We start from the raw sequence: 57,008 nt of genomic DNA, 5'->3' as shown, positions 1-57,008 counted from the left end.
GCCTTTTTCATCTGGTCGACCGCCCATTCCTGCCGCGCGGCCGGGTTGCCGCGCACCTGCGGTGCCGCGAAACCGTCGAACATCGCGTCATAGGCGGGATGCACCGCTACCAGCTGGCCCTGCAGATGGGTGGAGAGCTCGGTGACGACCACGCCGTTCTGCGATCCCTGCCCGGCCCATTGCGCGCACCAGTCGCGCGAGGCGGCGGCCTGGTCGAGATCGAGGATGCGTGGGTCGTTGGTCGGCACCTGCACGCCTTCATAGCCGCATTCGGCGGCCCAGCGTGTGATGGTGTGCCAGCTGTCGAAGGGCGCGTCTGCGCCGATGAACTGGGCCAGAAACAGGCCCGGCCCCTTGATGGTCCGCATGGTTTCCTCCCGACCGGCGTGCCGGCCAACCGTTGATTTTTGTAATCGGTTGCATTCAGCCTAGCGGAGGCTTGTAATCGATTGCAAGAGGGTGTGGCCGGGAATGCCGCAACGGTAGCGCGAGCGGATTGCCAGAGAGCCCCCGGCGCGTCTATGGAGGGGCCCATGCAGCACCAGAGACCGAAGATCGTGGACGTGGCGCGGCTCGCCGGCGTTTCCACCGCGACGGTCAGCCGCGTGCTCTCAAATCCCGACGTGGTAAGCGCCGAGACGCGCCGCAGCGTCGAGGAGGCGATCCGCCAGACCGGCTACCGGCTGAACCACGCCGCGCGCAATTTGCGCCACCGGCGCACCGGCGGGGTGGTGGCGCTGGTGCCGAACCTGTCCAACCCGTTCTTCTCGCAGATCCTCGCCGGCATGGCGGCGGTGCTCGCCGGGGCGGGCTATAATCTGCTGATCGCCGACACCTGCGCCATGGGCGGGGAAACTCTGCTCGGCTATGCCGAGCCGAGCCGTGCCGACGGGCTGATCGTGCTCGACGGCACGCTGCCGGCGGAAGGCCTCAAGCGCCGGGTGCCGATCGTGCTGGCCTGCGAGTGGATACCGGGCATCGAAGCGCCGCGGGTGAAGATCGACAACCGTGCGGCGGCGCGGGTCGCGGTCGGCCATCTCGCCGATCTCGGCCACACGCGCATCGGCCATGTGATGGGGCCGCCGGGCAATGTGCTGAGCGAGGCGCGGCTCGCCGGCACCGAGCAGGCGCTGGCGGCGCGCGGCCTGCCGCCGCCCCTCGTGCTTCCCGGCGATTTCAGCCTCGATTCCGGCCGCGTCGCCGGTGCGGCCTGGCTCGCTTTGCCGGCGGAGCAGCGTCCCACGGCGATGTTCCTCGCCAGCGACGCCATGGCCTGCGGCTTCATCGGCGAGGTGCAGCATCGCGGCCTCGCCGTGCCGCGCGACGTCTCGGTGATGGGGTTCGACGATATCGAGCTGGTCTCGCATATGACGCCGGCGCTCTCCACCATCCGCCAGCCGCGCGAGGCGATCGGCCGCCGGGCGGCGCAGTGCCTGCTGGCGATGATCGGCGGCGAGGCGCTGGAGGGCGACATCGTGCTTCCCACCGAGCTGGTGCTGCGCGCCAGCACCGCTCCTCCCGTTACCGCCCCTGCCATAAAGAGCCGCGCGGCCGGCCCGGCGCGCTTGTGAGCGCGGCGGAATCCGGGCTATCGCAAGGGAAAGTACAGCGCGGAGGAGGGCAAAGGCGAGGTGAGCGCGAGCGTGACGCGATCGGCGGCGAACAGTCCCACGGCGCGGCGTGGCCGCCCGCGCAGGCCGGGTGCCGGACGGCGCCTCGCCCCTGTTCTCGCGCTGGCCGCCGGCCCGCTGCTCGCCGCCGCGCCGGCGGGCGCGATCTATCTCAACGATGTCGATGCCGCGGCCGTGGGCGGCGTGCAGAACTGGTACGACAGCGAAAACCGCTTCGCCAATGTCGTCGCGCTCTCGATCGACGGCCAGTCGATCTGCACCGGCACGCTGATCAATTCGCGCACCGTGCTCACCGCCGGCCATTGCGCGCTGAGCGCGGAGACGGGCGCGGTGCTCAGCTGGTTCAATGAGGTGGAGGTCCGCTTCTCGCCGGACTCGACCCTCGCCAACCCGAACGACCGCGCCCTCAGCGGCGTCGCGGTCAATCCCGCCTATGTGCCGGAAGGCTTTTCGTCCAGCGATGTCGCCCTCATCTCGCTGGCGCAACCGGTCGCCGGCGTCGCGCCGGTGACGCTCGCCACCTCGCCGGACCAGATGCCGGGCCTTGGCGACGTGGTCTTCCTCGCCGGCTATGGCCAGATCGGCACCGGGACGGAGAACGATCTCGGCTATGACGACCGGCGCCGCGCCGTCACCAGCACGCTGGGGCAGGTCACGGTGTTGCCCGACGGCCGCCTTCAGATCTCCGTCCAGTTTCGCAACCCGCTGAGCCCGGACGATCCCAATGAATTCGGCGTCGAGGCCCCGGTGCCTGCCTGGCAGGGCGGCACCTCCTTCGGCGACAGCGGCGGGCCCCTGTTCATGATCGGCCCGGACGGCGGGTTGATCCAGCTCGGGGTCAATTTCACCGCCGGCTTTGCCGATCCAGACAGGCCCGGCGAATACCTGTTCACCTACGGCTCACCGTCCAATTACGGCGCCGTCGCCGACCACGCCGACTGGCTCGCCGCCGCCAACCCGCTGCGCACCACGACAGCCGCCGCCGGCGCCTTCGCCTGGAGCGACGCCTCTCGCTGGACCGACACGCTCGGCCGCCACGAGACGCCGGACAATGCGGATGGCGACTTCGCCGGCTATGGAACGCTCGGCCGCTATTATGAGGTGACGCTTGCCAACGCCGCGCAGATCCGCCTCGACCTCTCGCCCACCATCGACCGCCTCACCCTGGCGCATCCGGCGGCGCGGCTGGACATTGCCGCCGGCACGCAGCTGGACGTGCTGCTCGACACCGCGCTGGCCGGCGGAAGCCTCGCCATTGGCGGCACGCTGGCGACGGGCGGCCTGCTGCAATTTGGCGGCGTCGTCTCCGGCACCGGAACCCTCCGCGCGGCCTCGGGCTATGTCCAGGCCGGCGGCACGCTGGCGCCGGGCGCGGCTGGCGCGCTCGGCACGCTCACGCTCGCCGGCGATTATGCGGCGGGGGAAGCGGCGCGGCTGAATGTGCGGCTCGGCGCGGCGGGCGCCGACCTTCTTGACGTGAGCGGCACTGCCCGTCTCGACGGCACGCTCGCCTATGGCCTGTTCGATCCCGCACCCTTTGGCAGCTACACCGTGCTGGTGGCGGGCGAGGGTATCGAGGGCGCGTTCGCCACCCTTGCGGGTCCGTCCTCTGCCTTCGCTACGGTCACGGCGATCACAGGCGAAAATGACGTGGCGCTCAGGGTCGCGAAGTCGCGCGCCTTCGCCTCCGCCGGCGCCACCCCCAACCAGCGCGCCGTCGGCGTGGCGCTTGATCGGATGGACCCTGACGATCCTCTGGTCGCCTCCGCCGCGTGGCTGCCAAGCCTCGCGGCGGCGCGCGGCGCCTTCGATCGGCTCTCCGGCGAGGGCTATGCGTCTGTGCAAACCGTTCTGCTGCAGGACAGCCGCTTCGCCCGCGCGGCGGCGCTGGACCGACTGCGCACGGCCGCCGGCGCGGGCGCGGGGCGGGCGCAGGTGGTGAGCTTCGCCGATGACGGCACCCGGCTCGTCGAACCCGCGCCCGGCACCGGCACCGATTTCTGGCTGCAGGGCTTCGGCGCCTTTGGCGATAGCGCCGCCACCCCGGCCAGCGCCGGGCTGTCGCGCGACATTGGCGGCTTCCACGCCGGCCTCGACCGGCTTTTTCTCGATGTCTGGCGGATCGGCGCGTTCGGCGGCTACAGCCACAGCTCCATCGGGGCCGGTGCGCTCGCCGCCTCCTACGGCGTCGACAGCTACACGCTCGGTCTCTATGGCGGGCGCAGCTGGGGCCCGCTCGCGCTGCGGCTTGGCGGCGCCTATGGCTGGAACGAGGTTTCTGCCCGCCGCAGCCTCGTTCTGCCGGGGCTGGCCGAAACCCTGACCGCCGATATCAGCGCCGGCACCGGCCAGATTTTCGGCGAGATCGCTTATGGGCTCGCGCTCCCCGCCGCGACGCTGGAGCCCTTCGCCAGCCTCGCCTATGTCGCGCTGGAGGGCGATGGTTTCCGCGAGGCCGGCGGCAGCGCCGCGTTGGCCTCGCCCGGGCTCGACGCCAGCGCCAGTTTTGGCACGCTCGGCGCGCGGCTGTCCCTGCCGCTGGGCGAACAGGCGTCTCTCCGCCTGCGCCTCGATGCCTCCGCCGCGTGGCAGCATGTTTGGGGCGACGCATTGCCCGCGCTCGCCGTCGGTTTCGCCGGCGGGCCGGGCTTTACCACCACAGGCGCGCCGCTGGCGCGGAATACGGCGCTGCTGGAGGCGGGGCTGACCGCGCAGGCCGGCGACAGGCTGCATCTGGGCGTGCAGTACACCGGCCAGTTCGGCGAGGGGTGGCGCGACAATGGCGTTGAGGCCAGCGTGCGGGTCAGCTTCTGACCCTCGCCCGCCTCGGCCCGGCAGCGATACGCGATTGACCGCACCGGAAATCTCTCGCAGGTTCCTCGGTGGGGCACGGTAGGCGCGTGCGCCGGGGTGTCCCGGCGCGCCAAGGCAAGGATCGCCCGTTTTCAAGGGCGTGTGAGTGGGGAAAACGATGAGCACGGATGGAGATCTCACACCGCCCGGCGGCCCCGGCGGCCCGGCGCGCTGGACATCAAGCGCCAAGGTGGGCGTCGGCACCGCTCGCACGGCGGCGAGCCGGCTGTGGTTCACGCTGAGCCACGGCATCCTCAACGAGATCTATTACCCCCGCGTCGACACCGCCTGCACCCGCGATTTCGGCTTCCTCGTCACGGGCCCGGACGGCTATTTCGCCGAGGAGAAGCGCGACGCCGAGCACGAAGTCGGCGTGCTGGAGCATGGCGTGCCGGCCTATCACCTGCTCAACACCGCCAATGACGGGCGCTGGCGCATCCAGAAGCAGATCCTCACCGATCCACGCCGGGAAGTGCTGATCCAGAAGATCACCTTCGAGGCACTGATCGGCGATATCTCCGACTACCGCCTGTTCGCGCTGCTGGCGCCGCATCTCATCAATGCCGGCGCCGACAACACCGGCTGGGTCGGCGACTACAAGGGCACGCCCATGCTGTTCGCCTCCGGCCGGCATGGCCAGTCGCTGGCGCTCGCCTGCTCGGTGCCGTGGAAGGCCCGCTCGGTGGGCTATGTCGGCACCTCCGATGGCTGGCAGCAGCTCGCCCGCTCCGGCGAACTGGAGGAACGCTACCAGCGCGCCGAATCCGGCAATGTGGCGCTCAGCGCCGAGATTGACCTTGCCGCCAGCAATGGCGAGATGCTGGTCGCGCTCGGCTTCGGCGCCCGGCCGGAGGAGGCGGGGTTCCGCACCGTTTCCAGCCTGCAGGAAGGCTTCGAGGAACTGCGCCGCACCTATGTGCAGGGCTGGCGCGCCTGGCAGGGCACGCTGCTGCCGCTCGACCATCCGCAGAACCGCTCCAACATCAATGCCTACCGCGCCAGCACCATCGTGCTGGCCACCCACCAGCCGAGTTCCGTGCCGGGCGCCATCATCGCCAGCCTCTCCATTCCCTGGGGCTTCAACAAGGGCGACGAGGATCTCGGCGGCTATCACCTCGTCTGGCCGCGCGATCTGGTCGAGAACGCCGGCGGCCTGCTGGCGGCGGGGGCCTCCGACGAGGCCAAGTCGGTGCTCGGCTATCTCCGCAGCATTCAGGAAACCGACGGTCACTGGTCGCAGAATGTCTGGCTCGACGGCGTTCCCTATTGGGGCGGCGTGCAGATGGACGAGTGTGCCTTCCCCATCCTGCTTGCCGACATGATCCGCCGCGGCGGCCATTTCGCGCGCGGCGAGCTCGACGGCTACATGGACATGATCGAGCGCGCCGCGCGATTCATCGTCCTCAACGGCCCGGTGACCGGCCAGGACCGCTGGGAGGAGGATGCCGGCTATTCGCCCTTCACCCTGGCGGCGGAAATCTCCGCCCTTCTGGCCGCCGCCGAGATGATGGAGCTGTTCGGCCGCAAGGACGAGGCGCAGTATCTGCGCGAAAAGGCCGACGCCTGGAACGACTCGATCGAGCACTGGACCTTCGCCACCGGCACCGACCTCGCGGATAAGCTCGGGGTCGAGGGCTATTATGTGCGCGTCGCCCCGCCGGAAACCGCCGACGCCGCGTCGCCGATCGACGGCTTCGTTCCGGTGAAAAACCGTCCGCCGGGTGACAGCGACCGGCCGGCGGCGCAGCTTATCTCGCCGGACGCGCTCGCGCTGGTGCGCTTCGGGCTGCGCGCGGCGGACGACCCGCGCATCCTCGCCACCATCAAGGCGATCGATGCCATTCTCAAGGTGGAGCTGCCGCAGGGCCCGGTCTGGTACCGCTACAATGGCGACGGCTATGGCGAGCATGAGGATGGCTCGCCCTTCGACGGCACCGGCGTCGGCCGGGCCTGGCCGCTGCTCACCGGCGAGCGCGCCCATTACGAGATCGCCGCCGGCAATCTGGTGCGCGCCGGCCAGCTTCTGGTCACGCTGGAGGACTGCGCCGGCCCCGGTGGGCTGCTGCCCGAGCAGGTGTGGGACCAGGACGACATTCCCGAGCGCGAGCTGTTCAAGGGCCGCCCCTCGGGCAGCGCGATGCCGCTGGTCTGGGCGCATTCCGAGCATATCAAGCTGATGCGCTCGCTGCGTGACGGCAAGGTGTTCGACACGCCGCCGCAAACCGTGCAGCGCTATCTCGTCGACAAGGTGACCTCGCCGCGCCGGCTCTGGCACTTCAACCAGAAGCTCCGCTCGGTGCCCGCCGGCCTCGCCTTGCGGGTGGAACTGCCGGCGCCGGCGGTGATCCACTGGTCGCTCGACGGCTGGACCACGGCGCAGGACACGCCGACGCGGCCCACCGGCTTCGGCTTTCACATCGCCGACCTGCCGACCACCGTCAAACAGCATGGCCGGCACCTGCGGTTCACCTTCTTCTGGACCGAGTCCGGAACGTGGGAGGGCGAGGATTTTGTCGTCACCGTCGATGGCGATGGCGCGCTGTTCCATGCCAGCGCCGACGAGGACGATCATGAGGTGAGCCGGCGGGTGGCCGAGCCGGCGCAGGCGTCGAAGTGAGAGGATGAACCCTATGACAGATACGACGGCCGCCACCGGCGCGGCGGGCATTCTCGCGGTCGATATTGGCGGCACCGGTCTGAAATGCGCCGTCATCGACGACCATGGCACCATGATCTCCGAGCGCGAGCGGGTGGACACGCCCCATCCCTGCCATCCGGAGGCGCTGCTCGACGCCTATGCCGGCATGGCGGCCAAGCACCCGGCCTTCGACCGCATCGCCATCGGCTTCCCCGGCGTGGTGCGCGAGGGCAAGGTGCTGACCGCGCCCAATCTCGGCACCGAGCTCTGGGCCGGCTTCGCGCTGGCCGACGCGATGGCGGCGCGCCTCAAGGCCCCCGCCCGGCTGATCAACGATGCCGAGATGCAGGGCTATGGCATCGTCTCCGGCAAGGGGCTGGAAATGGTGATGACGCTCGGCACCGGCTGCGGCACGGCGCTGTTCCGCGATGGCGAGCTGATGCCGCATATGGAGCTGGCGCACCATCCCGTGCACGACAACCTGACCTATGACGAATATCTCGGCGTCGCCGCCTATGAGGCGCACGGCAAGAAGCACTGGAACCACCATGTGAAGCGGGTGATCGAGCTGCTCTACGTGCTGCTGCATTACGACCATCTCTATCTCGGCGGCGGCAATGCCAAGCATGTCGAGATCGAGCTGCCGGCCAATGTCAGCCTGGCCTCAAACGATGCCGGACTCACCGGCGGCGCCGCGCTCTGGCGCAAGGGCTGAGCGCCCACCAGTCCGCACACCCTCATCCCCGGGCTTGACCCGGGGATCCAACCTTTCCGCACATGCGCGGCGGATCGCAGAACCCTTGCCTCGGCAGGCCCGGCCGCTGGGTGCCCGGGTCAAGCCCGGGCCTGAGGGGAACGTCTACTCCACCACCTCGGCCGCCTGCAGCACGGCCTGCAGCAGCACATCGGTGCCGGCGCCGGCCCATTGCGGGGTGATCTCCTCCGCCTCATTGTGGCTGAGCCCGTCGACGCAGGGGCAGAAGATCATGGCGGAGGGCATGGTCTTCGCCACCCAGCACGCATCGTGCCCGGCGCCCGACACCATGTCGCGGTGCGAATAGCCCAGCCGCTCCGCCGCCCCGCGCAGTCCCGCCAGCAGATCCTCGTCGAAGGTGGTGGGGTCGAAGGCGCCGACTTCCTCGATCGCGATGCCGATGCCGAGATCGGCCGCCACCTCGCGCGCCGCCTGCTTCACCTGCTCCGCCATGGAGTTGAGCGCCGCCAGATCGGGATGGCGCAGATCGGCGGTGAATACCACCGTGCCGGGCAGGATGTTGCGCGAGTTCGGCGCGAAGACCAGCTGCCCCACCGCGCCGACTGCCCTCTCGCCATGGGCGCGGGTGATCGCCTCGATGCGGTCGATGATGCGGGCGGCGCCGAGGCTGGCGTTCAGCCGCCGGTCCATCGGCGTGGTGCCGGTGTGGGCCGCGCGCCCGGTCAGCGTCACCTCTACCCAGCGCAGCCCCTGGCCATGGGTGACGATGCCGATGTCGACCCCTTCCTCCTCCAGGATCGGCCCCTGCTCGATATGCAGCTCGAAATAGGCGTGGCCCTTGCGCTGGCCCACCGGCTCCTCGCCCTTGAAGCCGATGCGCTCCAGCTCGTCGCCGAAGCGCAGGCCCGCCGCGTCGGTGCGGCCATAGGCCCAATCGAGCGTGTGCACGCCGGCATAGACGCCGGAGGCGATCATGGCGGGGGGAAAGCGCGAGCCTTCCTCATTGGTCCAGTTCACCACCTCCACCGGCCGGCGGGTGCGGATGCCGAGATCGTTCAGGGTGCGCACCACTTCCAGCGCCGCCAGCACGCCGAGCACGCCATCATATTTGCCCCCCGTCGGCTGGGTGTCGAGATGCGAGCCGATGAGGATCGGCAGCGCGTCGGCCTCGGTCCCCTCGCGGCGGGCGAACATCGAGCCCATGGCGTCGACGCCGACGGTGAGGCCGGCGTCCTCGCACCAGCGCTGGAACAGCAGGCGCCCCTCGCGGTCGGCATCGGTCAGCGCCTGCCGGTTATTGCCGCCGGCAATGCCGGGACCGATCTGCGCCATCGCCATCAGGCTGCCCCATAGCCGCCCGCCATCGACGCGCATATTGCCGGTCTGCTGGTTCATCCGCTCGCTCTCCGTCAGGTCCCTTTGGGCGGCGCATGTTAGGGGCGCGGCGTCGCTCCACCAAGCAGCGGTGGCTAGAATTTTTGCGTGCCCGTTTTCGCGACGGTTGTGCCGCCAACCTCAGTTTTTCCGATCCAGACCATGCCAAATTAATGGTTTGCCAATGCGCCCCGGCCGGTCATCCTGCCGCCCCGTTCTCCCCCTGCCGGCCCGCTTATGACCGCTTCCCGCCCGATCGAGATCCTGGAACGGCTGATCGCCTTTCCCACCATCAGCCGCGAGTCCAATCTCACGCTCATCGATTATATCAGCGCGCTGCTGGCGCCGCTCGGCGCCCGGCTGACGCTGGTGCACAACGCGGCCGGCACCAAGGCCAATCTCCACGCCGTGCTCGGCCCAACGGGTGCCGGCGGGGTGCTGCTGTCCGGCCATACCGATGTGGTCCCCGTCGAGGGGCAGGCGTGGAGCACCGACCCGTTCCGCCTCACCGAGCGCGGCGACCATCTGCTCGGGCGCGGCAGCTGCGACATGAAGGGCTTTCTCGCCTGCGTGCTGGCGGCGGCGGAGGCGGCAGCGACACGCCGGCTCACCCGGCCGCTGCACCTGGCCTTCAGCTATGACGAGGAGATCGGCTGCGTCGGCGTGCGCGGGCTGATCGAACGCCTCATCGGCGCGGACGACCTGCCGGCGCTGTGCATCATCGGCGAGCCGACGATGCTGGAGACCGTGGTCGCGCATAAGGGCAAGCTCGCCGCCCGCCTCACCTGCCGGGGGCAGGAATGCCATTCCAGCCATGCGCCGGAAGGGCTGAACGCCATCCACCTCGCCGCCGACATGGTGGGCGAGATGCGGGCGCTGCAGGACGAACTTGCGGCCGGCCCGCAGGACGCGGCTTACGCCGTGCCCTTCACCACCGTGCATGCCGGCACCATCCAGGGCGGCACCGCGCTCAACATCGTGCCGAATGCCTGCACGGTGGATTTCGAGATCCGCAATTTGCCGACTGACGATCCCGCTTTTCTGATGGACCGGCTGTTCGACAGGGCGGCGGCGCTGACGCGGGCGGCGCAGGCCCGCTTTGCCGGCACCGGCGTTTCCATCGACATCGTCAACGCCTATCCCGGGCTGGAGACGCCGCCGGAGGCCGAGGTGGTGGCGCTGCTGCGCCGGCTCAACGGCCCCGGCCCGCTGCGCAAGATCGCCTTCGGCACCGAGGGCGGGCTGTTCCGGGAAAAGCTCGGCATTCCCACCGTGGTGTGCGGGCCCGGCGACATACGCGACGCCCACAAGCCGGACGAATATGTCAGCCGCGACCAGCTCGCCCGCTGCGAGGTGATGCTGGCGCGGCTGGTGGACGAGATCAGCGCCTGAGCGACGCGCCTGACGCCTACCGCACCCGCGTCAGCCGGGTGCGGGCGACGATCAGCGCCAGCACGGCCGAGGCGACGCAGGCCAGCGCCGCGAGGTCGATCGCATGGGAGAAGGCGCCATGGGCCGCCTGCAGCAGCGGCGTGGCCAGCGCCTCGGGCAGTTTGGCGGCGGCGGTGACGGCGCCGTCCAGCGTGCGCTGCGCCGGCTCCAGCAGCGTGGCCGGGATGCCGGCGGGCAGGGCGGCGCCTTCCATGCTCAGCCGGTAGCTTCCCGCCACCAGGCTGCCAAGCGAGGCGATGCCGATGGCGCCGCCGAACTCGAAGCTGGTCTCGGAAATGCCGGAGGCGGCGCCGGCGCGCTCGGGCGGCGCGAGGCGCATCACCAGATCGGTGGTGATGGTGCCGGCCGGCGACAGGCCGAGGCACATCAGCACGATGGCGCCCATCAGCACCGGCAGCGAGGCTTCCGCCCGTAGCTGTGTCAGCAGCAGGAATCCGAATATCGCTGCGACGAGCCCGACCGACAGCACGTCCACCGCCCGCCAGCGGCGCACCAGGCGCGGCGTCGCCATTGAGCCGATGGCGAAGCACACGCCGGAAGGCGCGGTCCACAGCCCCGCCTCCAGCGGGCTCATGCCGAGCACCAGCTGGAGATATTGCGAGATGAACACGAAGATGCCCATCACCCCCATCATCGCCAGCACGTTGATCGCGAGCGCCGCGCCGATGCCGGGATGGGCGAACAAAGCAAGGTCGATCATCGGGTCGGCGAGGCGCTTCTGCCGGGCGACAAAGAAGCCGATCACGACAAGCCCCAGCGCCAGCGCCGCGCCGGCCTCCAGGTCGGGTCCATGCTCGGCGATGCGCTTCATGCCATAGACCAGCGCCAGCACGGCGGTGACGGACTGCAGCGCGCTCACAATGTCGAGCCGGCCGGCTTTCTCGTCGCGGAACTCCGGCAGCAGCAACGGCCCGGCAATGAGCAGGAGGAGCATGACAGGCACGGCGGCAAGGAACACCGCGCCCCACCAGAAATAGGTGAGGATCACCCCGCCGACCAGCGGGCCGAGCGCCGCGCCTGACGAGAAGCAGGCGATCCACACGCCAATCGCGAAGGTGCGCTCGCGATCGTCGAGAAAGATGTTGCGGATCAGCGAGAGCGTCGAGGGCGCCAGCGTCGCCCCGGCAAGGCCGAGCAAGGCGCGGGCGAGAATGAGCTGTTCGGCGCTGCGCGCCATCGCCGCCAGCACCGAGGCGACCGCAAAGGCCGCCGCGCCGATCAGCAGCAGCTTGCGCCGGCCGATGCGGTCGCCCAGCGTGCCCATCAGCATCAGCGCGCCGGCGACCATGAAGCCGTAAATGTCGATGATCCACAAAAGCTGCGCCGCCGAGGGCGCGAGGTCGAGCGCCAGATGCGGCACGGCGAGATTGAGCACCGTCAGGTCCATCGCATAGACGAGGCACGGCACCGCGATGACGGCGAGCGCCAGCCAGTCGCGCGGGCTGGCCCGGTGTGTGGCGGGGGATGTGGCGGCGTACATGTCGTGTTTCCTGCCCGGCGACGACGGCGGCCTGTTGCCACCGGCGGCGCGGCCGGCCTGATTAGCCGATTGCGGGCCGGTCGGCCAGTTCGCCTGTTGGCGGCGGGCGGGACATCACATCATCAGCGCGCGCAGCCCCTGAAGGATGAGCACCAGCCCGCCGATCACCACCACGCCGTCGAGAACGCGGATATGGGCGCCCTCGGACAGGGTGCCGACCAGCCGCCGGGCCAAGAACACGCCCGGCGTCGCCGCCAGCCCAATCAGCACCGCCATCACCCAGGAGGCGAGGGGGAGCGCGCCGGCCGCCTGGAACACCCCCACTTTCACCACGCCGAGCACCAGCGAGATGCCGGCATCGGTGGCGATAACAGCCGCGCCGTTCAGCCCCGCCGCCAGCAGGATGGAGAGCAGCACCACGCCGGTGCCGGCGGTGCCGCCCATCAGCAGCCCGAAGCCGGCGCCGGCCGCCATCAGCCCCGGCCCGTCGAGATGACCTTTGAGCCGGGCCAGCCCGTGGCGGACGGGGATGGCCAGCATCAGCACCGCCCCGATCACTATCGACACACCAGCCCCCGACAGGCTTGTATAGCCATAGGCCCCCAGCGCCGAGGTCGGCAGCGCCACGGCAACAATGAGCATGGCCCGGCGCGGATCGAAAGCGCGGCGGAAGGCATAGAGCCGGCTGGCATTGGACAGCATGGCGGAGACGGCGATGACAGGCACCACCGCCTGCGCGCCGATGATCGGCAACAGGATGGGCGGCATCAGCAGGCCGGGCCCATAGCCGGTGACCCCGCCGGCGACACCGGCGAGGAAGGCGACGCCGGCCACCAGCACGTAGTGCCACAGGCTCACATCACCGAACATGGCGGCTCCCGTCTTCTGGGTAGGAGGAGGCCTTCCCGCTAGGGCAAAAACGCGCCGCCATTGACGTGGACGGTCTGGCCGGTGAGGAAGCGGGCGGCCGGGCCGGCGAGATAGGCGACCATCGCCGCGACTTCCTCCGCCGTGCCCTCCCGCCCCAGCAGGGTCTGGTTGCGGGCATGGTGGGCCGGGTTCTTCTCGGCCGAGGCGTGGCTGCGGTCGGTGCCGATGCGGCCGGGCGAGACGAGATTCACCGTGATGCCGCGCGGCGCCAGCTCCACCGCCAGCGCCTTGGTCAGCCCGTCCAGCCCCGCCTTGGCGGCGACCACATGGGCGCGGTTCGGGGCGCCGGTATAGGCGGTGAGGCCGCCAATATTGATGATGGCGCCGGCCGGCGATTCCGCCAGATGCGGGATCGCGGCGCGGCAGAGCAGGAAGGCGCCGTCGAGGCAGATGCCGGTGATCTCCCGCCATTCCGCCAGACTCATCGCCTCCACCGGCTTCTCGCGGCGGATGGCGGCGTTGTTGACGAGCACATCGAGCCGGCCGAAGCGCTCCAGCGCATGGGCGACGATGAGATCGGCGGAGGCTTCGCGGGAGACATCGGCCAGCACCGACGTCGCCGGCGTGCCCAGCGCTTCCAACTCATGCACCACCTGTTCTGCGGCGTCGCGGTCCGAGCGGGCGACGATGACCACCGCCATGCCCGCCGCCCCCAGCGCATGGGCAATGGCGCGGCCGATATTGCGCGAGCCGCCGGTGACGATGGCCACGGGGCGTGAGGGGCTGTCCGTATGGGGTGTGTTCATGCGCTCTCTCCCAGCGCTACCTTCCCGCCGGCGGCGATCGCGTCGATCGCCGCAAAGAGCGCTTCCGCCGTTGCCGCGTCGCCGCCGCCAAAGGCCACATTGGCGTTGAACTTGGCCACCAGCTCGGCATCGGAAAGCGGCTCGCGCGCGCCTCCGCGCATATGCGGCTGGCGGATTTCGATCACCGAGCCGTCGGTCAGCGTCGCCCGCAGATGGCCGGTGAAGTTGCTTGGATACTCATCCGCTGGGTCGATCTCATAGGAAATCTTCGCCGCGAAGGCCCGCACATCCGGACGCCGTGTCTGCGCGTCGGTGAACTGCACCAGCCCGGCCGCCCCGTCGAGAAAGCCGACCGCCATGCAGAAGGGGGTGGAGAATTTGCCGGCATAGCCGTTCGGCACCGCCTGCTTGGCGGCGAGCGGCTCCCACAGCCGGTGCACTGTGCCCTCGCCCGCCTTGCAGGTGAGGCTGACGATCTCCTCGGCGCGCACGCCCTGCCGGGCCAGCGCGATGGCGCAGTCGATGAAGGGCTGGGTCATGGTTCCGCAGGCATAGGGCTTGAAGGCGATGGTCGGCATGATCCAGTCCTCGCCCAGCCCGTCCAGCAGCGGGGCGAAATTCGCCGTCTTCGAGGGGGCGAAGGCGCGGAAGAAGCCGTGGTCGCCCTCGAAAACGCTGGCCGGCCCGACAAAGCCGCCCTCCGCCAGCAGCGCCGCGCGCAGCCCCGCCTGCGCCGCTGCGCCGGGGTGCAGCCGCTTGGTCCAGGAGCCGTCGGCGAGATATTCGATGATGCCGGAAGCGAGGCTGCCGGCGATCCCCAGCGCGTTGGCGAGCCGGGCGCGGTCGAGCCCGATGGTGGTGCCTGCGGCGGCGGCCGCCGCCATGGAGCCGATCACCGCCGTCGGGTGGAAGCCGGCCTTGTGGATCGCCTGCGGCGCGACGAGGCTGAGCCGGCTCATCAATTCCGCGCCGATGGCGATGGCGCGCATGACAGCCGCGCCGTCGAGCCCGCGATGCTGGGCGAGGGCGAGCGCGGCCGGCACCACCACCACGCCGGCATGCACCGGCCCGCCCTCGAAGGTGTCGTCATAATCCTCGCCATGCGCCGCCGTGCCGTTGACCAGCGCGGCGTCGTAGAGGTTCAGCCCGTGGGCATGGCCAATGGCGGTGCAGGGCCCCGTGCCGGCGGCGCTGGCGAGCGCGGCGCTGGTATAGGGCTCGTGCCGGGCGGCGAAGGCGAGGCCGCAAATGTCGAGCAGCAGGCGCCGGCTCACCGCCTCGGCGGCCGGCGGGGGCGCGGCGCTGGCGGCAAAGCTGGCCAGCCGGCCGGCGACGGTTTCCTCTGAGATCGCGCGGTGCTGGTTCACAAATGGGTTTCCTGCATCTGGGTCCGGCGCGCGTCGCGGTATTCGCGGGCCAGCGAGAAGACGATGAAGAACAAGGCGGCGCCGAGCAGGCCGACGGCGATCGGGTCCTCGACGAAGATGTGGAAGTCGCCGCCCGAGAGCACCAGCGAGCGGCGATAGCTCGATTCCACCATGTGGCCGAGCACGACGCCGAGGATCATCGGCAGCACCGGGAAGCGGGCCAGCCGCATCAGATAGCCCATCAGCCCAAGCGCCAGAGCGAGGCCGAGATCGAACGGGCTGTTGTTGAGGGTGAACAGGCCCGACAGGATCAGCGCGAGAATGAACCCGGCGCGGTAGGGGCGCGGCCGGTTCACCAGCCACACGCAGGCCGGCAGGATCAGCACGCCGACGCCGATCTGGGCGATGATGGCGATGAGCGAGCCGACATAGAGGCTGTCGATCACCTGCGGGTTCTGCTCGAACAGGCGCGGGCCCGGCAGCAGCCCGTGCATCAGCAGGCCGCCCAGCAGCACGGCGGTGGAGTTGGAACTCGGAATGCCGAAGCTCAGCAGCGGGATCAGCGCGGTGGAGGCCACGGTGTTGTTGGCGGCCTCGGGCGCGGCGATGCCCTCTTCCGAGCCCTTGCCGAATTTTTCCGGCGTCTTCGACCAGCGCCGCGCCTCATTATAGGACATGAAGGCGGCGACCGAGCCGCCCCCGCCCGGCGTCAGCCCCTCGAACAGGCCGAGGAAGCAGCCGATCGCCTGCGAGCGCCGCAGCTTGCGCATCATCGCCCAGCCCGGCAGGCGGATGCGGATCGAGCCGCCGAGCTGGGTAACGGTGGTGGAGCCGGACTGGCTCATCAGCTCGGTCAGCGCGAACAGGCCGACCATCACCACCACAGGCTCGACGCCGCTGAGCAGGTCCGCGACGTCGAAGGTGAAGCGGGTGACGCCGGAGATTGGGTCGGTGCCGACGGTGGCGATCATCAGCCCGACCACCGCCGAGGCGAGGCCCTTGAGCAGCGAATCCCCGCCCATCGAGGCGATGACGCTGAGGCCGAGTATGCCGAGGGCGAAATAGGAGGTCGGCCGGAACGCCAGCGCCAGCCAGGACAGCGGCTCGGTCAGCAGCGCCAGCATGGCGAGGCCGAACAGGCTGCCCACCACGCCCGACATCAGCGAGATGCCGAGCGCCTCGCCGGCCCGCCCCTGGCGGTTCAGCTCATAGCCGTCAATGACGGTCGCGGCGGAGGAATTGGTGCCGGGGGTGCGGATCAGAATGGCGGGGATCGAGCCGCCATATTCCGCGCCGATATAGACGCAGGCGAGCAGCGCGATCGCCATCGCCGGGTCCATCGTGTAGGTGAAGGGCAGCACCAGCGCCATGGTGATCGAGGCCGAGATGCCCGGCAGCGCGCCACCGAGAATGCCCCAGGTCAGCCCCATGATGGCGACCGGCACCAGCGGCGTGGCGGTGAGAAGATGCAGGATGTCCCAGAACGTGGTCACGAGAGCCATCCCTGAAAGAGGGAGCCGGCCGGCTGGTGCACGCCGAGCAGCTTGACGAAGATCGCCCAGTAGAGCGTCGCCCCGCCCAGCGCGGCGGTCGGCAACACCCAGCTGCGGGCGGCGCCCTCATAGAGCGCCACGCCGGCGATCAGCAAAGCGACGGCGAGGAAGTAGCCGATGAAGGGCAGCAGCACGACATAGGCGCCGCCGATCAGCAGCAGGCCGATGGCGCGCGGCAGCGGCGCGCCTTCCTCTTCGTCTGCCGCGGCCTGCGGGACGTTGGCGCGGCGGGCGGCGAGGGCGACAAAGGCGGTGCGAGCGATCAGCGCCAGTCCGATGAAGGCGAGCAGCATGGCCAGCAGCCGGGGCAGGCCGGTGGCGCCGATCTCGTCCGACAGCGTGCTCTCGGCGATCGAGCCGGTGGCGATGTAATAGGCGGCGGCGAGGGCGATGAGCACGCCGCCGCTCAGGAAATCCCGTTTCATGGTGCGTTCCTCGGGGGCGGAGGGGGCACGGCGCCGGCCCGCGCGAGGTGCGGGGCGGGCGTTGCGGCAAGGGGTGACGCCGGCGCGGCTTCCCGGTCACGGCGCCGGGGGCTTCGCCGGCGCCGCAGGGGAGGGCGGCGGTCGGTTACTTCACCGCGCCGGTTTCCTTCAGGAACGCCTCTGTCGTGTCGGCGAAATTGGTGATGAAGGCCTGGTACTGCGCGTGCGGGATGTAGTTCGGCACCAGCACTTCTTCGGTGTAGCGCTTCTGATAGTCGGGGTCGGCGAGCACGTTCTTGATCGCCTCGTCCCACACCTTGGTGACATTGTCCGGCAGCCCCTTGGGGCCGGCGAGGCCGCGGAACTTCACCAGCGTCACGTCGAAGCCGCTTTCCTTGACGGTGGGAACCTCGGGCTTCTCGGGGATGCGCTCGGGATTGAAGGTGGCGAGCAGGCGGATCTTGCCGGCGGCAAGCTGCGAGCGCAGTTCCTGGATTTCGCCGATGCCGATGTCGAGCGTGCCGTTCATCACGTTGAGCATCATGTCGCCGCCGCCCTCATGGGTGACGATGGCGGCGTTGACGCCGGCGGCGCGCTTGAGCTGTTCGGCGGCCTGCCGCTCCAGCGAGGCCGGGTTGGCGGCGCCCCAGCGGCCGCGCTCCTTCTTGGCCTTGTCGATCACGTCCTGCAGCGTGTTGAACGGGCCGTCGGTGCGGGTGTAGATCACCTCGCTGTCGGCGAACAGATTCACCAGCGGCTCCAGGTCCTTGTAGGTGGCGGAGGGCTTGGAGAGCAGCGAGGTATAGATGTAGGTCGGGGTGGTGGCGTAGAACACGCTGCCATCGGCCGGCGCGGCGGCCACGCGCGCCACCGCCTTGGCACCGCTGCCGCCCTGCACATTCTCGACGATGAAGGTCGCGCCGATATATTTGCCGAGATATTTGGTCAGCTCGCGCAGGAACACGTCGCTGCCGCCACCGGGGCTGGAATGGGTGACGAGGGTGACGACCTTGTGCGGGTAGGCGAGCGGTTCGGCGTTGAGGCTCAGCGTGCCGAGTCCCAGGGCGAGTACGGCCAGAAGGCCGGTCAGGGTCTTTCGCATGGACTTCCTCCTAGGGTGCGGGGCCGCCTCTGCCGGGCGGTCTCCCGATGAGTGTGTGACGGTCTGGCGGCACGCGGCGTCCCCTTGGCGCGGGAGCGGCGCGTCGCCGGCTCTCAGGCGCGGCGTTCCTCGGCCCGGGCGAGCGACACGGAGCGGGCCAGAAGCCGCTCCTTGCCGCGCTCGACATGGTCGAAGCTGGTCTGGTAGGCGGCTATGGGGTCGCGTTGCTCGATCGCCGCGACGATGCGGGCATGCTCCTCGTTCGAAAGCTCCAGCGTGTTGCCGGTCATCAAATTGCCGGCACGGTAGAGCCGCAGCTGCTTCACCAGCCCGCGATATTGCGCGGTGAGCACGCCATTGCCGGCCTGCTCGACGATGAAGTCGTGAAAGGCGAAGTTGAGCGGGTAGTAGCGGTCGAAATCATGCGCCTGCGCCGCTTGCGTCATCTCGTCGAGCAGGGTGCGCAGCCGGGCGAGCTCGCCGGCATCCGAGCGGCTGGCGAGAAGCTGCGCGGCATAGCCGAACAAAGCCGCGCGCACGCCATACATCTCGACCACCTGCGCGATATCCAGGCTGCGGATGAACACGCCGCGATTGGGCAGCAGCTCGACAAGGCCCAGCGCCTCCAGCGAGCGCAGCGCCTCGCGCACCGGGCCCCGGCTGACGCCGAAGGTGGCGGCGAGCTGGTTCTCGTTGATCCGGCCGCCAATGCTGAGCCGGCCATCGAGAATCATGCTCTCGATCTCGCGCTCCAGCAGCATGGGCAGCGAGGTGAGGCGGAGGAAGCTGACATCATGGGCGGCGGAGGAGGAGGACATAGCGAGAGACTACGCCGCGAGTGTAAAGTGTCAACAATTTAATGTCGTCATAGTGCATTCGACAGGACGCTGCCCGGCGGCCGGGCCGGCAAAGAAAAACCCCGGCTCGGGGGAGCCGGGGTTGAGGCGGGCCTTCGAGGCATGAAGGCCTGGGGAACGCGAAGCAAAGCGAGGGCGGCGCTTCAGCCGCAGGAGGGCGGCGCGTGGTGGTCGAGCGCGTCGAGATCGAGGAAATGGCCGGCCCGGTCGCGCTTGGCGGCGAGGTAGCGGATATTGTCGGCCCCGCGCCGGCCATGGGCGCGCTCGACGCCGGAGACCTGCAGCCCCGCGCGGGTGAGCGCGGCGATCTTTTCCGGGTTGTTGGTCATCAGGATCACCCTGGTGTAGCCGAGCTGGCGCAGCATGGCGGCGGCGAAGTCGAAGCGGCGGCCGTCCAGATCGAAGCCGAGCGTCTCGTCCGCCTCATAGGTGTCGAGCCCGTCGCTCTGCAGGCGATAGGCGCGCATCTTGTTGGCGATGCCGTTGCCCCGCCCTTCCTGGTCGAGATAGAGCAGCACCCCGCCGCCGGCCTTCGCCATCGAGGCGAGGGTGGAGCGCAGCTGGTCGCCGCAGTCGCAGCGCAGCGAGCCGAACAGGTCGCCGGTCAGGCAGGCCGAATGCAGCCGCACCAGCACCGGCCGCGCCGGATCGGGCGTGCCGACGATGACGGCCACCTGTTCGCGCATGCCCTCGCCGCCGCGAAACACCACGAACTCGCAATTGCGCGCGGTGAGCAGCGGCACCGGGGCGCGCGAGACGATTTCCACCCGCGTCGCGCGGTCCTCGCCAAAGCCGGTGATCGCCTCGGCCCGCACGGTCAGCGCCGGCAGGGTCAGCCCCGCCGGGGCGAGCGGGCCCATCAGCACGGCGGGCAGCATCAAGGCGAGGGTGGCGAGCTGCAGCGCCGCCGCGGCCGCCAGGTCGGGTTCGACCAGCGCCTCGCGCAGCTCCATTCCCGCCTGCACGCTCACATCCTGCGCGATCAGCGCCTGCACCCGTTCGCTGCCGAGGCTCGAGGCCGGGATCGCCATGGGCTGCGCCCATTCCGGCCGGCCGAGGGCGCGCAGGCGCGCCGGCGTCAGCACCAGCTGCAGCGCGCCGCCGGCCAGTGCATCCAGCGCCGCCAGCCGCCCGGCATCGGCGAATTCGGCGCTGGCCACCAGGAAAAGGCGGCCCGCCTGCGCGAGAATGACCGGCCGCCCGGCGCGCATCTCGGCGATAGCGCGCTCCGCCTCGGTGAGGGAGGCATCGCCGAAGAGGCTCGCAATCGTGCCTTCGCCCGCCGCGCTAGTGATCATTTGAAGCCTCTTCCGCTGCACCATTTCCGCATCTCGCACGTAGTGGTTACGGATGTAGGGCGCGCACGGACCAATGCCGCCAGTGCCCTCGCGCCGAACGAGAGTGACCATGTCCAAGCTGCGGAGGGCTTCCTTGAATCGTCGCGAAACACCGATCGATCCGCTGGCCGCGCTTTATGAACCGATCCTTCGGCCGCGCACGGCGCCCTTCATCGTCGCCCAGATCGGCCAGTCGCTGGATGGGCGGATCGCGACACCGACCGGAAAATCTCGCGATATCAATGGCCTGTGCGGCCTCGACCATTTGCACCGGCTGCGCGCGCTGGCCGATGTCGTGGTGGTCGGTGTCGGCACGGTGGTGGCGGACGACCCCCGGCTTACCACCCGCCGCGTTCCCGGCCGCAGCCCGGCGCGCGCCGTGATCGACCGCACCGGCCGCTCGCCGCGCGACGCCAAATGGCTGGAGGCCGATGGCTGTCACAGGATTGTGTTCACCCGCGATGGCGCTGGATGGCCCGACGAAGTCGATTGTATCGGCCCCGAGGGCGAGGCCGATATCTTCGAGCCGTCTAGGCTCATCGCCGCGCTGGTCGCGCGCGGCCACCGCACCATCCTCATCGAGGGCGGGGCGTCGACGGTCTCGCGCTTCATCGATGCCGGGCTGGTCGACCGGCTGCATGTCTGCGTGGCGCCGATCATTCTCGGTTCCGGCCGCCCCGGCCTCGCGCTCAAGCCGATCGACGGGCTGGAAGGCGCGCTGCGTCCGCGCGTCGATACCTATCTGCTCGACGACGGAAATATTCTCTGCGACTGTGACCTGCGCCGGACCGGCGGGGGAGGGACGCATGTCGGCTTCTGATCGGAACGTGCCGCCCGCGCCCGCCCGTTACGGCCACACCGCCCGCGCCCTGCACTGGCTGGTGGCGCTCGTCGTGCTCGGCCTCATTCCGCTCGGGCTCTATATGGTGTCGCGCGGCGAGGCGACCGGCTTCGACGCGCTGACCGGCGCGCTCTACAGCCTGCACAAATTCGTCGGCTTCCTCGCGCTGTGGCTGATCGTGCTGCGGATGCTGGTGCGGCTGCGCGGCGCCCCGCCGCCAGCGGCGACGCTCACCCGGTTCGAGCGCGTGGCCTCCGTCACCGTGCATGCCGCGCTCTATGCGCTGCTGCTGGTCGTGCCGCTGCTCGGCTGGGCCGGGGTCTCGGCCTATCCCGCGCTCAACGTGTTCGGCCTGTTCGATCTTCCGGCGCTGCTATCGCCGGACGAGGCACTGGCCAAGCGCCTTCTCGGCCTGCACGGGCTGCTGGCGCAGATTCTCGGCGTGCTGGCGCTCGTGCACATCGCCGCCGCGCTCTACCACCGCTTCCTCAAGCGCGACGGGGTGATGGCGCGGATGTGGCCGCCCTTCTGAGGCGCCGCGATCCACGCGGCTCAGGCATGGCCGAAAATGTCGCGATGGCCAATTCTCACCCGCTCCGCCGCCGCCCGCACCCGCGCCCAGCTGGCGAATTCCGCCTGCCGCGCCGGCTCGATCTGCCCGGCCGCCTGCGCGAAGCCGTCGGTCAGCGCGCCGATGAGGGCGGCATGGGCCGGGCCCAGCACCCACGGGCTGGTGCCGGCGCCGTATTTATAGCCGTGCTGGCGCAGTAACTGCGCCAGGGCCTCGCTTGAGGCCGGGCCCAGCGCCGGCCCGAATCCCTTGTCGCCGCGCTGGTGGCGGTTGAAGGCGGCGATCACCCGCCCGTCCAGCGGCTCGGCGGGCTGCCACTCGGCCTCGCCATCATAGTTCAGCACCGCATAGAGCGGCAGTTTTCGCGTCGCCAACCGGGCGACGAGGCGCTCCAGCCAGTCCTCGGAGACGAGGTCGAACAGCGCGGCGGCGGTCACGAGTTCCGCCCCGACATCGCTGAAATCGAGGTCGCGCACGGTGAGGTCGGCCTGCTCGAAGCTCACCTCGATCACCCGCCCGTCCCGGTGCAGCTCAAGACCATCGCCGCGTGGCCGCGCCGTCTCGGCCCAGGCGGCGAGGTCGATGTGGGCGCGCTCCAGCAGCGCCGGGTCGCCATCGATCAGGTGCCAATGCTGGCGGGGCGGCAGGTCGCCGGCGAGGCCGCGCAGATTCGAGCCGGTGCCGCAGCCGAGATCGACGATGGTGAGCGTGTCGCGGCCGGCGAAATGCGCCCGCATCCGCGCCGCCTGCACGGGGTTGCGGGAAGCGTGGTCCACCGGCTCGCGCAGGGCGAGCCAGTCGGCGGCAAAACCGCTCATCGGGGCATCTCCTTCAGGGCGGCGAGAAGCGTCGCCGCAGTCTGCGTCCATGTTGGCAGGGATTGACCATAGTGCCACGCCGCGTCCGCCAGACGACAGCGTTGTTCCGGTGCGTCAAGCAGCCGTCGCAGCGCGGCGGCGAGGCTCAAAGCGTCGCCCGGCTCCGCCAGCAGCGCGGCCTCAGCCGGCACGGTGTCGGGAATCGCCCCGGCGCGGGTGGCGACAACAGGCAGGCCGTGCGCCAGCGCCTCGGTCAGCCCCATGCCATAGCCCTCGAACAGCGAGGCGGTGACGAAGAGGTCGGCGGCGGCGAATTCGCCGGCCAGGCGTTCGGGCGACAGCGCGCCGGAGAGGCGGATGCGCGCGTCCAGCCCATGGGCGGCGATGCGCGCCTCGACCCGCGCGGTCTCGCCGGGGTCGCGATCGGTGGCGCCGACGATGTGGCAGGTCCAGTCCTGGGCGCGCAGTTCGGCCAGCGCGTCGACCAGCACGCCATGCGCCTTGCGCGGGATCACCGACCCCACGGCGAGCAGCCGCAGCGGCCGGCCGGTGCCGGTGGCGCGCGGGCAGGGGTCGGTGCCGGGCAAAGCGACGCTCAGCCGCGCGGCGGGCACGCCATAGTCCTGCGCCAGCAGCCGGGCGGTGGCGGGGCTGGTAGCGATCACCGCCGCCACTTCCGCCAGCGCCGCCGTCTCGCTGGCGAAAAGCTGCGCCCGCTGGGCCTCATTCAGCCCGCTCTCCAGCGCCAGCGGGTGATGCACCAGCGCCGCCAGCGGCCGCTCCAGCCCGCGCAGCAGCGGCGCCGGCAGCGCGCCGAGCGCGAGCCCGTCGATCAGCACCGTCTGGCCGGGCGGCCGCGCGTGCAAGATCGCCGCGCTCGCCTCCAGCTCCGCCGGGGAGGGGAAGGGGAAGCCGGCGGGCAGCGCGACATGTCTGAGCCTGCCACCGGCGCGCGGCGCCTCCTCGATCACCCGGCGGTCATAGGCATAGCCGCCGGTGGGGAGGCCGATGTCGCCGGGAATGGCGAAGGCGAAGTCGGTCACGCAGCCATCCTCAGCCGAGGCCGGATTCGAAGCTGGCGCGGGCGAGATCGGTCTCGTGCAGGGTGACGCGGATTTTCGACAGGCCATGCCCGTCCGCGCCCAGCGCCCCCGCCTTGGCGGCTGCCGCCATCGCGTCGAAAATATGCTTGGCGAGAAATTCGGTGGTGGTGAGCGTGCCCGCGAATTCCGGCAGCGTGTCGAGATTCTGGTAGGCGAGCGGCGCCAGCGTCTGCTTCAGCACGTCGAGCGCGGCGCCAATGTCGACCACGACGTTCTGGGCGGTCAGCGCTTCGCGGAAGAACGCGACATCGACCACGAACGTGGCGCCGTGCAGCCCCTGCGCCGGGCCAAAGAACGGGTCGGGCAGCGAGTGGGCGATCATGATGCGGTCGCGGACTTCGACAGAATACATGGCATTCCTCATCGGTAATCGAGCAGGATCGCCAGCGCGTCCTCGCCCCCGGTCAGAAGTGGCGGCAGCCGTTCCGGCGCCGTATCAAAAGCGACGACATGCGTGACCAATGGGTCGAGCCGCGCATCGTCGAGCAGAGCCAGCGCCTTGGCGAGCCGGCGCGCATGCGGCCAGCGTGGCCGACGCGACGGAGATACGGAACCCACCTGCGAGCCGATCAGTTGCAGCCGCCGGCTGTGAAAACTCTGACCGAGGGGAATCGTCGGAGCATGGTCGCCATACCAGCTCACCTCGACCACCTTGGCCTCGAACGCCGCCGCCGCCAGCGCGGTCGCCAGCCCGGCGGCGCTGGCGCTGGTGTGGAACACGAGGTCGGCATCATCGCGGATTTCGCCCGGCTGCGCGAATCCGGCGCCGAACGCGCGCGCCAGCGCGGCCCGCGCCGGGTTCACATCCACCAGCGTCACCTCGGCACCGGGAAGCCGGGCGGCGAGGGCGGTCAGCAGGAGGCCGATCACCCCGCCGCCGACAATGGTGATGCGGTCCCCCGGCCCGGCGCCGGAATCCCACAGCGCGTTGAGCGCGGTTTCCATGTTCGCCGCCAGCGTGGCGCGCTCCGGCGGCAGAGCCTCGGGCACCGCCATCGCCGACGCGACGGGGAGGAAATAGCGGTCCTGATGCGGATAAAGCGCGAAGATGGTGCGTCCCAGCCATTCCGGCGGGCCTTGTTCCACCACCCCGACGCTCTGGTAGCCATACTGGACGGGAAAGGGAAAATCGCCGTTCTGGAAAGGCGCGCGCATGCGCTGGTGCTCGCTCGCCGGCACCGCGCCCTCCAGCACGAGGCGCTCCGTGCCCCGGCTCACCGCCGAGACGAGGGCGCGCACGGTGAGCATGGCCGCGCCACGGGGGCCCAGCGGCGCGCGACGCAGCTCATAGCGCCCCGGCGTCACACACCAGAGCTGCGTGGCGGTATCAGACCTGTCGTCCATTACTGATGGCACTCCCCTGCCGCATTCGCGTGCATAACAGCATCACGGTGCGGTTAGATCCCCAAAACCGCGTGAACCGTCCGCGCCGGGCTGCGTACAAACCCGGTGATGTGCCGTAGGGGCAGTTCGCGTGTGTCGAACAGAGGGCCGCATGAGTCTGGATGAGAAGGTCGCCGAAGGGCGTTTCATTCCCGCCGAGCGTTCGGAAGGCCGGACGCCGACCGGCGTGCAGTCGCTGCGGCAGCTGTTCCGCAGGCGGGCGCTGGTGTTCACGCTGATCGGCGCCACCTATGCCGGGCTCGTCGCCCTGTTCGCCCATCTGCTCGGCCATGGCGGCTTCACCGTGCTGGACGGTTTCCTGCTGCTGGCCTTCTGCCTTTCCACGCCCTGGACCATTCTCGGCTTCTGGAACGCGTTGATCGGCCTGTGGCTGGTGCACGGCCCGGGCGATGCGCGGCGTTCGGTCTATCCCTATGCCGGGCGGGCCAGTGAGGACGCGCCGATCACCTCGCGCGTCGCCATGGTGATGACGCTGCGCAACGAGGACCCCGCCCGCGCCTTCGCCCGGCTGCGCGCCATGGAAGGCGAGATCGCCGCCAGCGGCGCCGGCGCAAACTTCGCCTGGTTCGTGCTCTCCGACACCACCCAGCCGGCCATCGCCGCCGAGGAAGAGGCGCTGTTCGCCGCCTGGCAGGCCGAGCGCGGCGCCGGGGCGGGGCTGCACTATCGCCGCCGCAGCGAGAACAGCGGCTTCAAGGCCGGCAATATCCGCGATTTCCTCGACCGCTGGGGCGATGAGCACGAGCTGATGCTGGTGCTGGATGCCGACAGTTTCCTCGGCGCCTCCGCCACGCTGCGCCTCATCCGCATCATGCAGGCCAATCCGCGCCTCGGCATCTTGCAGAGCCTGGTGGTCGGCCTGCCCTCGCCCTCGCCCTTCGCCCGCATCTTCCAGTTCGGCATGCGCCACGGCATGCGCTCCTACACGATGGGCGCGTCCTGGTGGGCGGGCGATTGCGGGCCCTATTGGGGGCACAATGCGGTCATCCGCATCGCCCCGTTCAGGGCGCATTGCCACCTGCCCGTCCTGCCGGGCACCGGGCCGCTTTCCGGCCACATCCTCTCGCACGACCAGATCGAGGCGGTGCTGATGCGTCGCGCCGGCTATGAGGTGCGGGTGCTGCCGGAGGAGATGGACAGTTTCGAGGAGAACCCGCCCCACCTCACCGAATTCACCCGCCGCGATTTGCGCTGGTGCCAGGGCAATATGCAGTATTGGCGGCTGATCGCGCTGCCGGGGCTCCGGCCGATGAGCCGGTTCCAGATCGCCTGGGCGATGCTGATGTATGTCGGCGCGGTGGCCTGGATGGCCTTCATCGCCCTCGCCGCGCTGAAAGTGTTCGATATCGAGCGGGCGGACGAGCCGTTCCCCGCCACGCTGGGCCTCACCCTGTTCGCCACCATGTTCGCGATGAGCCTCGCCCCCAAGGTCGCCGGCCTCCTGGACATCGTGCTGCGGGCCGGCGAACGGGCCCGCTATGGCGGCACGGGAAGGCTGGTCGGCGGGGCGCTGTCGGAATTCGTCTTCTCGGTGCTGCTGGGGCCGGTGGTGGCCTTCCGCATCGCGCTGTTCATGGTCGGCCTTCTGTTCGGGCGCACCGTCACCTGGGAGGCGCAGTCGCGCGATGCCGAGCGCCTGTCCTGGCGCACCGCCATGGCCGGGCTGTGGCCGCAATTCCTGTTCGGCGGGCTGCTCGCCGGGCTGCTCACCGCCTTCGCGCCGGGAACGCTGCCCTGGGCGCTGCCGGTGCTGGTCGCCCTGCTGGGCGCCGTGCCCTTCGCGGTGCTGACCGCCGAGCCGGCGCTCGGGCGCTGGCTGAGCCGGCGCGGCCTGTGCGCCACCCCGGAGGAGGTTTCGCCCACGGTGAGCCTCGTGGCGCTGGAAGCCGCGCAGCGGGCGGCCTGACGGCGCGCGCCCTCTAGCCATCCGGCAACGGGGCGCCGATAACGAGAAAATGGAGATCCCCGCCCCGCCCCCCGCGCCCGTCGATGCCTCCATCGAAGCCCCCATCGGCCCGCATCCCCGGCCGCGCACGGCCCGCCGCGCGCGTTTCCGGGAGCGCCCGGTGCGGTGGACGCTGGGCTTCCTGTTCCGGCTGCTGTGCGCGCCGCTGATCCTGCTCGACGAGCTGGTGCGCCCGCTCTACCGCCCGCTTATCGCCCGCCTCGCGGCGCTGAAGATTATGCACGCCTTCGAGCGCTGGATCGCCGCCCGCTCGGTCTGGACCATTCTGGTGCTGCTGGCGGTTCCCTATGCCACCATCGAGCCGCTGAAATTCGTCGCGCTGCTGTGGATCGCCGGCGGCTGGCCCAAGGCGGGCACGGCGCTGTTCCTCATCGCCTATCTCCTCAGCTTCGTGATCATCGAGCGGATCTATTCCGCCGGCCGGGCCAAGCTGATGACCCTGCCCTGGATGGCCTGGGTGATCCTCACCCTCGCCACGCTGCGCGACCGGGTGGTGGCGGCGCTGCGGCTCGATCGCCTCAAAGCCAGCCTGCGCCGCGCGGCGCGCGATCTCCGGCGCCGGCTGGCCTTGTTGTTTCGCTGAGGTGCGGGGGACGCGCGCGCCCTTATACTTGCCGGCGAATCGAGGGGCCGGGGGCGAGGAATGAGCGAAAACGCGCCGCGCGAGGTGAGCATCGCCTGCCGGGATGGCGTGGACCTCGGCGGCCATGTCTGGCCCGCCTCAGTGCCCGGGCAGGTCCATGGCGCGGTGGTCATCACCCCCGCCACCGGCGTCGCCGCGCGCTATTATCATCGCTATGCCCGCTTCCTCGCCGGCCACGGCTTCGATGTGCTGACCTTCGACTATCGCGGCATCGGCCTGTCGCGGCCGGCCCGGCTGCGCGGCTCACCCATTCGTTGGCGCGACTGGGGCGAGCGGGATGTCGACGCGGCGCTGCGCTTCATGGCGGCGCGCTCAGCCGCCCCGCTCATGCTAGTCGGCCATTCCATCGGCGGTTTCCTGCCCGGCCTTGCCGAAAGCGGCGCCACCGTCACCCGCATGCTGACCATGGGTGCGCAATATGCCTGGTGGGGTGACTATGCCCCGCGTGAGCGCGCCGGCCTGTTGCTGAAATGGCATGTCGCCATGCCGGCTCTCACCGCGCTGTTCGGCTATTTCCCCGGCAAGCGGCTGGGCTGGCTGGAAGACCTGCCCGCCGGCGTCGCCCATGAATGGAGCTTTCGCGGCCCCCGCTTCGAGACCAGCCATCCCCGCGCCGAGCGCGAGGCGGCGCGGGCACGCATGGCCATGGTGCGCGCCGACATCCTCGCCGTGGCGATGAGCGACGATCCGCTCGGCACGGTGCCTGCGCTTAGCCGCACGCTGGCCTATTACACCGGTGCCCGGCGCACGCTGGTGCACCTTTCCCCCGCCGATTACGGCCGGCAGGCGATCGGCCATTTCAGCCTGTTCCACGACAGCCACGCGGAAGGCTTCTGGCGCGACACGCTGGTGTTCCTGCGCGAGGGGAGGAACCCCTGGCCCGGCCATGTGGTGGAGTTGGCGGCGGGCGGCTAGAGCGTTTTCGAGCGAAGTGGATACCGGTTCGCGTGAAGAAAACGCGACAAAACAAAACCCGCCTCAGCCCTCCGCGCCGATCAGCGCGGTGATCTCCTTGACCCGTTGCGCCACCGTTTCCGGCGCGCCCTTGGCCTCCACGTTCAGCCGCAGCAGCGGCTCGGTGTTGGAACGGCGCAGATTGAGCCGCCAGTCGCCGAAATCCAGTGACAGGCCGTCGGTCTCGTCGCGCGCGGGGTTCAGCCCGGCAAAGGCCGCCTCCACCCGCGCCACCGCGGCGGCGGGGTCGGTGAGGCGGAAATTGATCTCGCCGGAGGAGGGGAAGGCCGCCATCCGCGCCGACACCAGCTCGCTCAGCGACTTGCCGCTGCGCCCCATCAGCTCCGCCACCAAGAGCCACGGGATCATGCCGGAATCGCAGCACATGAAGTCGCGGAAATAATGGTGCGCCGACATCTCGCCGCCATAGACCGCGCCGGTGTCGCGCAGCGCCTGCTTGAGGAAGGCATGGCCGGTGCGCGCCTGCACCGCCCGCCCGCCGGCGCGGGCGACCTGGTCCTGCGTGTTCCAGATCACGCGCGGGTCATGGACGATGGTGGCGCCCTTTTCCTTGGCGAGGAACACCTGCGCCAGCAGGCCGACGATATATTCGCCGGCAATGAATCGCCCGGTTTCGTCGAACAGGAAGCAGCGGTCGAAATCGCCGTCCCAGGCGATGCCCATGTCGGCGCCCGCCGCGAGCACCGCCTGTGACGTTACCGGCTGGTTCTCGGGCAGCAGCGGGTTGGGAATGCCGTTGGGAAAGCGCCCGTCCGGCGCATGGTGCAGCCGCACGAAGGTGAGCGGCGCCCCGCGCGCCTCCAGCTCGCCGGCCAGCGCGTCGAAGGTTGGCCCCGCCGCGCCATTGCCGGCATTGACCAGCAGGGTCAGCGGGCGCAGCGCGCCGGTGTCGACGAAGGAGAGCACACGCTGGACATAGGCGGCGCGGGCGCCATCCGCCGGCTTCACCCGCCCGCCGGGCACGTCAGGCAGGTCGGGCCCTTCCGCCAGCGCCTGGATCGCCGCCAGCCCGGTCGCGGTGTCGAGCGGGGCGGAGCCGGCGCGCACCAGCTTCATGCCGTTATAGTCCATCGGGTTATGCGAGGCCGTCACCTCGATGCCGCCATCGGCGGCAAAGTCGGTCACGGCGGCATACATTTCCTCGGTGCCGCACAGGCCGAGGTCGAGCACCTCGACCCCGCCGGCCACGAGCCCCTCGATACAGGCCGCCGCCAGCGAGGCGGAGGAGGCGCGGCAGTCGCGCCCGATCACCACCCTTTTCGCCCCCAGCCCTTCGACGAAGGCCCGGCCGATGCGGCGGGCGATCGCCTCGTTCAGCTCCTCGCCGAGCCGTCCGCGAATGTCATAGGCCTTGAAGCAGGTGAGCATGGCCGGGCCTTTCCGTGCGCCGGCGCGGGGGGAGCCCGGCGCGCCGGCATGGGCGATACGGATTCCACGAGGCGAGATCAAGCTGATTGATCCACCTTGCCTTTCGCCCCCGCCCCGCCCACACTTCCCGCATTGGCCCACGGCTGACTGCGACCCCCAAGGCCCCACCTACGCCCAAGGCCCCACCTACCCCCAAGGCTCAGCTACCCCTAAGGCTTCATGGCACATCTCTATCCCGTTCTTCTCTGCGGCGGCTCCGGCACGCGCCTGTGGCCGCTCTCGCGCAAGAGTTTTCCCAAGCAGTTCGTGAAGCTCGGCGAGGGCGAGACGCTGTTCCAGGCGGCGGCGCGGCGGCTCTCCGGCCCGGATGTGAGCCCGCCTCTCATTGTCACCAATGCCGATTTCCGCTTCATCGTCACCGAGCAGCTCGGCGAGGCCGGCATTCCGCCCGCCGCGGTGCTGATCGAACCCAGCGCCCGCAACACCGCCCCCGCCATCCTCGCCGCCGTGCACTATCTGGCGGCACGCGACCCGAAGGCGCTGCTGCTGGTGATGCCCTCCGACCAGGTGGTGCCCGACAGCGCGGCGTTTTCCGCTGCCGTGCGCGCCGGCCTGCCCGCCGCGCAGGCCGGGCGCATCGTCACCTTCGGCATCCGCCCGACCCGGCCGGAAACCGGCTATGGCTGGCTGGAGCTTTCCCATGCGCCGGAGGGCGAGGCCCTTGCCCCGGTGCCGCTGCGCCGCTTCGTCGAGAAGCCGGACGCCGAGCGCGCGAACGCCATGCTGGCGGACGGGCATTATCTCTGGAATGCCGGCATCTTCCTGTTCACGGTGGAAACCGCGCTGAAGGCGTTCGCCGCCCATGCCCCTGACATGCTCGCCCCGGTGCGGCAGGCGGTGGAAGAGGCGGCCAGCGACCTCGATTTCCTGCGCCTCGCCCCCGAGCCGTGGCAGCGGGCGCAGGATATTTCCATCGACTACGCCATCATGGAGCGCTCGGACAATCTCGACGTGGTGCCGTTTGCCGGCGATTGGTCGGATCTTGGCGACTGGGCCTCGGTGATGCGCGAGGGCACGGCGGATGCCGCCAATGTCGTCGCCCATGGCCCCGTCACCGCCGTTGACTGCACCGATTCACTGCTGCGCTCGGAGGCAGAGGGGCTGGAACTGGTCGGCATCGGCCTCACCAACATGCTGGTCGTCGCCATGCCGGACGCGGTGCTGGTGGCGGACCGTTCCCGCTCGCAGGAGGTGAAGCAGGCCGTGACCGCGCTGAAGGCGCGCGGCGCCCGGCAGGCCGAGCATTTCCCCAGGGACCACCGGCCCTGGGGCTGGTTCGAGACCCTGGCGCTCGGCGAGCGCTTCCAGGTCAAGCGCATCGTCGTCCATCCCGGCGCGTCGCTGTCGCTGCAGAGCCATTATCACCGCTCCGAGCACTGGATCGTGGTCTCTGGCACGGCGCGCGTCATCATTGACGGCGAACCGCGCCTGCTCACCGAGAACCAGTCGGTCTATATCCCGCTCGGCGCGGTCCACCGCATGGAAAACCCCGGCAAGGTGCCGATGGTGCTGATCGAGGTGCAGACCGGCACCTATCTCGGCGAGGACGACATCATCCGCTACGAGGATGTCTACGCCCGCGGGCAGGGTGCCAAAGGGTAACGGCGCCAAGGGCTAGCGCCACAAGGGGGCGCCGCGCCTAGTCTTGCGCCAGCGCCGCCCGCCAGCCGCCGCTGGCGGTGATGTCGCGTGCGCCGCTGAGGCCGTGCGGCTCGCACAGAAAGCCCTTCACCACGCCGCCATCCTCCAGCTCCACCGTGCCGATGGCGAGCGGGGAGGGAATGCCGGCGAGGAAATCGCCGAAGGCGGCGCGCGGCAGCGCCCAGACCTCCAGCGCGATGGAGGCGCCGGTGCCGTCGCTGCTGCGCACCAGCCCCGGCCGGGCCGGCGGCCCGCCGGGCAGGGCGAAGAGCTGATAGGCCGCGCAGGTGCGGGACTCGCGCAGAAAGCGCCCGCCGCGCCGGGTGAGTTCGCCATTCAGCGGCAGGCCGGCCATGTGGGCACCGCAGACGGCAATTCCGATTTCGTCTTCCGCGATTTCGTCTTCCGTCTGTCGGCTGGGCGGGGAGGCGGCCGCCCCGCCGCGCTCGACCCACAGAGCGAGGGCCGCCGCGCGAGAATCCTCGCCCCTGCGCGCCAGCACGGTGAGGCTGCCCGGGCGCCCGTCCGGGCGCGGCCCGGTCGGTACAGCGATGCCGCACATATCCAGCAGGTTGACGAAATTGGTGTAGGTGCCGAGCCGGCTGTTGGGTCCGAACGGGTCGGCCGCCACCTCCTCCAGCGTGACGAAGCAGGGAATGGTCGGCACGCAGAGGAAATCGACGCCGTCCAGCGCCAGCGCGCAGGCCCTGCGCAGTTCCTCCAGCCGGTACAGCCCCTTGAAGGCGTCGACGGCGGAGAATTTGAGCCCCGGCGCGAGGATCGCCCGCGTCGTCGCGTGCAGCGTCTCCGGCGCCTCGGTAAGCCGGTCGCCCACCGCCGCCACCCGCTCGGCCACCCAGGGGCCGGCATAGAGCAGCTCCGCCACGGCGTAGAACGGCGCGAGATCGATCGGGCGAAGGCTCGCCCCGCCCTCGCGCAGCCGTTCCACCGTGGCGCGGAAATGGCTCGCCTGCGCGGTGTCGCCGAAGGTGCGCAGGCTCGCCTCATCAGGCACCGCGACCGTCACCGACGGCGGCAGCGGCGCGAGCTGCTGGCGGGGCGAGGGCGCGGGCATCCGGCGCGACCAGGGATCGGCGGCATCGAAGCCGGCGGTCAGCGCGAACAGCTCCCACGCCTCCGCGACGCTCTGGGCGAAGAGCGAGATCGTGTCGAGCGTGCGGCAGGCCGGCACCATGCCGGTGGAGGACAGCGCTCCCAGGCTCGGCTTCAGCCCGACAATGTCGTTGAACGCCGCCGGCACCCGGCCGGAGCCGGCGGTATCGGTGCCGAGGCTGAACGCCACCAGCCCGCGCGCCACCGCCACCGCCGAGCCGGAGGAGGAGCCGCCGGGCACCAGCGTCGGATCGATCGCGTTGCGCGGCACCGGATAGGGCGTGCGCACCCCCACCAGTCCGGTGGCGAACTGGTCGAGATTGGTCTTGCCGAGGCAGATCGCGCCCAGAGCCCGCAGCCGCGCCACCACGAAGGCATCCGCCCCGGCGACATGGACGAAGCCGGGGCAGGCGGCGGTGGTCGGCATGCCGGCCACGTCGATATTGTCCTTTACCGCATAGGGAATGCCCCAGAGCGGGCGCCCATCCGGGCTGCCGAGCGCGCGCGCCTCGGCCAGCGCGACGCTGCGCGCCTGGTGCAGGAAGATGCCGGGGTCGTTAAGCGCGTCGAGCCGGGCGAAGGCCTCCTCCACCACCGCTTCCGGCCGCAGCCCCCCGGCATAGGCGGCCCGCAGCGCGTCGAGGGTGAAGGTGAGATCGCGCGGCATCGGCAAGACCCTTGGCAAATGGCTGGGGAAAGGGTGGCGAGAAAAAGGGCGGCGGACAGCGCATTGTATGCATCGTTGCAGCCCTTCGCCATGCGCCATCTTGCGCCCGGCACAGCCTGTGGACGCCGCAGTGTCTAAAGCGCCCGGGCGCGCGAGCCCAGCGTGTCGAACTGCCCGCCAGCATAGATCAGCGGGTGAAGCGGCCCCTCCGGCAAATGGAGCGCGACCACCCGGCCGAGGAAGATGCTGTGGCTGTGCACGCTCACTGTTTCCGCGAGCTCGCAGTCGAAGCTCGCCAGCGCGCCCATCAGCGCCGGCGCCCCGGTGGCCAGCGCCCGCCATTCATGGGTGCTGAAGCGCAGATGCCGGTGGGCGGAGGAGGAGAACGCCTTGGCCAGTTCCAGCTCCGGCTCGGCCAGCAGGTTGACGCAGAAGCTGCGCGAGGCGCCGATCACGTCGTGGCAGGAGACGTTGCGGTTGACGCAGACCAGCAGCGTCGGCGTCGGCTCGGCGGCCACCGAGGTGACGGAAGTCGCGACAAAGCCGTGCGGCTGCCCGTTCTCCATCGTGGTGATGACGGACACGCCGGCGGCGAGGCGCCGCATGCCCTGCTTGAAATCTGTCGGGTCGATCATGGCAAACTCCACCTTGCGGCGCGCATGGCCGCGTCGGGGAGGCAACCGCAAGCGGCGTGCCAGCCGTGCCGCGGCCGCGCGTGCCCTGCCTTTGCCGGCAAAATCTCCCGTCGCCGCCCGCCCGTCTCGCCCCGCGCTGCGACAGATGTCGCTGATCTGAGACGGCGCTTCCCGGCCTGACGCCGGCTGGAGAGATCGCCGCCACCGCCGGAAACCAGCGCCGGCAGGGCTTTGCCCGCCCCAGCCCGTCCGCCACCCCTCGCGCCCCGCGCGCGTCGCTGCCGCCGGCCGGCGCTGGCACGGGGCTTGCGGCATCGCCCGCATCCCTGATCGTTGCCGAAAGCCCTGACATGACCCTCTCCGTGAACCCCATCGCCGACATCATCGCCCCGCTGCCCAAGGGGCTGCTGATCGACGGCCAGTTCGTCCCGGCGCTGTCGGGCAAGACCTTCAAGACCTTCAACCCCGCCACCGGCGAGGTGCTGGCCGAGGTCGCCGAGGGCGACGCCGGCGATATCGACCTCGCCGTCGCCGCCGCGCGCCGCGCCTTCGCCGGGCCGTGGAGCCGCTTCACCCCGTTCCAGCGCCAGCAGTGCCTGCTGCGCTTCGCCGATCTGGTGGAGAAGCACTTCGACACGCTGGCGCTGATCGACGTGCTTGATATGGGCGCGCCGATCACCGCCATGCAGGCCCGCCGCCAGCGGGCGCTCGGCCTGCCGCGCTTCTATGCCGGCATGTGCACGGTCATCAGTGGCGGCACCCTGCCCAATTCCCTGCCGGGCGAGGTGTTCACCTACACGTTGAAGGAACCGGTCGGCGTGGTCGGCGCCATCACCCCGTGGAACGCGCCGCTGACCTCGACCCTGTGGAAGATGGGCCCGGTGCTCGCCACCGGCTGCACCATGGTGCTCAAGCCCGCCGAGGACGCCCCGCTCACTGCGCTGCGGCTCGGCGAGCTGCTGCTGGAAGCCGGCGTGCCGGCCGGCGTGGTCAACATCGTGCCCGGCTTCGGCGCCACCGCCGGCGATGCGCTTGCCCGGCACGGCGATGTCGACAAGGTCGCCTTCACCGGCTCGGACCTCACCGGCCGCAAGATCGTCGAGGCCTCGAAGACCAATCTCAAGCGGGTGACGCTGGAACTGGGCGGCAAGTCGCCGGACATCATCTTCGCCGATTGCGACATGGAGGCCGCCGTGGCCGGGGCCGCCATGGGCGTGTTCGCCAATAGCGGGCAGATCTGCGTCGCCGGAACCCGCCTGCTGGTCGAGCGCCCGATCTATGAGGAATTTGTCGCCCGCGTCTCCGCCTTTGCCCGCGCGCTCAAGGTCGGCAACGGGCTCGATCCGGCGACGCAGATCGGCCCGATCGTCAACGCACGGCAGCTGGAGCGCATCACCTCCTATATGGAGATCGGCCTGGGTGAGGGCGTCACCGCCGCCGCCGGCGGCAAGCGCCTCACCGAGGGCGCGCTGAAGGACGGCTATTTCTTCGAGCCGACGGTGCTCTCAGGCGTCACCAACGCCATGCGGATCGCCCAGGAGGAGATCTTCGGGCCGGTCGCCGCCGCCATCCCCTTCGACACGCCGGAGGAGGCCGCCGCCCTTGCCAATGACACGCCCTTCGGCCTCGGCGGCGGGGTGTGGACCACCAACCTGTCCACCGCCCACCGCATGGCGAAGGCGATCCGCGCCGGCACGGTCTGGGTCAACACCTATGGCGGGCTCGATCCCGTGGTGCCGTTCGGCGGCTACAAGACCAGCGGCTATGGCCGCGAATCCGGCACCGAGCACCTCGACGCCTATCTCGAGACCAAATCCGTGGTGATGAAGCTGGCCTGAGGCCAAAGCCCGGCGAGCGCCGGGCCGGCTTCAGTGGCGCAGGGCGCGGGGAATGACCGCGCGCACCGCCACGACGATCACCAGCGCACCGACCGTCAGCATCAGGAAGGCGGCGCGCAGGTCCAGCGCGTGGGCGACAAAGCCGATCAGCGGCGGGCCGAACAGCCCGCCGCCATAGGCGATCGTCACCGTCATGGCGATGCCGGCATTGGGTGGGATTCCCGGCATGCGCCCGCTCAGCGAGAACAGGATCGGCACCAGATTGGCGATGCCGAGCCCGGCAATGGCGAAGCCCGGCAGCGCCGCCAGCGTGGTCGGCGCGAACACGATCAGCGCCACGCCGGCAAAGGCGATGGCGGCGGAAATCTGGATCGTCGTCACCGCCCCCAGCGCGCGGGTGATGCGGTCGCCCAGCAGCCGGCCGGTGGTCATCGCCACCGAGAAGGCGGCGACGCCGGATGCCGCCTGCGCCGGGGCGGAGCCCATCGCCTGCACCAGATAGAGCGCGCCCCAGTCGATCAGCGCCAGTTCGATGACGAAGGCCAGCACGGTCAGCACGCCGATCCCCGCCATGGTGCGGTTGGGCAGGCGGAACACCGAGGTGTCGGCCGCCTCGCGCACATGGTGTTCCGGCAGCCAGAGCCAGGGCATCGCCGCCAGCGCCAGCGCCACCAGCCCCGCGCTGGCGAGGCCCATGCCGAGCGGCGGGTCGAAGCCGAAGCCGATCAGCGTGCCCCCGGCCAGAGCCCCGGCGACGGTGCCGAGGCTGAAGAAGGCGTGCGCCGAGGACATGATCGGCCGCCCGACCTCGCGCTCCAGCGCCGAGGCGTGCGAGTTCATGCACACATCGAGAAAGCCGAAGCACAGGCCGAATAGGGCCGCCGACAGGGCGAGCAGCGGCAGGGTGACGCCCAGCGCCGGGCCGAAGCTGGCGGCCGCGAAGGCGATGCCGGCCAGCGCGCCGGCGCGCAGCGGGCCAAGCTTCGGCCGCAGCAACCCCGCCGCCGGCATGCCGCACAGGCAGCCGAGCGAGACGCACATCAGCACCAGCCCGATCTGCGCATCATCCAGCCCGGCGCGGGCCTTGAGGATGGGGATATAGGTCGCCCACAGCGTCAGCCCGCAGCCGCCGACGAAGAAAATGGCACTCACGGCCATGCGCGAGGCGAACAGCGCACGCCGCTCAGCCGCGACCGACAACTCACTCATGCGTCTTCCCAGTCTCACTTCCGGCCAAGACGGCCGCCCTGGCCGGCGCGCTGTGGCGCGTCTTCCCTGGCGGGTCTTTCTGCCGGGCCTTGGGCAGGATGCGTGCCAGCGCGCCCGCCTTGGGGCGTGTCATGGCCCGGCAGGCCTGCGGGAGCAAGGGGCAAGGGGTGCCGGATAAGGTGGCTGCGACCGCCGGCGGTATCGGGTGCGGTCTCAGCCCCGCTGTCTCGCGCGAGATGTCTCACGCCGGCTGTCTCAGCCGCGCGCCGGTCTCACCGCCGGCCCGTCTCATCCCGCTTTACCGGCGCGGCGCGCCTTGGGCGGAAAGGCGGGCCGCGCGGCGATTCCCGGCCTTGGCGCGACCTTTCGCGCCACCCTGGCACACCCCTTGCGCAGGGTGGGCGCGGCGGCTGCGCCCGCCACCTCTCCCTCCCCACCCGCGTCAGGATTGCCATGCCGCCCGATTCCTCCCTCCAGCGCCTGTCCTCCAATGGCCGGCTCTCCCGCGCCGTCGTGCATGCCGGCACGGTCTATCTCGCCGGCGTCGTCGCGCGGGAAAAGACGCCCGATGTCGCCGCCCAGACCGCCGACGTGCTCGCCCAGATCGACGCGCTGCTCAAAGAGGCCGGCACCGACAGGAGCCGGCTGTTGCGCGTCACCATCTGGCTGCACGACATCGGCGATTTCGCCGCCATGAACGCGGTGTGGGACGGCTGGGTCGACGCCGCCAACGCCCCGGCGCGCGCCACGGTGGAATCCCGCCTCGCCGGAGACGGCGCCAACCTTGTGGAGATGATGGCCACCGCCGCGCTGTGAACCACCAGCGACCCGTAGCCGTATACCCTCATGCGCGCCCGAAACGGGCGCCATCCGGGCTGTCGGTGGCGTCGCTAGCGCCTCTCCGACGGTGGCGCCAGCGAGGGGAGCTCCCACCCCGGTCCCGCCCCTCGCTGGCGCTCTTCGGCCCGAACCGCGTCCGCCCAAGGTCGCGCGCAGCACTTTCTCACGCCTGAGACGTTGCTGTCTCAGCTTTGAGAAAAGACCGAAGTCTATTTTCCATCTATACTTAAAACCATCAAGCTTTTATCTAGTCATTGTCGTATCCGTTTTTCATTGCGTGGCTCGGCGTAGATGTCAGCGCGCGTCGCGGGCCGCCTCAGGGCGGTTTCCGCGCGCGCTTCATCACCCCCGGCGAATGCCGCGCCGGTTCATCAAGGCGGCCTGAACCATGACATCTTACCTGAAGCCCGGCAGCGCGCGCACCATTGCCGTCATCGGCGGCGGCGCGGTCGGTGTCGCCACCGCCAGCTTCCTCCTGCGCGAGGGGCACGACGTGGTGCTGGTCGAGCGCGGCGGCATCGGCGAGGGCGCCTCCTTCGGCAATGCCGGCGTGCTCGCGCCTTCCTCGGTGGTGCCGATGTCGATGCCGGGCACGCTGATGAAGGTGCCCGGCTATCTCCTCGATCCGCTCGGGCCGCTCTCCATCCGCTGGCGCTATCTACCCACGCTGGCGCCCTGGCTCGCCCGCTTCGTAAAGTCGGGCACGCGGGAGCGCGTTCAGGCGCAGGCGCGGGCGCTGAAGCCGCTGCTCGACGATTCCTTCAGCGCCTGGCTGCCGCTGGTGCGCCATGCCGGCAATGAGGCGCTGATCCGGCGCGAGGGCTTCCTCGCCGTCTATCGCAGCGAGGCCGATTTCGCCGGCGACGCGCTGGGCTACCAGCTGCGCCGCGCCAACGACATCCCGTTCGAGGTGCTGCGCGGGCCGGAGCTGTGGGCGTTCGAGCCGGCGATCTCCCGCGACTACACGATCGGCGTGCTGTTCCGCCAGTGCGGCCATACGATCAACCCCAACCGGCTGGTGCGGACTGTCGCCAACGCCTTCCAGCGCGATGGCGGGCGCCTGATCCAAGCCCGCGCGCTCGGCTTCGCCGTGGAGGGCGGGCGGCTCAGGGGCATAGAGACCGATGCCGGCCTCGTCCCCGCCCAGGCGGCGGTGGTGGCCTGCGGCGCCCATTCCCGCCCGCTCGCCGCCGGCCTCGGCGATAACGTGCCGCTCGACACCGAGCGCGGCTATCACGTGCTGATCGCCGATCCCGAGGCGCTGCCGGCGCGGCCGATCCTCGACGCCAGCGCCAAATTCGTCTCGACGCCGATGGAGACCGGGCTGCGCATGGCCGGCACGGTCGAGTTCGCCGGGCTGGAGGCGCCGCCGGACTGGAAGCGGGCGGCGCGTCTGCTCACCCTCGGCCGGCGGCTGTTTCCCGGCCTCGCCCCGCATCATCCGGAAGCGCGGGTGTCGCGCTGGATGGGCTTCCGGCCGAGCATGCCGGATTCGCTGCCCGTCATCGGCCGGGCCAGCGCCTGCGCGGAGGTGGTCTATGCCTTCGGCCATGGCCATGTCGGCCTCGCCTCCGCCGCCCGCACCGGCATGGCGGTGGCCGACCTCATCGCCGGGCGCCCGCCCGCCCTCGACCTCGCCCCCTTCGCCGCCGCGCGGTTCTGAGAGCGGGGATTCGCAGCCGCGCGCCGGCTTTCTCCGCAATGAGACAGGCCGGCGCCGGGGTGGCGGGCTCATCGTGAAGAATATTGTTAAATCAGAGGGTTAAGTCTCTGGCACGGGCCTTGCCGAAGGGTGCTTTGCCGGCACGTTGCCGGTCGCAGTCAAGGGAGACCGTCGTGCTGCTTTCCTTCTTCATGATGCCGCTTCATTCGGTCAACAGGCATTATCCCACTGCCCTGGCCGAGGATATCGAGGCCTTCAAGCTGGCGGACGAGCTGGGCTTCGAGGAAGCGTGGATCGGCGAGCACTATTCGGCGGAGATCGAGCAGATTTCCTCGCCGCTGATGTTCCTGGCGCATATGGCGCCGCAGACCAAGCGCATCAAGCTCGGCACCGGCGTGCTGCCGCTGCCGCTCTATCATCCTGTGATGGCCGCCTCGCATGTCGCGCTGCTGGACCATCTCGCGCCCGGCCGCCTCTTGCTGGGCATCGGCACTGGCGGCCTCGGCTCGGATTTCGAGGTGTTCGGCATGGAGGACGCGGATCGCACCGCGATGATGCTCGATTCCATCGCCATCATGAAGAAGATCTGGGCCTCCGATCCGCCCTATGACATCGAGGGCAGGTTCTGGAACGTGAAGCTCTCCAAGAGCTACTGGCCGGACCTTGGCGTCGGCATCCTGCCGAAGACCCTAACCAAGCCGCACCCGCCGCTGGCGGTGTCGGTGTCGAGCCCCTATTCCGGCTCCATGCGCGTCGCCGCGCGCAACGACTTCATGCCGATCTCGGCCAATTTCGTCGCCTCCTGGGTGGTGAAGACCCATTGGGAAACCTATTGCGATGAACTCGCCAAGCTCGGCAAGACGCCGGACGGTACCAAGTGGCGCGTCGCCCGCTCCATCCATGTCGCCGACACCGACGAGGAAGCCGAGCGCGTGGTGAAGAAGGCCGGCGGCGCCTATGACTGGTACTACGACTACATGTTCCAGGTGTATCAGCGCATGGGCGCGGCGGCGCTGCTCGCCCCCTTCCGCGACACCGATCCCGCCAGCATCACGCCGCAGATGGTGCGCGACCATTTCGTCATCTATGGCAGCCCGGAAACGGTGGCGCGCAAGATCCTCGCCTTGCGCGAGGAGGTCGGCCCGTTCGGCACGCTGATGATGACCTCGCATGAATGGGAGGACAAACCCGCCATGCGCCGCTCGATGGAACTGCTTGCCAGGCGGGTGATGCCCATCGTCAATGCGGCGCTGGGCGAAGAAGCACTGGACGAGAACCTGCCGGCGATCGCCGTCTGAACCGCTGGAGAGAACGAAGATGTCGAGCGCCGACACGGCCGGGCTGCTGCAGCCCGGAAAGCTCTGGTGGAACTGGTTTGGCGAGCAGTATTTCGTGCCGCGCTACACCGCCCGTCCGACCCGCGAGGAGGAGGTCTGCGCCATCGTGCGCGAGGCGCGCAGGCTCGGCCTGCCGGTCCGCGCCAGCGGTGCCGGCCATTCCAACCCCGCCATCGTGCCCACCCCGGGGGTGCATATCGACTTCGACGCCTTCAATCAGGTGGTCGCGGTCGACAAGGAGAAGCTGCAGGTCACGGTGCGGCCGGGCCTGCGCATCAGCGCGCTGACCAAATACCTGCGCGAGCGCGGCATGTCGCTCAACAACCAGGGCGACATTGACCGGCAGGCGGTGATCGGCGCGATGATGACTGGCACCCATGGCGCCGGCAAGACGCTGGCCTGCCTCTCCACCCACCTCGTCAGCGCCCGCATCGTTACCGCGGAGGGCGAGCTGCGCGACCTCTCGGCGGCCGATGGCGAGCTGTTCAAGGCGTTCCGCACCTCCATCGGCATGTTCGGCCTGGTGGTGTCGCTCACCCTGCAGGCGGTGCCGTCCTACAACATCCACAAACGCTCATGGAACACCGACACCGAGGACTGCCTTAGTAACCTACATGAGCTTTTGGAGGCCAACCGCACCTTCTGGTTCTTCTGGCTGCCGCGCAAGGAATCGGCCGATCTCTATGAGCTGCCCGGCGGCGCTGTGCCCTCGAAGACGACGCGCGACTTCGATTTCTGCCACATGCGGACCTATAACGCCGTGCCGGTGGCCGAGCCGGCGCCGACGCTGGGGCCGGGGGAGGAGTTCGACCATTCCTCCATCATCTACCCCAACGACTATGTGCCCAACTTCCGCGAGATCGAATACGCCGTGCCGTTCGGCCGCTTCGAGGAGTGTTTCGCCGAAGTGCGGCACATGTTCCAGACGAAGTACCCGCAGGCCATCTACCCCGTCGAATGCCGGGCGGTGAAGGGCGACGACACCTATCTCTCCGCCTATTCCGAGCGCGACGGCTATGCGCTGTCCATTTCCGGCCCGCTGGAGGAGGCGAGCTGGGCCATGCTGCGCGACGCCGATGCCATTCTCGACCGCTATGACGGGCGTCCGCATTGGGGCAAGCACCATTTCATGACGCCGGAGCGGCTGGAGCGGCTCTACCCGAAATACGACGCCTTCAAGCGCCTGCGCCGGGAGATGGACCCCGACGGGGTGTTCCTCAACGACCATCTGCGCATGCTGTTCGCCTGAACGAAGGGGCCGGCACTGCTGGCCCCTTTTTCGTTTCCGCGCCGAGCGAGGAGGAAGCGGGTTGACGATTAAACTTTGTGCTGCGCACAATTTAAGCGTTGGGGCGGAACCGGAGACCGCGATGCTGGATCTGCGCAGCCATGTCGCGCGCATCGTGACGAGCGCCAACCAGCTTGCGCCTGCCGCCGGCGATTTCCAGGTGCCCCGCGCCGCCGACAGCATGGCCGCCTCCTGGCGCCGCTGTATGGATGGCTACCGCTTCGATCCCGGCGCCAAGTTCCGCATCGAGGCGGTGAGCGATGCCGAGCTGAAGCGGCAATGCGAGGCCAATGATGAGCTGATCCACTATGCCCGCCCGGAGATCGACGCCCTGTTCGGCGCGGTCTCGGTGTCCGGCTTCTCGATCAGCCTCGGCAATGTCGATGGCTACATCATCACCGAGCGCGCCAACTACCACCCCGACTATTACAGCGAGGTTGAGCGGCCCGGCACCGCCTGGGCCGAGCCCTCCGCCGGCACCAATGCCATCGGCACCTGCCTGGTCGAGCGCCGGCCGGTGGGGGTGCTCACCAATGACCATTTCTTCTACGAATTCTCCGCCCTGTCCTGCGCCAGCGCGCCGCTGTTCGGCCCGGATGCCGAGCTGATCGGCGCCATCAACATCTCGATCCGCAATCCCGAATTGCAGCGCGAGACGCTGAAAGTGGTGCTCGGCCTGTCCTCCAGCCTCGCCGACCGCATCGGCGAGCGCATGTTCCGCCAGGCCTTCCGCCGCTGCTTCATCCTGAAATTCGCCATCGGCGCCGTCGACCACGGGCTGATCGCGGTGGATGGCGATTTCCAGCTGGTCGGCCTCAACCACGCCGCCCGCGACATGCTGCGCGACCGCATCCAGCTCGCCCGCGTGCGCAGCCTGTGGGCGGTGTTCGAGCGCGACCACCGCCTGGCCGACCTGTCCCGGCTCGGCGGCACCGAGCTGACGCTGCATCTGCAGAAGGGCGGCGATGCCATCTCGGTCTCGCTCAGCGGGCCGCTGGAACCGGCGGCGACGACGGCCGGCGCCGGCCCGCGCTTCACCGCCGCCCCGGACGTCGCCCCGCCGGCCGGCGAGGCCCGCCCGCGCCCGGCGCCGGCGGCGCTGCCACCCCGCGCGGCGCCGCGCGTGCTCACCCTCGACGACTGCGCCGGCGGCGATGCCCGCATGGCGGCCAATGTGCGCCTCGTGCGGCGGGTGCTCGGCGGCTCGCTGCCGATCCTGCTGCTCGGCGAAACCGGGGTCGGCAAGGACGCCTTCGCCCGCGCCATCCATGAGGAAAGCCCGCGCCGGGCCGCGCCCTTCGTCGCCTTCAACTGCGCTTCCGTGCCGGACACGCTGATCGACAGCGAATTGTTCGGCTATGGCAGCGGCGCCTTCACCGGCGCCCGGCGCGAGGGCAGCCCCGGCCGGCTGGTGGAGGCCGATGGCGGCACGCTGTTCCTCGACGAGATCGGCGACATGCCGGTGAGCCAGCAGACAAGGCTGCTGCATGTGCTCGAATCCGGCGAGGTCACGCCGCTGGGCACGGGCAAGCCGCGCCGGGTCGATTTGCAGGTGATCGCCGCCACCAACCAGAACCTCGAAGCGCGGGTCGCGCGCGGCCAGTTTCGCCAGGACCTGTATTACCGGCTCGCCGGCGCGGTGATCGACATTCCCGCCTTGCGCGCGCGTAGCGACCGGCGGGCGCTGATCGAACAGGTGCTGGCCAGCCTCGATGCCGGGCGCGGGCTCGCACTGTCGCCGGATGCGCTTGCCCTGCTCATGGCGCATGACTGGCCGGGCAATGTGCGCGAGCTGCGCCACGCGCTCAACCGCGCCGTCCATCTGTGCGAGGGCACGGTGCTCGGCCCCGACGACATCGCCATCCGCCCGGCCTTCCCGGCTGCGGGCCTTGCCGCGCGCCCGGTGCTGCCGGCGACGGCCGCCTTCGGGCTGCCGGGCGGGGCAGGGGAGGGCGGCCGGGAGGGGGGCCCCGCCGAGGTGGAAGCGGCCGAGGCCGGCAGCGCCCGCCACGCCATTGCCAGCGCCGAGCGCGAGGCCATCGTCGCCACGCTGGCGCGCTGCGGCGGCAATGTGAAGGCGGCCGCAAGCGCGCTGCAGCTGAGCCGCGCCACCCTGTACCGCAAGCTGCAGCGCTACCGCATCACCCCCTGAACCTCCCCCGCTCGCGCGCCCGCTGTCGCGCCCCCTCTGTCGCGCCTCTGCGACAGCGGCCGGCTCATCCTTGAAACAGCGTCGCCGTCGCGCGATCCTGTCTCACGGCTGCGCCGCGATGCGACACTGTCGCACGAGTGAGTGGTATTTCGTCCCGAAAAGCCAGCAACACGCGCGAGGACGCCTGATTTAAGCTTCAAATCATCCGTCAAAGACCACAAGAAGTGTTGAAATCATCTTTCAATATCGGGACAAATCCGGATGGCACGAGAGTTGCCGAACCGGGTGTCGGCCGGAAAGGCCGAACACAGGGGAAAAAAATGACCTTCCATACTGGAGATTGGGCGCCCTCGCGGCGCGGCGTCCTGAAGGGCATGGGCGCGGCCGCCGCCACGCTCGCCGCCCCCGGCGTTCTCAGCCGGGCCTATGCGCAGGAGCCGATCGTGCTGCTGACCTGGGAGACCTATCACGACCCCGCCTGGTGCAAGGAATGGGGCGAGGCCAATGGCGTCGAGGTGAAGCCGGTCGTCATCGGCTCGGTCGACGAGCTGTTCTCGCAGCCCTTCTCCGGCGCGGTGCAGCCGGACGTGATGTATATCGAAACCGGCTCACTGCCGCGCTTCAAGGAAGCCGGGCTGATCGTGCCGTTCGACACCGCCAAGGTGCCGAACATCAAGAACATCACCCCCAATCTCGACTGGAAGAAATACACCGATGTCGGCGGCGAGGTGGTCGCCGTGCCCTACAACTGGGGCACCCAGCCGCTGATGTACAATGCCGACGCCATGCCCGCGCCGGACAGCTGGAAGGCGCTGTGGGACCCGAAATATCGCGGCAAGGTCAACATCTTCGACGATTGCACCATCTGCTTTCCGATGATCGCGCTCGCGGTTGGCGCCAAGGACCCGTTCAACCTGACCGACGCCGATTTCGCCGCCTGCGAGGAGGCGCTGCGCACGCTGCGGCCGCAGATCCGCACCATCGCCCGCGGCTTCGACGATGCCGTCACCATCTATGCCGCCGGCGAGGCGCTGCTCGGCTATTGCCAGAACATCGCGGTCGTCACCTCGCTGCAGGACAAGGGCAAGAACTTCGCCTATGCGCTGCCGAAGGAAGGCACGCCCACCTGGATCGACTGCACCGGCGTCTCGAAGAAGGGCGACCGCGACATCGTCTACAAGTTCATCAACGACAATCTCTCCACCAAGTGGCAGGCGCGCTTCATCGAGGCCTCGACCAATAATGGCGTGCTGGATCTCAGCGAGGCCAAGGCCGGCGGCGTGAGCGAAGCGACGCTCAAGCGCACCAACATTCCCGATTCGCAGGCCGGCGATTTCTGGGAAAAGCTGGTCATCCTGCAGAAGCCGGAAGATTTCGAGCGGCGGCTGCAGATCTGGAACGACTTCAAGGCCGGCACGCTCTGACGCGCACCTGCTGACCCCGCAACGCGGAGCACGAGAGATGGCGAAGACTTCGCAGGCGATCCTGACGCTCGCCGGCATCGACAAGACCTATGACGGGGCGGCCCGGCCGGCGCTCGACCGGATTTCCTTCACCGTGGCGCCGGGCGAGTTCTTCTCCATCCTCGGGCCGAGCGGCTCGGGAAAAACCACGCTGCTGCGCATGATCGCCGGCTTTGAGCGCCCCGATATCGGGCGCGTGCTGATGGACGGGGCCGACATCACCGATGTGCCGCCCTTCCGGCGCGATGTGCGCACCGTGTTCCAGTCCTATGCGCTGTTCCCGCATATGAGCGTGCTGGAAAACGTCGCCTATCCCCTGCGCATGGCCGGGGCGCGAAAGGCCGAGCGCCTTGCCAAGGCGCGCGACTGCCTTGCCCTCGTCAGCATGGGCGATTTCACTACCCGGCTGCCGCACCAGCTCTCCGGCGGCCAGCGCCAGCGGGTGGCGCTGGCCCGCGCCATTGTCTGCCGTCCGCGCGTGCTGCTGCTCGACGAGCCGCTGGGCGCGCTCGACCTGCGCCTGCGCCAGCAGATGCAGCACATGCTGGTTTCTCTGCAGCGCGAGCTCGGCATCGCCTTTGTCTATGTCACCCACGACCAGGGCGAGGCGCTGTCCATGTCCGACCGGGTGGCTGTGATGAGCGAGGGGCGCATTGCCCAGCTCGGCACGCCGCGCGAGATCTATTTCGACCCGGCCTCCGAATTCGTCGCCCAGTTCGTCGGCCGTTCCAATTTGCTGCCGATCGAGGCGGCGCCGCATGAGGGCAGCCTCACCGCCCTGCTCGGCGGGCGGGCGCTGAAGGGGGTAATGGTGCCGCGCTCCGGCCCGGCGCGGATGGCGATCCGGTTTGAATGCGTGCGGCTCGCCGATGCCGGCACCCCCGCGGGCCATCCCGCCGACGAGGCCTGCGCCATCGAGGGCGTGGTCGAGGACGTGCTGTTCCTCGGCAATGCGCTGGAGGTGAATGTGCGCTGCGGCGACCACAACATCATCGCCGCCGTGCCCACTCTGGGCGGCGAGGGCTATCGTCCCGGCCGCCCGGTGCGGGTGATGTTCGACCCCGGCCAGGCAACGGTGTTCCATGGCTGATCTCGCCTCCGACATGTCGCTTGCCCCCGCCCGCCCCGTGCGCTTCCACCGGATCAGCGTGCTCGGCTGGCCGGTCTATGCCTGGTTCATCGCCCTCGTGCTGGTGCCGAACCTGCTGCTGATCGGCACCAGCTTCCTGCGCACCTCCAACGGCTTCATCGTCTTCGACCCTTCCTTTGCCAGCTATCTGAGGCTTTGGAAGTCGGCGAGCTTCCAGTTCCTGCTGGTGAAGACCCTGGCCACCAGCTTCGGCGCGGCCGCCCTCGGCTGCCTCATCGCCTATCCCATGGCTTATTACGCCGCCCGCGTGGTGCAGAAGAACCGCTCGGTGCTGGTGCTGCTGGTCATCATCCCGCTGTGGATCAGCCTGTTGATGCGGGTCTTCGCCTGGCGGATGATTCTGGGCCAGAACGGCATATTGAACTCGGCGCTGGTCGGCAGCGGCCTGCTCGACCAGCCGAGCGAGGCGTTTCTCTATACCGGCTTCTCGGTGCTGCTCACCTACACCTACATCTCGATCCCGTTCTGCTTCATCGCCATCTTCACCGCGCTGGAGAAGATTCCGCACGCGCTGATCGAGGCCTCGCAGGACAGCGGCGCCTCCGCCTGGCAGACCTTCCGCCATGTGGTGTGGCCGCTCTCGCGGCCCAGCGTCGCCATCGGCTTTTCGCTCGCCTTCCTGATGACGGTCGGCGACTACGTCACCCCCTCCATGGTCGGCGGCATTGATGGCACCATGATCGGCATGGTGATCGCCTCGCAGTTCGGCATCGCCAATAACTGGCCCTATGGCGCGGCGATCGCGGTGTGCCTGATGCTCAGCGTCGGCCTCATCCTGGCGCTGGTGCTGTGGGCGGGGCAGACGCGCGGCGTGCTGACCGGCGACGAGGGCGCCCGTCCCCCGGTGGCGTCGCGCCGGCTCACCTCCGGCCAGCGCCTGCGGCGGGCGGGGGGAAGGATGCTGTTCGCGCTGCCCTATCTCTTCCTCTATGCCCCGCTCGCCATCATGGTGCTGATGTCGTTCAACGATTCCACCGTGCAGGCCTTTCCGCTCAGCGGGGCGACGCTGCGCTGGTATGCCGAGCTGGCGGGCAACCAGCCGATGCTGGAGGCGGTGCGGCGCAGCCTCATGGTCGGCTTCCTTGTCGTGCTGGTCTCGGGCGTGGCGGCGACCGGCTTCGCCTTCGCGCTGCATTATGGAAGGGTGCGGCGGGCGCGCTTCTTCGAGTTCGCGCTGGCGGTGCCGGTGGCGATTCCCGGCGTGGTGCTCGGCATCGTCATGGTGCTGGCGACGCAGCTGGCGCAGATTCCCTCCGGCGTCGGGCGCATCGTCATCGGCCAGGCGAGCTTCGTCATGCCTGTGATGCTGATGATCATCCTCGCCCGGCTGCGCCGGCTGGACGGGGCGCTCCTGGAAGCCTCGATGGATTCGGGCGCCAATCACTGGCAGAGCTTCGTCCATGTGCTGTTCCCCTCGATCAGGGGCGCGATCATCGGCGGGGCGCTGCTCGGCTTCACTCTGTCGGCCGACGATGTGATGGTGACGCTGTTTCTCGCCGGCACCTCGCCCACCCTGCCGATCTGGGTGTGGAACCAGATGCGCTTCGGCTTCACCCCCTCGGTCAACGCCATCTTCACCTTAGTGGGCGTCGGCTCGCTGCTGGCGATCCTGGTGTGCAACCGGCTTATCTTCCACGCGAAGGCGCGCGGTCGCGAGGGCTAGCGCGGATGCGGCGCGTTCAGCGCGTTACCCGCACCGAGGCGAAGCGGCCGACCACGGCGCCGCCGCAGCGCTCCGCCGCCAGTGCCGAGGCGCGGGCCGGCTGCAGGCGCGCGTCTCCGGGATAGCCGGCCTCGCCGCCGGCGGCGGGGCGCTGCTGGCGCGACAGGCCGGCCAGCAGCGATTTCAGCCGGCGGTTCTCCGCCTGCAATTCCTTCATCTGCGCCACCGCCGCCTGGTCCAGCCCGCCGAAGCGCCGCCGCCAGCGGTAGAAGGTGCGCAGCGACACCTGCGCGGTGCGGCAGATCTCGGGGATCGACACGCCGGCATCGGCCTCGCGGATGAGGTGGAGGATCTCGTTGTCGGTGAACTGCGAACGTCGCATCGGCTCGTCCTCAGGGTTCGGACACGGATAGATCGTCGCGATCAGCTGACGCGCGCCGGACCCCCCGCCCCTGCGGCCCGCGTCAGTTGGCGCACATAATTTCAGCGTGCGCTTCTCGTGAGCAGCACTATAGACCCACGACCCGCCGAGGTGAATGCACTTTCTTGAGCGTCTCCGCCGGGCCGGCGCCGCACCTTGCCGCGCCCGCCCGCCAAGCCCGCCCGCCAAGCCCGCCCGGGGCGCCGGCCCGTTCGGTCCCGCGCGGCGTCCGCCGGGCCCCGGCTCCACTGGTGCGCGGTATTTCTGGCAATCCTGCCAGAAAGCCGCGTCAGGGCCGTGCTCTGGCGCCGCTTTGGGCAGGGCTGAACATTATATGAAGTTGCGCCCGCGCCCGGCCTCAACACAATCCGCCCACCTTCCGAACCGTTGAGGTGTGGTCCATGGTCAATATCACGCGGCGTTCTCTCCTCCAGGCCAGCGGCCTTGCCGCCGTCGGGCTGGCCTCCCCGCTCAGTGCCCCCGCCTTCCTGCGCAACGCGCAGGCGCAGTCCGGCCCGGTCAAGCTCGGCTGCCTGTTCTCCTCCTCCGGCACCATGGCCAATCTCGAAGGCCGGCTGAACTATGTGGTCAAGATGGCCGCCGACGAGATCAACGCCAAGGGCGGCGTGAACGGGCGCACCATCGACGTGCTGGTTTCCGATCCCGCCTCCGACTGGCCGCTCTATGCCCAGTCCGCCAAGCAGATGCTGCAGCAGGAGAAGGTCTCCGCTTTGTTCGGCTGCTGGACCTCGGTGTCGCGCAAGACCGTGCTGCCGGTCGTCGAGCAGGAGAACGGCCTGCTGTACTACCCCCTGCATTTCGAGGGCGACGAGAACTCGAAGAACGTCGTCTATGTGAACTCGCCCCCGGCCAGCTCGGTGCTGCCGGCGGTGGATTATCTGATGGGCGAGGAAGGCGTCTCGGCCAAGCGCTTCTTCATGCTCGGCTCGGACTATGTGTGGCCGCGCACCATCAACAAGCAGCTCAAGGGCTACTTCAAATCCAAGGGCATCAAGGAGAGCGCCTGGAAGGAGGAGTATGTCCCCTTCGGCTTCACCAACTTCCAGACCCTGGTTAACCAGATCCGCGCCTTCGCCGACGAGGGCGGCGGCCAGCCAGTGGTCATCCTCACCGTGGTCGGCAATTCGATCCCGGATTTCATGCGCGAATTCGCCAATCAGGGCATTCTCGCCACCGATATTCCGGTGCTCGGCCTCGACATGGTGGAGGCCGACCTTGAAGGCCTCGACACCGCCAAGCTGGTCGGCCACCTCAATTGCTGGGCCTATCTGCAGAACGCCAAGGGCCCGGCAAACGAGGCGTTCCTGAAGAACTGGGCCGCCTATGTGAAGGCCAAGAACGTGCCGTTCTCCGGCACGGTGTCGATCGACCCGATGGTGTCGGCCTATGACTCGGTGCATCTGTGGGCGATGGCGGCGGCGAAGGCCGGTTCCTTCGACGTGCCGGAAGTGTCCAAGGCCTTTGCCGGCCTCACCTTCGATTGCCCGTCGGGTTACAAGATCTCGATGACCGGCGAAAACAACTATGTCGCCCGCGGCGTGTTCATCGGCTCGGTCAACGACAAACAGGGCTTCGACATTCTCTGGCAGTCCAAGGATACGCCCAAGCCCGTGCCCTTCAGCCCCTATGGCTGAGCGGGCGGGCTGATGACGGCGCGGCGTTCCGTAATCCGCCGCCCCGTCATCGCCGGCCTGTTGTCACCACGTCATCCCCGGGCTTGACCCGGGGATCCACGACTTCTCTTTGCCGCAAAACGTGGATGCCCGGGCCAAGCCCGGGCATGACGGTCTTCTTAGCCCCACGACCGCCACTCCTCTTTCACCCGCCGCGCATGGCCTTCCACCGCCCTGTGCCGCCTTGAGTGCCCGATGAATCTGACACGTCTCACCGTCGTTGTTGCTGGCTTGCTGGCCGCGCTGTTGGCCGCCCCCACGGCGCGGGCGCAGGGGCTCGACCGCGCCGGCCTCATCGCCAATCTGTGCGGCAATGCCGGCGCGATGGGCGAGGCGGCTGCCGTGCTCACCGGCCTCGCCATGTCCGGCGATGCGGCCGACCGCGCCTTCGCCGTGCCGCTCGCCCGCGCGGTGATCGACCGCAAGCTCGCCTGCGACGACGCCGGCGCGGTGCTGACCGAGAGCGGTCTCGATGCTGTCACCCGCGCCCCGCGCGCGGCGGCGGGGGAGCCGCGCACCCCGGTTCTCAGCCTGAAGAACCGTGCCACCTATGAACAGGTCGACGCGGCGCTGGCCCTGCGCGCGGCCCCCGAAGCCGCCCAGCGCGCGGCGGCGCTGAAGACGCTGGAGCGCCGCCCGGCGCTGATTCCGGAAGGGCTGCTCGACGCCGCCGCCGCCTCGGAGCCCGATGCCGGGCTGAAGGCTGACATCGAGACCCTCGCCCAGACCGCCGCGCTCACTGCCGCCGACCCGGCTGCCCGCATAAGGGCGCTGGCGCGCATCGCCGACAATCCGAGCCGGCGCGCGCTGACGCAGGTTTCCGCCCTCACCGCCGATCCCGCCTATGCCGCCAGCCCGGAATTCCGCGCGGCGGTGGATGAGGCCACCGCACGCATCGGGCGCGGCATCGCCGTCGGCGACGTGCTGGCGACGGCCTATAACGGGCTGAGCTTCGCCTCCATCCTGTTCATGGCGGCGATCGGGCTGGCCATCATCTTCGGGCTGATGGGCGTCATCAATCTCGCCCAGGGCGAGCTGATCATGATCGGCGCCTATGTCACCTGGCTGGTGCAGCAGGGGCTGCGCGTCGTCGCCCCCTCGCTGCTCGACTGGTATCTGGTGCTCGCCATCCCCATCGCCTTCGTTGTGACCGCCGCCATCGGCATCGCGCTGGAAGCGAGCCTGTTGCGCCACCTCTACAAGCGCCCGCTGATGAGCCTGCTCGCCACCTGGGCGGTGAGCCTGTTTCTGATGAACCTGGTGCGCGTGGTGTTCGGCACCCAGAATCTGCAGTTCGAGACGCCGTTCTATGTCACCGGCGGCGTGCCTGTTATCGGCGACTTCATCTTCACCTGGAACCGCATGTTCGCCATTGCCTTCGCCGTGGTGACGCTGGCGCTGACCTGGGGGCTGGTGCGGCGCACCCCGTTCGGGCTCAACATCCGCGCGGTGACGCAGAATCGCGACATGGCCGCCTGCATCGGCATCCCGACACGGCGGGTGGACATGATGGCGTTCGGCCTCGGCTCTGGGCTGGCCGGGCTGGCCGGGCTGGCGCTGTCGCCGATCTATTCGGTGAACCCGCAAATGGGCCAGAACTTCATCATCGACGCCTTCATGGTGGTGGTGCTCGGCGGGGTCGGCACCATTGCCGGCACGGTGGTGGCCGCCTTGGGCATCGGCCAGATCAATGTGCTGATCGAGCCGCTCTGGGGCGCGGTGGCGGCGAAGGTGATCGTGCTGTTGATGATCATCGCCTTCCTGCAATGGCGGCCCGAGGGCCTGTTCGCCGTGAAGGGGCGCCGCAAATGAACCGCTTCGGCCGGATTACCCACACTGCACCGATCGTCCACCTCATTGCACTCATCGTCCTCGCCGCTCTGCTCATGGCGGGACTGGCCGGAACCGAGTTCGCGCTGTCGCGCTACCTCGCCAACGCCATCGGCCAGCTCGCCGCCTTCGCCGTTCTGGCGATTTCGCTCGACCTGATCTGGGGCTATCTCGGCATCTTGTCGCTCGGCCACGGGCTGTTCTTCGCACTCGGTGGCTACCTCATGGCGATGTATCTGCTCAAGCATTCCTTTGAAATCACCGGTACGGTGCCGGATTTCCTGCAGTTCATGGGCTGGAAGGAGTTCCCGTTTTATTGGGACGGATTCGAGTTCTTCCCCTATGCACTGGCCGCCGCCGTGGTGATAACCACGCTGATCTCCGGGCTTTTCGGCTACGTCTCCTTCCGCTCGCGGGTCGGCGGCGTGTATTTCGCCATCATCACCCAGGCGCTGGTCTATGTCGCCATGCTGCTGATGTTCCGCAACGACACCGGCTTCGGCGGCAATAATGGCATGACCGGATTCACGGTCCTGTTCGGCTGGCCAATGGGCACGTCAGGCATGATCACCGCCCTGGCCGTCGCCTCGCTGCTGGTGCTGGCGGGGGTATTGGCCGGCTGCAACTGGCTGGTGAGGAGCCGTTTCGGCGCGCTGATGCTGGCGACGCGCGACGACGAAACGCGCTTGCGAACAATGGGTTACGAGACGCTGCGGCTCAAGCTCATCGTCTGGTGCCTCTCCGCTCTCATCGCCATGCTGGCGGGCATGCTCTATGTGCCGCAGGTTGGCATCATCAATCCGCGCGTGCTCTCGCCCGAATTGTCGCTGGAAATCGCGGTGTGGGTGGCGATCGGCGGGCGCGGCCATCTGGTGGGGGCGGTGATCGGCGCGCTGCTGGTCAATGCGGTGAAGTTCTGGCTGTCCTTCGCCGCGCCTGAGATCTGGCCGTTCATCCTCTCCGGGCTGATCGTGCTGGTGGTGCTGGTCTTCCCCAACGGCTTGATGGACCTCGCGAAATTCAAGCTGGTGCGCCCGATGGGGGCGAAGCGCCTGGCCGCCGACATGGGCGAGGCGCGGCCATGAGCCTGACCGCGCTTCTGGTCGACGGCCTCACCGTCCGCTTCGGCAGCTTCCGCGCCCTCGACGACCTCTCGCTCGCGATCGATTATGGCGAGGTGCGCGCCATCATCGGCCCGAACGGTGCCGGCAAGACCACGCTGCTCGACGTCATCTCCGGCATCACCCGGCCGAAGCAGGGGCGGGTGCTGTTCGATGGCGCCATTGATCTCACGGGCCTCAGCGAAGCCGCCATCGCCCGCGCCGGCCTGCGGCGTAAGTTCCAAAAGCCGAGCGTTTTCGAGGGGTTGAGCGTGCGTCAGCATATCGCCATCGGCGCCGATGTCGGCTTCCGCGCCCGGCTCGACGCCCCCGCGCTGGAGGACCGCATTGGCGAGGTGCTGGAGACGGTGGGTCTCGTTGACCAGTCCCACCGCCTCGCCGGCGAACTCAGCCATGGCCAGAAGCAATGGCTTGAGATCGGCATGGTGCTGGCCTCCGACCCCAAGGTGCTGATGCTGGACGAGCCCGTTGCCGGCCTCACCGATGAGGAAACCGAGCGCACGGCGGCGCTGGTGCGTGCGCTCAAGCGGCCGGACCGCGCCATTGTGGTGGTCGAGCACGACATGGACTTCGTCGAGCGCATCGCCGATCGCGTCACGGTGCTGCATGAAGGCCGCACACTGTTCGAGGGCTCGATGGCCCATGTTCGCGCCGACGCGGCGGTGGTCGAGGTCTATTTGGGGCGATGAGCATGCAGTTTGCCGTGGAAGGCCTCGATCAGCATTACGGCTCGGCGCAGGTGCTGCGCCACATTGGCTTCGAGATCGCGCCGGGCGAATGCCTCGCCGTGCTCGGCCGCAACGGGGCGGGGAAGTCGACGCTGCTCAAATGCCTGATGGGTCTGCTGGCCCCGAGCGGGGGGCGGGTGATGATTGACGGGGCCGATGCTTCCGGCTGGTCGCCGCACCGGCGCTCCCGCGCCGGCCTCGCCTATGTGCCGCAGGGGCGCGAGATCTTCTCCGAACTGACGGTGGGCGAGAATGTCGAGGCCGCCGCCCGCGCGCACGGCACCTATGGCACGCCGGCGATGGACGAGGCGGTCGAGCTGTTCCCGGTGCTGCGCGAGATGTGGAAGCGGCCCGGCGGCGCGCTTTCGGGCGGGCAGCAGCAGCAGCTGGCGCTGGCCCGCGCGCTCGTCACCCAGCCCCGGCTGCTGATCCTCGACGAGCCGACGGAAGGCATCCAGCCCAACATCGTCGCCCTGATCGGCGAGGTACTGCGGGCGCTGAAGGGGCGGCTGTCGATCCTGCTGGTCGAGCAATATCTCGACTTCGCCATCGACACCGCCGACGCTTTCATCATCCTCTCGCGCGGCACGGTGGTCGAGGCCGGCCGTGCCGAGACGATGACGCGCGACCACCTCTCCCGCTTCATCGCCGTCTGAACCCCTATCCCAGCCGATTCCCAGGAGCTTCCCATGTCGCGCCGCTTCGAAATCCCCGCCACGCCGGAAAACATGGTGTTGGGCTATCTCGACAGCACCACGCCCCCGGTGCTGGAGGTGGCCTCCGGCGATGTGGTGACGCTGCACTCCTTCCCCGCCGGCGGCAAGGAGACGCTGCCGGACAATTTGCCGGTTCCGGCCGACTACATGGCCGCGCTCGACGCGCTGCCGCCCGGGCCGGGGCCGCATTTCATCACCGGCCCGGTCTATGTGCAGGGCGCGCAGCCCGGCGACACGCTGCAGGTCGACATTCTCGACGTGAAGGTGCGCCAGGACTGGGGCTTCGTCTCCATCCTGCCGCTGCTCGGCACGCTGCCGGACGAGTTCACCGATTACGAGACCATCCATCCCGTGGTCGATCACGCCAAGAATGTCTGCGTGATGCCGTGGGGCACGGAAATTCCGCTCGACCCGTTCTTCGGCATCATCGCCACCGCGCCGCCGCCGGCCTGGGGCCGCTGCGGCTCGCCGGTGCCGCGCGCCTTCGGCGGCAACATGGACAATAAGGAACTGCGCGCCGGCACCACGCTGTATCTGCCTGTTTTCAACGAGGGCGCGCTGTTCTTCGCCGGCGACGGGCATGGCGTGCAGGGCGATGGCGAGGTGTGCATCACCGCGCTGGAAACCGGCGTCACCGGCACGTTCCGCCTCACCCTGCGCAAGGACATGCGGCTCGACTGGCCCTTCGCCGAGAGCGCCACGCATCTGATGTCGATCGGCCTCGACGAGGATCTGGACGACGCCGCCAAGCAGGCGACGCGCGAAATGGTCAAGCATGTGTGCGAGCGCACCAATCTCTCGCGCAACCAGGCCTATATGCTGTGCTCGCTGGCCGGAAACCTGCGCGTGACGCAGATGGTGGACGGCAATAAGGGCGTCCACATGCTGCTCGCCAAATCGCTGCTCTGAGCCGCCGCCGCAAACCGCCGCCGTCGCCACGGCCCGACCGCGCCTGCGGTCGGGCCGTTTGCGTTTGCGCGTCCACCTTCTGCGATGAGCCGGGGGGCGCATCGAAATGGGTCATTCTTCCTGGCCGCCGCCGCCGGCTTAGGCGATCGTCGCGTGCATTCAGCGGGAATGACGGTTCAAGCATGTCCCCTGGCGCATCGTCTCCGACCCTGGCGGCGGAACGCGCTTTCCGTCGAGCGCGGGGAGGTGGCTGAAATGGTGCGCCCGTGCGGTATCTTCCTGCCGAAAGCTTCCGAAACGGGCGCGCCTACTTATTGATCAGTGCCGGCGGCCGGCGCCCGCTGGTGGGCCAGACCCACCCCGGCCCGCGCGCCGCCGTCGCCGCGCTTTCGTGCCTGCGCGCGGGGTTTGCTCTCCCGCAATAAGCCGAAATCAGAAGATCAACTCATTGAAATAAAAAGATTTTCCAAAGGTCTGGGCTGGTCGGGCGGCACGCTTGGCGCGGCTTGGCATGCGGTTTGCGGAAGCGAGGGGGCGGAAAGCCGCGGGATGTGGCGGGACGTCGTCGTCCCCGGCCCATCCCCGGCATGTCTGAGGAGGAAACATGAAGCTTCCGGTAAGTGCCAGCGAGAGTTTCGTCGAGTTCGCCGGCGTGCAGAAGAGCTATGACGGCGAGGTTCTGGTCGTGAAGGACCTCAGCCTGCGCATCCGCCGCGGCGAG

47 protein-coding genes (2 of these 47 cut by a window edge) are annotated in these 57,008 nt (G+C 69.4%); 27 read left to right on the top strand and 20 right to left on the bottom strand.

The window, feature by feature from the left end:
* A protein-coding gene (locus A3M1_RS0107575) for a sugar phosphate isomerase/epimerase (protein WP_018388356.1) crosses the window boundary here: on the bottom strand, window positions 1-368 show its 5' portion. 691 nt of this gene lie to the left of the window's left edge; the window shows 368 of its 1,059 coding nt (coding positions 1-368); its start codon is at window positions 366-368; its stop codon lies beyond the left edge, outside the window.
* Between the two features lie 165 nt (window positions 369-533).
* On the opposite strand from A3M1_RS0107575, the gene A3M1_RS0107570 reads away from it, so the two are divergent.
* The 4 genes from A3M1_RS0107570 (at window position 534) to A3M1_RS0107555 (ending at window position 7,837) form a co-directional block, all read left to right on the top strand.
* Entirely contained in the window at window positions 534-1,571 is a 1,038-nt protein-coding gene (locus A3M1_RS0107570; RefSeq protein ID WP_018388355.1) for a LacI family DNA-binding transcriptional regulator, read from the top strand.
* Between the two features lie 72 nt (window positions 1,572-1,643).
* Window positions 1,644-4,445 (top strand): autotransporter domain-containing protein, encoded by a 2,802-nt coding sequence (locus tag A3M1_RS0107565; RefSeq protein ID WP_245261605.1) that lies wholly within the window; start codon window positions 1,644-1,646, stop codon window positions 4,443-4,445.
* Window positions 4,446-4,602: 157 nt separating this feature from the next.
* The gene (locus A3M1_RS0107560) at window positions 4,603-7,101 is read left to right on the top strand and encodes a glucan 1,4-alpha-glucosidase (protein ID WP_018388353.1); all 2,499 of its coding nucleotides are present in this window, start codon (window positions 4,603-4,605) and stop codon (window positions 7,099-7,101) included.
* A gap of 13 nt (window positions 7,102-7,114) precedes the next feature.
* Window positions 7,115-7,837, top strand: a complete 723-nt coding sequence (locus A3M1_RS0107555) for an ROK family protein (RefSeq protein WP_018388352.1) — start codon at window positions 7,115-7,117, stop codon at window positions 7,835-7,837.
* 144 nt (window positions 7,838-7,981) lie between these two features.
* Here the strand turns inward: A3M1_RS0107555 and A3M1_RS0107550 are convergent, their stop codons facing one another.
* The gene (locus A3M1_RS0107550) at window positions 7,982-9,232 is read right to left on the bottom strand and encodes a Zn-dependent hydrolase (protein WP_018388351.1); all 1,251 of its coding nucleotides are present in this window, start codon (window positions 9,230-9,232) and stop codon (window positions 7,982-7,984) included.
* 216 nt (window positions 9,233-9,448) lie between these two features.
* On the opposite strand from A3M1_RS0107550, the gene argE reads away from it, so the two are divergent.
* The gene (gene argE, locus A3M1_RS0107545; protein ID WP_018388350.1) at window positions 9,449-10,603 is read left to right on the top strand and encodes an acetylornithine deacetylase; all 1,155 of its coding nucleotides are present in this window, start codon (window positions 9,449-9,451) and stop codon (window positions 10,601-10,603) included.
* Between the two features lie 16 nt (window positions 10,604-10,619).
* Here argE and A3M1_RS0107540 read toward each other — a convergent pair whose 3' ends face one another.
* The 9 genes from A3M1_RS0107540 to ribA form a co-directional block, all read right to left on the bottom strand.
* Window positions 10,620-12,143: an MFS transporter gene (locus A3M1_RS0107540; protein WP_018388349.1), complete on the bottom strand. Its 1,524-nt coding sequence runs from the start codon at window positions 12,141-12,143 to the stop codon at window positions 10,620-10,622.
* A 114-nt stretch (window positions 12,144-12,257) separates the two neighbouring features.
* Window positions 12,258-13,013, bottom strand: a complete 756-nt coding sequence (locus A3M1_RS0107535; RefSeq protein ID WP_018388348.1) for a sulfite exporter TauE/SafE family protein — start codon at window positions 13,011-13,013, stop codon at window positions 12,258-12,260.
* Between the two features lie 38 nt (window positions 13,014-13,051).
* Window positions 13,052-13,819, bottom strand: coding sequence for an SDR family NAD(P)-dependent oxidoreductase (locus A3M1_RS0107530; RefSeq protein WP_018388347.1), 768 nt, complete (start codon window positions 13,817-13,819; stop codon window positions 13,052-13,054).
* Complete coding sequence (locus tag A3M1_RS0107525; protein ID WP_018388346.1) at window positions 13,816-15,186, bottom strand: MmgE/PrpD family protein; 1,371 nt, start codon at window positions 15,184-15,186, stop codon at window positions 13,816-13,818. Before A3M1_RS0107525 ends, A3M1_RS0107530 begins: the two co-directional genes overlap by 4 nt.
* Entirely contained in the window at window positions 15,183-16,688 is a 1,506-nt protein-coding gene (locus A3M1_RS0107520; protein WP_245261604.1) for a tripartite tricarboxylate transporter permease, read from the bottom strand. The genes A3M1_RS0107525 and A3M1_RS0107520 overlap by 4 nt, the downstream gene beginning before the upstream one ends.
* Complete coding sequence (locus tag A3M1_RS0107515; RefSeq protein WP_018388344.1) at window positions 16,676-17,164, bottom strand: tripartite tricarboxylate transporter TctB family protein; 489 nt, start codon at window positions 17,162-17,164, stop codon at window positions 16,676-16,678. The genes A3M1_RS0107520 and A3M1_RS0107515 overlap by 13 nt, the downstream gene beginning before the upstream one ends.
* Window positions 17,165-17,309: 145 nt before the next feature.
* Window positions 17,310-18,266 (bottom strand): tripartite tricarboxylate transporter substrate binding protein, encoded by a 957-nt coding sequence (locus A3M1_RS0107510; RefSeq protein WP_018388343.1) that lies wholly within the window; start codon window positions 18,264-18,266, stop codon window positions 17,310-17,312.
* Window positions 18,267-18,379: 113 nt separating this feature from the next.
* Window positions 18,380-19,084 carry an FCD domain-containing protein gene (locus A3M1_RS0107505; RefSeq protein WP_018388342.1) on the bottom strand — a complete coding sequence of 235 codons (705 nt, stop codon included), beginning with the start codon at window positions 19,082-19,084 and terminating at the stop codon, window positions 18,380-18,382.
* 182 nt (window positions 19,085-19,266) lie between these two features.
* Complete coding sequence (ribA, locus tag A3M1_RS0107500) at window positions 19,267-20,421, bottom strand: GTP cyclohydrolase II RibA (protein ID WP_018388341.1); 1,155 nt, start codon at window positions 20,419-20,421, stop codon at window positions 19,267-19,269.
* Window positions 20,422-20,530: 109 nt separating this feature from the next.
* On the opposite strand from ribA, the gene A3M1_RS0107495 reads away from it, so the two are divergent.
* Together A3M1_RS0107495 and A3M1_RS0107490 are read left to right on the top strand one after the other, a co-directional pair.
* The gene (locus tag A3M1_RS0107495) at window positions 20,531-21,280 is read left to right on the top strand and encodes a dihydrofolate reductase family protein (RefSeq protein ID WP_018388340.1); all 750 of its coding nucleotides are present in this window, start codon (window positions 20,531-20,533) and stop codon (window positions 21,278-21,280) included.
* Entirely contained in the window at window positions 21,267-21,833 is a 567-nt protein-coding gene (locus A3M1_RS0107490) for a cytochrome b (protein WP_018388339.1), read from the top strand. Before A3M1_RS0107495 ends, A3M1_RS0107490 begins: the two co-directional genes overlap by 14 nt.
* 20 nt (window positions 21,834-21,853) lie before the next feature.
* Here the strand turns inward: A3M1_RS0107490 and A3M1_RS0107485 are convergent, their stop codons facing one another.
* The 4 genes from A3M1_RS0107485 to A3M1_RS0107470 are packed head-to-tail and all read right to left on the bottom strand — an operon-like array spanning window position 21,854 to window position 25,137.
* Entirely contained in the window at window positions 21,854-22,690 is an 837-nt protein-coding gene (locus A3M1_RS0107485; protein WP_018388338.1) for a class I SAM-dependent methyltransferase, read from the bottom strand.
* The gene (locus A3M1_RS0107480) at window positions 22,687-23,733 is read right to left on the bottom strand and encodes a glycosyltransferase family 4 protein (protein WP_018388337.1); all 1,047 of its coding nucleotides are present in this window, start codon (window positions 23,731-23,733) and stop codon (window positions 22,687-22,689) included. Before A3M1_RS0107480 ends, A3M1_RS0107485 begins: the two co-directional genes overlap by 4 nt.
* A 10-nt stretch (window positions 23,734-23,743) precedes the next feature.
* Complete coding sequence (locus tag A3M1_RS0107475) at window positions 23,744-24,145, bottom strand: 6-carboxytetrahydropterin synthase (RefSeq protein WP_018388336.1); 402 nt, start codon at window positions 24,143-24,145, stop codon at window positions 23,744-23,746.
* Between the two features lie 8 nt (window positions 24,146-24,153).
* Window positions 24,154-25,137 carry a zinc-binding alcohol dehydrogenase gene (locus tag A3M1_RS0107470; RefSeq protein ID WP_018388335.1) on the bottom strand — a complete coding sequence of 328 codons (984 nt, stop codon included), beginning with the start codon at window positions 25,135-25,137 and terminating at the stop codon, window positions 24,154-24,156.
* A 151-nt stretch (window positions 25,138-25,288) separates the two neighbouring features.
* Between A3M1_RS0107470 and mdoH the strand changes: the two genes are divergently transcribed.
* The 3 genes from mdoH to A3M1_RS0107455 are packed head-to-tail and all read left to right on the top strand — an operon-like array spanning window position 25,289 to window position 28,721.
* Window positions 25,289-27,103: a glucans biosynthesis glucosyltransferase MdoH gene (gene mdoH, locus A3M1_RS0107465; protein ID WP_018388334.1), complete on the top strand. Its 1,815-nt coding sequence runs from the start codon at window positions 25,289-25,291 to the stop codon at window positions 27,101-27,103.
* Between the two features lie 49 nt (window positions 27,104-27,152).
* On the top strand, window positions 27,153-27,746 hold the full coding sequence (locus tag A3M1_RS0107460) for a hypothetical protein (RefSeq protein WP_018388333.1): 594 nt from the start codon (window positions 27,153-27,155) through the stop codon (window positions 27,744-27,746).
* A 60-nt stretch (window positions 27,747-27,806) separates the two neighbouring features.
* Window positions 27,807-28,721, top strand: a complete 915-nt coding sequence (locus A3M1_RS0107455) for an alpha/beta fold hydrolase (RefSeq protein WP_018388332.1) — start codon at window positions 27,807-27,809, stop codon at window positions 28,719-28,721.
* A gap of 63 nt (window positions 28,722-28,784) precedes the next feature.
* Here the strand turns inward: A3M1_RS0107455 and A3M1_RS0107450 are convergent, their stop codons facing one another.
* Complete coding sequence (locus A3M1_RS0107450) at window positions 28,785-30,149, bottom strand: phosphomannomutase/phosphoglucomutase (RefSeq protein ID WP_018388331.1); 1,365 nt, start codon at window positions 30,147-30,149, stop codon at window positions 28,785-28,787.
* A 219-nt stretch (window positions 30,150-30,368) separates the two neighbouring features.
* Here A3M1_RS0107450 and A3M1_RS0107445 point away from each other — a divergent pair, with 219 nt between their 5' ends.
* Window positions 30,369-31,811, top strand: a complete 1,443-nt coding sequence (locus tag A3M1_RS0107445) for a mannose-1-phosphate guanylyltransferase/mannose-6-phosphate isomerase (RefSeq protein WP_018388330.1) — start codon at window positions 30,369-30,371, stop codon at window positions 31,809-31,811.
* A gap of 37 nt (window positions 31,812-31,848) precedes the next feature.
* Here the strand turns inward: A3M1_RS0107445 and atzF are convergent, their stop codons facing one another.
* The gene (gene atzF / locus A3M1_RS0107440; RefSeq protein ID WP_018388329.1) at window positions 31,849-33,630 is read right to left on the bottom strand and encodes an allophanate hydrolase; all 1,782 of its coding nucleotides are present in this window, start codon (window positions 33,628-33,630) and stop codon (window positions 31,849-31,851) included.
* A 134-nt stretch (window positions 33,631-33,764) separates the two neighbouring features.
* Window positions 33,765-34,265: a flavin reductase family protein gene (locus A3M1_RS0107435; protein ID WP_018388328.1), complete on the bottom strand. Its 501-nt coding sequence runs from the start codon at window positions 34,263-34,265 to the stop codon at window positions 33,765-33,767.
* A 350-nt stretch (window positions 34,266-34,615) separates the two neighbouring features.
* Between A3M1_RS0107435 and A3M1_RS0107430 the strand changes: the two genes are divergently transcribed.
* Window positions 34,616-36,103, top strand: coding sequence for an aldehyde dehydrogenase (locus tag A3M1_RS0107430; protein WP_018388327.1), 1,488 nt, complete (start codon window positions 34,616-34,618; stop codon window positions 36,101-36,103).
* Between the two features lie 30 nt (window positions 36,104-36,133).
* Here A3M1_RS0107430 and A3M1_RS0107425 read toward each other — a convergent pair whose 3' ends face one another.
* Entirely contained in the window at window positions 36,134-37,312 is a 1,179-nt protein-coding gene (locus tag A3M1_RS0107425; RefSeq protein WP_018388326.1) for an MFS transporter, read from the bottom strand.
* A 453-nt stretch (window positions 37,313-37,765) separates the two neighbouring features.
* Here A3M1_RS0107425 and A3M1_RS0107420 point away from each other — a divergent pair, with 453 nt between their 5' ends.
* The 8 genes from A3M1_RS0107420 (at window position 37,766) to A3M1_RS0107385 (ending at window position 48,868) form a co-directional block, all read left to right on the top strand.
* Window positions 37,766-38,128 carry a RidA family protein gene (locus A3M1_RS0107420; RefSeq protein ID WP_018388325.1) on the top strand — a complete coding sequence of 121 codons (363 nt, stop codon included), beginning with the start codon at window positions 37,766-37,768 and terminating at the stop codon, window positions 38,126-38,128.
* Between the two features lie 412 nt (window positions 38,129-38,540).
* Window positions 38,541-39,815: an FAD-binding oxidoreductase gene (locus A3M1_RS0107415; protein WP_018388324.1), complete on the top strand. Its 1,275-nt coding sequence runs from the start codon at window positions 38,541-38,543 to the stop codon at window positions 39,813-39,815.
* Window positions 39,816-39,988: 173 nt separating this feature from the next.
* Window positions 39,989-41,113, top strand: coding sequence for an LLM class flavin-dependent oxidoreductase (locus A3M1_RS0107410; protein ID WP_018388323.1), 1,125 nt, complete (start codon window positions 39,989-39,991; stop codon window positions 41,111-41,113).
* A 19-nt stretch (window positions 41,114-41,132) separates the two neighbouring features.
* Window positions 41,133-42,401 carry a D-arabinono-1,4-lactone oxidase gene (locus A3M1_RS0107405; protein WP_018388322.1) on the top strand — a complete coding sequence of 423 codons (1,269 nt, stop codon included), beginning with the start codon at window positions 41,133-41,135 and terminating at the stop codon, window positions 42,399-42,401.
* A 121-nt stretch (window positions 42,402-42,522) separates the two neighbouring features.
* Window positions 42,523-44,592 carry a sigma-54-dependent Fis family transcriptional regulator gene (locus A3M1_RS0107400; RefSeq protein ID WP_018388321.1) on the top strand — a complete coding sequence of 690 codons (2,070 nt, stop codon included), beginning with the start codon at window positions 42,523-42,525 and terminating at the stop codon, window positions 44,590-44,592.
* Between the two features lie 320 nt (window positions 44,593-44,912).
* Window positions 44,913-46,016: an ABC transporter substrate-binding protein gene (locus A3M1_RS0107395; protein ID WP_018388320.1), complete on the top strand. Its 1,104-nt coding sequence runs from the start codon at window positions 44,913-44,915 to the stop codon at window positions 46,014-46,016.
* Between the two features lie 37 nt (window positions 46,017-46,053).
* Window positions 46,054-47,145 (top strand): ABC transporter ATP-binding protein, encoded by a 1,092-nt coding sequence (locus A3M1_RS0107390; protein ID WP_018388319.1) that lies wholly within the window; start codon window positions 46,054-46,056, stop codon window positions 47,143-47,145.
* Window positions 47,138-48,868, top strand: coding sequence for an ABC transporter permease subunit (locus A3M1_RS0107385; RefSeq protein WP_018388318.1), 1,731 nt, complete (start codon window positions 47,138-47,140; stop codon window positions 48,866-48,868). The genes A3M1_RS0107390 and A3M1_RS0107385 overlap by 8 nt, the downstream gene beginning before the upstream one ends.
* A gap of 16 nt (window positions 48,869-48,884) precedes the next feature.
* Here A3M1_RS0107385 and A3M1_RS0107380 read toward each other — a convergent pair whose 3' ends face one another.
* A complete protein-coding gene (locus A3M1_RS0107380; RefSeq protein ID WP_018388317.1) occupies window positions 48,885-49,250 on the bottom strand; it encodes a transposase in 366 nt (121 codons plus the stop codon).
* Between the two features lie 440 nt (window positions 49,251-49,690).
* On the opposite strand from A3M1_RS0107380, the gene A3M1_RS24985 reads away from it, so the two are divergent.
* The 7 genes from A3M1_RS24985 to A3M1_RS0107345 form a co-directional block, all read left to right on the top strand.
* Window positions 49,691-50,944 carry a transporter substrate-binding protein gene (locus tag A3M1_RS24985; RefSeq protein ID WP_018388316.1) on the top strand — a complete coding sequence of 418 codons (1,254 nt, stop codon included), beginning with the start codon at window positions 49,691-49,693 and terminating at the stop codon, window positions 50,942-50,944.
* A gap of 234 nt (window positions 50,945-51,178) precedes the next feature.
* Window positions 51,179-52,795, top strand: a complete 1,617-nt coding sequence (gene urtB / locus A3M1_RS0107370) for an urea ABC transporter permease subunit UrtB (protein WP_018388315.1) — start codon at window positions 51,179-51,181, stop codon at window positions 52,793-52,795.
* Window positions 52,792-53,898 carry an urea ABC transporter permease subunit UrtC gene (urtC, locus tag A3M1_RS0107365; RefSeq protein ID WP_018388314.1) on the top strand — a complete coding sequence of 369 codons (1,107 nt, stop codon included), beginning with the start codon at window positions 52,792-52,794 and terminating at the stop codon, window positions 53,896-53,898. Before urtB ends, urtC begins: the two co-directional genes overlap by 4 nt.
* A complete protein-coding gene (gene urtD / locus A3M1_RS0107360) occupies window positions 53,895-54,623 on the top strand; it encodes an urea ABC transporter ATP-binding protein UrtD (protein ID WP_018388313.1) in 729 nt (242 codons plus the stop codon). Before urtC ends, urtD begins: the two co-directional genes overlap by 4 nt.
* Window positions 54,620-55,318, top strand: coding sequence for an urea ABC transporter ATP-binding subunit UrtE (gene urtE, locus A3M1_RS0107355; RefSeq protein WP_018388312.1), 699 nt, complete (start codon window positions 54,620-54,622; stop codon window positions 55,316-55,318). Before urtD ends, urtE begins: the two co-directional genes overlap by 4 nt.
* A gap of 33 nt (window positions 55,319-55,351) precedes the next feature.
* Window positions 55,352-56,287, top strand: a complete 936-nt coding sequence (locus A3M1_RS0107350; protein ID WP_018388311.1) for an acetamidase/formamidase family protein — start codon at window positions 55,352-55,354, stop codon at window positions 56,285-56,287.
* Between the two features lie 604 nt (window positions 56,288-56,891).
* Window positions 56,892-57,008, top strand: partial view of an ABC transporter ATP-binding protein gene (locus A3M1_RS0107345; RefSeq protein WP_018388310.1) — the beginning only. Its footprint extends 987 nt past the window's final position; only the first 117 of its 1,104 coding nucleotides appear in the window; it begins with the start codon at window positions 56,892-56,894; the stop codon falls past the right edge of the window.

Source organism: Ancylobacter sp. FA202 (genome assembly GCF_000380205.1).
Lineage (GTDB): Bacteria > Pseudomonadota > Alphaproteobacteria > Rhizobiales > Xanthobacteraceae > Ancylobacter.
This window is presented reverse-complemented; position numbering and strand designations above follow the sequence as displayed.

Bases quoted from the DNA above. Each gene is read 5' to 3' on its own strand.
- A3M1_RS0107570 (WP_018388355.1), top strand. From the start codon at position 534: ATGCAGCACCAGAGACCGAAGATCGTGGACGTGGCGCGGCTCGCCGGC.
- A3M1_RS0107560 (WP_018388353.1), top strand. From the start codon at position 4,603: ATGAGCACGGATGGAGATCTCACACCGCCCGGCGGCCCCGGCGGCCCG.
- A3M1_RS0107555 (WP_018388352.1), top strand. From the start codon at position 7,115: ATGACAGATACGACGGCCGCCACCGGCGCGGCGGGCATTCTCGCGGTC.
- A3M1_RS0107550 (WP_018388351.1), bottom strand. From the start codon at position 9,232: ATGAACCAGCAGACCGGCAATATGCGCGTCGATGGCGGGCGGCTATGG.
- argE (WP_018388350.1), top strand. From the start codon at position 9,449: ATGACCGCTTCCCGCCCGATCGAGATCCTGGAACGGCTGATCGCCTTT.
- A3M1_RS0107540 (WP_018388349.1), bottom strand. From the start codon at position 12,143: ATGTACGCCGCCACATCCCCCGCCACACACCGGGCCAGCCCGCGCGAC.
- A3M1_RS0107535 (WP_018388348.1), bottom strand. From the start codon at position 13,013: ATGTTCGGTGATGTGAGCCTGTGGCACTACGTGCTGGTGGCCGGCGTC.
- A3M1_RS0107530 (WP_018388347.1), bottom strand. From the start codon at position 13,819: ATGAACACACCCCATACGGACAGCCCCTCACGCCCCGTGGCCATCGTC.
- A3M1_RS0107520 (WP_245261604.1), bottom strand. From the start codon at position 16,688: ATGGCTCTCGTGACCACGTTCTGGGACATCCTGCATCTTCTCACCGCC.
- A3M1_RS0107515 (WP_018388344.1), bottom strand. From the start codon at position 17,164: ATGAAACGGGATTTCCTGAGCGGCGGCGTGCTCATCGCCCTCGCCGCC.
- A3M1_RS0107510 (WP_018388343.1), bottom strand. From the start codon at position 18,266: ATGCGAAAGACCCTGACCGGCCTTCTGGCCGTACTCGCCCTGGGACTC.
- A3M1_RS0107505 (WP_018388342.1), bottom strand. From the start codon at position 19,084: ATGTCCTCCTCCTCCGCCGCCCATGATGTCAGCTTCCTCCGCCTCACC.
- ribA (WP_018388341.1), bottom strand. From the start codon at position 20,421: ATGATCACTAGCGCGGCGGGCGAAGGCACGATTGCGAGCCTCTTCGGC.
- A3M1_RS0107495 (WP_018388340.1), top strand. From the start codon at position 20,531: ATGTCCAAGCTGCGGAGGGCTTCCTTGAATCGTCGCGAAACACCGATC.
- A3M1_RS0107490 (WP_018388339.1), top strand. From the start codon at position 21,267: ATGTCGGCTTCTGATCGGAACGTGCCGCCCGCGCCCGCCCGTTACGGC.
- A3M1_RS0107485 (WP_018388338.1), bottom strand. From the start codon at position 22,690: ATGAGCGGTTTTGCCGCCGACTGGCTCGCCCTGCGCGAGCCGGTGGAC.
- A3M1_RS0107475 (WP_018388336.1), bottom strand. From the start codon at position 24,145: ATGTATTCTGTCGAAGTCCGCGACCGCATCATGATCGCCCACTCGCTG.
- A3M1_RS0107470 (WP_018388335.1), bottom strand. From the start codon at position 25,137: ATGGACGACAGGTCTGATACCGCCACGCAGCTCTGGTGTGTGACGCCG.
- mdoH (WP_018388334.1), top strand. From the start codon at position 25,289: ATGAGTCTGGATGAGAAGGTCGCCGAAGGGCGTTTCATTCCCGCCGAG.
- A3M1_RS0107460 (WP_018388333.1), top strand. From the start codon at position 27,153: ATGGAGATCCCCGCCCCGCCCCCCGCGCCCGTCGATGCCTCCATCGAA.
- A3M1_RS0107455 (WP_018388332.1), top strand. From the start codon at position 27,807: ATGAGCGAAAACGCGCCGCGCGAGGTGAGCATCGCCTGCCGGGATGGC.
- A3M1_RS0107450 (WP_018388331.1), bottom strand. From the start codon at position 30,149: ATGCTCACCTGCTTCAAGGCCTATGACATTCGCGGACGGCTCGGCGAG.
- A3M1_RS0107445 (WP_018388330.1), top strand. From the start codon at position 30,369: ATGGCACATCTCTATCCCGTTCTTCTCTGCGGCGGCTCCGGCACGCGC.
- atzF (WP_018388329.1), bottom strand. From the start codon at position 33,630: ATGCCGCGCGATCTCACCTTCACCCTCGACGCGCTGCGGGCCGCCTAT.
- A3M1_RS0107435 (WP_018388328.1), bottom strand. From the start codon at position 34,265: ATGATCGACCCGACAGATTTCAAGCAGGGCATGCGGCGCCTCGCCGCC.
- A3M1_RS0107430 (WP_018388327.1), top strand. From the start codon at position 34,616: ATGACCCTCTCCGTGAACCCCATCGCCGACATCATCGCCCCGCTGCCC.
- A3M1_RS0107425 (WP_018388326.1), bottom strand. From the start codon at position 37,312: ATGAGTGAGTTGTCGGTCGCGGCTGAGCGGCGTGCGCTGTTCGCCTCG.
- A3M1_RS0107420 (WP_018388325.1), top strand. From the start codon at position 37,766: ATGCCGCCCGATTCCTCCCTCCAGCGCCTGTCCTCCAATGGCCGGCTC.
- A3M1_RS0107415 (WP_018388324.1), top strand. From the start codon at position 38,541: ATGACATCTTACCTGAAGCCCGGCAGCGCGCGCACCATTGCCGTCATC.
- A3M1_RS0107405 (WP_018388322.1), top strand. From the start codon at position 41,133: ATGTCGAGCGCCGACACGGCCGGGCTGCTGCAGCCCGGAAAGCTCTGG.
- A3M1_RS0107400 (WP_018388321.1), top strand. From the start codon at position 42,523: ATGCTGGATCTGCGCAGCCATGTCGCGCGCATCGTGACGAGCGCCAAC.
- A3M1_RS0107395 (WP_018388320.1), top strand. From the start codon at position 44,913: ATGACCTTCCATACTGGAGATTGGGCGCCCTCGCGGCGCGGCGTCCTG.
- A3M1_RS0107390 (WP_018388319.1), top strand. From the start codon at position 46,054: ATGGCGAAGACTTCGCAGGCGATCCTGACGCTCGCCGGCATCGACAAG.
- A3M1_RS0107385 (WP_018388318.1), top strand. From the start codon at position 47,138: ATGGCTGATCTCGCCTCCGACATGTCGCTTGCCCCCGCCCGCCCCGTG.
- A3M1_RS0107380 (WP_018388317.1), bottom strand. From the start codon at position 49,250: ATGCGACGTTCGCAGTTCACCGACAACGAGATCCTCCACCTCATCCGC.
- A3M1_RS24985 (WP_018388316.1), top strand. From the start codon at position 49,691: ATGGTCAATATCACGCGGCGTTCTCTCCTCCAGGCCAGCGGCCTTGCC.
- urtB (WP_018388315.1), top strand. From the start codon at position 51,179: ATGAATCTGACACGTCTCACCGTCGTTGTTGCTGGCTTGCTGGCCGCG.
- urtC (WP_018388314.1), top strand. From the start codon at position 52,792: ATGAACCGCTTCGGCCGGATTACCCACACTGCACCGATCGTCCACCTC.
- urtD (WP_018388313.1), top strand. From the start codon at position 53,895: ATGAGCCTGACCGCGCTTCTGGTCGACGGCCTCACCGTCCGCTTCGGC.
- urtE (WP_018388312.1), top strand. From the start codon at position 54,620: ATGAGCATGCAGTTTGCCGTGGAAGGCCTCGATCAGCATTACGGCTCG.
- A3M1_RS0107350 (WP_018388311.1), top strand. From the start codon at position 55,352: ATGTCGCGCCGCTTCGAAATCCCCGCCACGCCGGAAAACATGGTGTTG.